General features: G+C 66.9%; 51 protein-coding genes and 1 pseudogene (2 of these 52 cut by a window edge). 26 read left to right on the top strand and 26 right to left on the bottom strand.

Going from position 1 to position 57,671, the window contains the following annotated elements:
* Both GOAMR_RS06050 and GOAMR_RS23525 read left to right on the top strand, forming a co-directional pair.
* Positions 1 to 144 carry the 3' portion of a cation-translocating P-type ATPase gene (locus GOAMR_RS06050; RefSeq protein ID WP_005184172.1) on the top strand. It extends 4,452 nt beyond the left edge of the window, so 144 of the gene's 4,596 nt are visible here — the last part of the coding sequence; its start codon lies off the left edge, out of view; the stop codon is at positions 142 to 144.
* 7 nt (positions 145 to 151) lie between these two features.
* Positions 152 to 655, top strand: coding sequence for a hypothetical protein (locus tag GOAMR_RS23525; RefSeq protein ID WP_005184170.1), 504 nt, complete (start codon positions 152 to 154; stop codon positions 653 to 655).
* Here GOAMR_RS23525 and GOAMR_RS06040 read toward each other — a convergent pair.
* The 6 genes from GOAMR_RS06040 to GOAMR_RS06015 all read right to left on the bottom strand — a co-directional run bounded on the left by GOAMR_RS06040 (position 647) and on the right by GOAMR_RS06015 (position 9,763).
* Complete coding sequence (locus tag GOAMR_RS06040) at positions 647 to 1,888, bottom strand: Fic family protein (protein WP_005184168.1); 1,242 nt, start codon at positions 1,886 to 1,888, stop codon at positions 647 to 649. The two genes, GOAMR_RS23525 and GOAMR_RS06040, sit on opposite strands and share 9 nt — an antisense overlap.
* Positions 1,889 to 2,021: 133 nt before the next feature.
* Positions 2,022 to 2,972, bottom strand: a complete 951-nt coding sequence (locus GOAMR_RS06035) for a 1-phosphofructokinase family hexose kinase (protein WP_005184165.1) — start codon at positions 2,970 to 2,972, stop codon at positions 2,022 to 2,024.
* A gap of 114 nt (positions 2,973 to 3,086) precedes the next feature.
* Entirely contained in the window at positions 3,087 to 3,866 is a 780-nt protein-coding gene (locus GOAMR_RS06030) for a dioxygenase family protein (protein ID WP_005184162.1), read from the bottom strand.
* 60 nt (positions 3,867 to 3,926) lie between these two features.
* On the bottom strand, positions 3,927 to 7,478 hold the full coding sequence (locus tag GOAMR_RS06025) for a proline dehydrogenase family protein (protein WP_005184160.1): 3,552 nt from the start codon (positions 7,476 to 7,478) through the stop codon (positions 3,927 to 3,929).
* 133 nt (positions 7,479 to 7,611) lie between these two features.
* A complete protein-coding gene (locus GOAMR_RS06020) occupies positions 7,612 to 8,640 on the bottom strand; it encodes a phosphotransferase family protein (RefSeq protein WP_005184157.1) in 1,029 nt (342 codons plus the stop codon).
* A 4-nt stretch (positions 8,641 to 8,644) separates the two neighbouring features.
* Positions 8,645 to 9,763, bottom strand: coding sequence for an Rv3169 family protein (locus tag GOAMR_RS06015; protein WP_005184155.1), 1,119 nt, complete (start codon positions 9,761 to 9,763; stop codon positions 8,645 to 8,647).
* Between the two features lie 107 nt (positions 9,764 to 9,870).
* Here GOAMR_RS06015 and GOAMR_RS06010 point away from each other — a divergent pair, with 107 nt between their 5' ends.
* Positions 9,871 to 10,485, top strand: a complete 615-nt coding sequence (locus GOAMR_RS06010; protein ID WP_005184152.1) for a TetR/AcrR family transcriptional regulator — start codon at positions 9,871 to 9,873, stop codon at positions 10,483 to 10,485.
* On the opposite strand, the gene GOAMR_RS06005 is transcribed toward GOAMR_RS06010, so the two are convergent.
* The 4 genes from GOAMR_RS06005 to GOAMR_RS05990 are packed head-to-tail and all read right to left on the bottom strand — an operon-like array spanning position 10,482 to position 14,831.
* Positions 10,482 to 11,345, bottom strand: a complete 864-nt coding sequence (locus GOAMR_RS06005) for an exodeoxyribonuclease III (protein ID WP_005184150.1) — start codon at positions 11,343 to 11,345, stop codon at positions 10,482 to 10,484. The two genes, GOAMR_RS06010 and GOAMR_RS06005, sit on opposite strands and share 4 nt — an antisense overlap.
* A 4-nt stretch (positions 11,346 to 11,349) precedes the next feature.
* Entirely contained in the window at positions 11,350 to 12,132 is a 783-nt protein-coding gene (locus GOAMR_RS06000; protein ID WP_005184148.1) for an SGNH/GDSL hydrolase family protein, read from the bottom strand.
* A 52-nt stretch (positions 12,133 to 12,184) separates the two neighbouring features.
* Complete coding sequence (locus tag GOAMR_RS05995; protein WP_040514484.1) at positions 12,185 to 13,207, bottom strand: hypothetical protein; 1,023 nt, start codon at positions 13,205 to 13,207, stop codon at positions 12,185 to 12,187.
* A 16-nt stretch (positions 13,208 to 13,223) separates the two neighbouring features.
* A complete protein-coding gene (locus GOAMR_RS05990; RefSeq protein WP_005184143.1) occupies positions 13,224 to 14,831 on the bottom strand; it encodes a PucR family transcriptional regulator in 1,608 nt (535 codons plus the stop codon).
* 115 nt (positions 14,832 to 14,946) lie between these two features.
* Between GOAMR_RS05990 and GOAMR_RS05985 the strand changes: the two genes are divergently transcribed.
* The 4 genes from GOAMR_RS05985 to GOAMR_RS05970 all read left to right on the top strand — a co-directional run bounded on the left by GOAMR_RS05985 (position 14,947) and on the right by GOAMR_RS05970 (position 19,857).
* Positions 14,947 to 16,455: a CoA-acylating methylmalonate-semialdehyde dehydrogenase gene (locus GOAMR_RS05985; protein WP_005184140.1), complete on the top strand. Its 1,509-nt coding sequence runs from the start codon at positions 14,947 to 14,949 to the stop codon at positions 16,453 to 16,455.
* A 41-nt stretch (positions 16,456 to 16,496) separates the two neighbouring features.
* On the top strand, positions 16,497 to 17,870 hold the full coding sequence (locus tag GOAMR_RS05980) for an aspartate aminotransferase family protein (protein ID WP_005184137.1): 1,374 nt from the start codon (positions 16,497 to 16,499) through the stop codon (positions 17,868 to 17,870).
* Positions 17,871 to 17,984: 114 nt separating this feature from the next.
* The gene (locus tag GOAMR_RS05975; RefSeq protein WP_005184134.1) at positions 17,985 to 18,761 is read left to right on the top strand and encodes a crotonase/enoyl-CoA hydratase family protein; all 777 of its coding nucleotides are present in this window, start codon (positions 17,985 to 17,987) and stop codon (positions 18,759 to 18,761) included.
* A 34-nt stretch (positions 18,762 to 18,795) separates the two neighbouring features.
* Complete coding sequence (locus GOAMR_RS05970; protein WP_083836866.1) at positions 18,796 to 19,857, top strand: class I SAM-dependent methyltransferase; 1,062 nt, start codon at positions 18,796 to 18,798, stop codon at positions 19,855 to 19,857.
* A gap of 10 nt (positions 19,858 to 19,867) precedes the next feature.
* Here the strand turns inward: GOAMR_RS05970 and GOAMR_RS05965 are convergent, their stop codons facing one another.
* Both GOAMR_RS05965 and GOAMR_RS05960 read right to left on the bottom strand, forming a co-directional pair.
* Entirely contained in the window at positions 19,868 to 20,206 is a 339-nt protein-coding gene (locus GOAMR_RS05965) for a hypothetical protein (RefSeq protein ID WP_005184129.1), read from the bottom strand.
* Positions 20,207 to 20,363: 157 nt separating this feature from the next.
* Complete coding sequence (locus GOAMR_RS05960; protein ID WP_005184126.1) at positions 20,364 to 22,133, bottom strand: hypothetical protein; 1,770 nt, start codon at positions 22,131 to 22,133, stop codon at positions 20,364 to 20,366.
* A 285-nt stretch (positions 22,134 to 22,418) separates the two neighbouring features.
* On the opposite strand from GOAMR_RS05960, the gene GOAMR_RS25070 reads away from it, so the two are divergent.
* Positions 22,419 to 23,600 (top strand): alpha/beta hydrolase family protein, encoded by a 1,182-nt coding sequence (locus GOAMR_RS25070; protein WP_170319118.1) that lies wholly within the window; start codon positions 22,419 to 22,421, stop codon positions 23,598 to 23,600.
* Positions 23,557 to 23,883 carry a hypothetical protein gene (locus GOAMR_RS05950; RefSeq protein WP_170319117.1) on the top strand — a complete coding sequence of 109 codons (327 nt, stop codon included), beginning with the start codon at positions 23,557 to 23,559 and terminating at the stop codon, positions 23,881 to 23,883. Before GOAMR_RS25070 ends, GOAMR_RS05950 begins: the two co-directional genes overlap by 44 nt.
* A 27-nt stretch (positions 23,884 to 23,910) precedes the next feature.
* Here GOAMR_RS05950 and GOAMR_RS05945 read toward each other — a convergent pair whose 3' ends face one another.
* On the bottom strand, positions 23,911 to 25,767 hold the full coding sequence (locus GOAMR_RS05945) for a DUF222 domain-containing protein (RefSeq protein ID WP_005184120.1): 1,857 nt from the start codon (positions 25,765 to 25,767) through the stop codon (positions 23,911 to 23,913).
* 250 nt (positions 25,768 to 26,017) lie between these two features.
* Complete coding sequence (locus GOAMR_RS05940; RefSeq protein ID WP_244427295.1) at positions 26,018 to 26,584, bottom strand: TetR/AcrR family transcriptional regulator; 567 nt, start codon at positions 26,582 to 26,584, stop codon at positions 26,018 to 26,020.
* A 70-nt stretch (positions 26,585 to 26,654) separates the two neighbouring features.
* On the opposite strand from GOAMR_RS05940, the gene GOAMR_RS05935 reads away from it, so the two are divergent.
* Positions 26,655 to 27,281: a lysophospholipid acyltransferase family protein gene (locus GOAMR_RS05935; protein ID WP_005184113.1), complete on the top strand. Its 627-nt coding sequence runs from the start codon at positions 26,655 to 26,657 to the stop codon at positions 27,279 to 27,281.
* 137 nt (positions 27,282 to 27,418) lie between these two features.
* Positions 27,419 to 27,865, top strand: a complete 447-nt coding sequence (locus GOAMR_RS05930; protein ID WP_005184110.1) for a globin — start codon at positions 27,419 to 27,421, stop codon at positions 27,863 to 27,865.
* 119 nt (positions 27,866 to 27,984) lie between these two features.
* Here the strand turns inward: GOAMR_RS05930 and GOAMR_RS05925 are convergent, their stop codons facing one another.
* A complete protein-coding gene (locus tag GOAMR_RS05925; protein ID WP_005184104.1) occupies positions 27,985 to 28,677 on the bottom strand; it encodes an NrtR DNA-binding winged helix domain-containing protein in 693 nt (230 codons plus the stop codon).
* Between the two features lie 90 nt (positions 28,678 to 28,767).
* Here GOAMR_RS05925 and GOAMR_RS05920 point away from each other — a divergent pair, with 90 nt between their 5' ends.
* Positions 28,768 to 30,186, top strand: coding sequence for an ADP-ribosylglycohydrolase family protein (locus tag GOAMR_RS05920; protein WP_005184101.1), 1,419 nt, complete (start codon positions 28,768 to 28,770; stop codon positions 30,184 to 30,186).
* Positions 30,187 to 30,265: 79 nt separating this feature from the next.
* Here the strand turns inward: GOAMR_RS05920 and GOAMR_RS05915 are convergent, their stop codons facing one another.
* From GOAMR_RS05915 to GOAMR_RS05905, 3 genes are read right to left on the bottom strand one after another with little or no spacing between them, the layout of a single operon-like run.
* Positions 30,266 to 31,681 carry a phytoene desaturase family protein gene (locus GOAMR_RS05915; RefSeq protein WP_005184098.1) on the bottom strand — a complete coding sequence of 472 codons (1,416 nt, stop codon included), beginning with the start codon at positions 31,679 to 31,681 and terminating at the stop codon, positions 30,266 to 30,268.
* 13 nt (positions 31,682 to 31,694) lie between these two features.
* Positions 31,695 to 33,467 (bottom strand): DUF3556 domain-containing protein, encoded by a 1,773-nt coding sequence (locus GOAMR_RS05910; protein ID WP_005184095.1) that lies wholly within the window; start codon positions 33,465 to 33,467, stop codon positions 31,695 to 31,697.
* Between the two features lie 35 nt (positions 33,468 to 33,502).
* Positions 33,503 to 34,951 (bottom strand): class I adenylate-forming enzyme family protein, encoded by a 1,449-nt coding sequence (locus GOAMR_RS05905; RefSeq protein ID WP_005184092.1) that lies wholly within the window; start codon positions 34,949 to 34,951, stop codon positions 33,503 to 33,505.
* A 157-nt stretch (positions 34,952 to 35,108) separates the two neighbouring features.
* Here GOAMR_RS05905 and GOAMR_RS05900 point away from each other — a divergent pair, with 157 nt between their 5' ends.
* From GOAMR_RS05900 to GOAMR_RS05885, 4 genes are all read left to right on the top strand, one after another.
* Positions 35,109 to 36,329, top strand: coding sequence for a PucR family transcriptional regulator (locus GOAMR_RS05900; RefSeq protein ID WP_040514530.1), 1,221 nt, complete (start codon positions 35,109 to 35,111; stop codon positions 36,327 to 36,329).
* Positions 36,330 to 36,348: 19 nt separating this feature from the next.
* Positions 36,349 to 36,873 (top strand): 2'-5' RNA ligase family protein, encoded by a 525-nt coding sequence (locus tag GOAMR_RS05895; protein WP_005184088.1) that lies wholly within the window; start codon positions 36,349 to 36,351, stop codon positions 36,871 to 36,873.
* 111 nt (positions 36,874 to 36,984) lie between these two features.
* Positions 36,985 to 37,413: a hypothetical protein gene (locus GOAMR_RS05890; protein ID WP_138943610.1), complete on the top strand. Its 429-nt coding sequence runs from the start codon at positions 36,985 to 36,987 to the stop codon at positions 37,411 to 37,413.
* 109 nt (positions 37,414 to 37,522) lie between these two features.
* Complete coding sequence (locus GOAMR_RS05885; RefSeq protein ID WP_005184083.1) at positions 37,523 to 38,044, top strand: T3SS (YopN, CesT) and YbjN peptide-binding chaperone 1; 522 nt, start codon at positions 37,523 to 37,525, stop codon at positions 38,042 to 38,044.
* A gap of 73 nt (positions 38,045 to 38,117) precedes the next feature.
* On the opposite strand, the gene GOAMR_RS05880 is transcribed toward GOAMR_RS05885, so the two are convergent.
* The 4 genes from GOAMR_RS05880 to GOAMR_RS05865 form a co-directional block, all read right to left on the bottom strand.
* Positions 38,118 to 39,857 (bottom strand): acyl-CoA dehydrogenase family protein, encoded by a 1,740-nt coding sequence (locus tag GOAMR_RS05880; protein ID WP_005184081.1) that lies wholly within the window; start codon positions 39,855 to 39,857, stop codon positions 38,118 to 38,120.
* A 114-nt stretch (positions 39,858 to 39,971) separates the two neighbouring features.
* Positions 39,972 to 40,652 carry a slipin family protein gene (locus GOAMR_RS05875; RefSeq protein ID WP_005184079.1) on the bottom strand — a complete coding sequence of 227 codons (681 nt, stop codon included), beginning with the start codon at positions 40,650 to 40,652 and terminating at the stop codon, positions 39,972 to 39,974.
* A 351-nt stretch (positions 40,653 to 41,003) separates the two neighbouring features.
* Entirely contained in the window at positions 41,004 to 41,435 is a 432-nt protein-coding gene (locus GOAMR_RS05870; RefSeq protein WP_005184076.1) for a PPOX class F420-dependent oxidoreductase, read from the bottom strand.
* Between the two features lie 42 nt (positions 41,436 to 41,477).
* The gene (locus GOAMR_RS05865; RefSeq protein WP_005184074.1) at positions 41,478 to 43,085 is read right to left on the bottom strand and encodes a hypothetical protein; all 1,608 of its coding nucleotides are present in this window, start codon (positions 43,083 to 43,085) and stop codon (positions 41,478 to 41,480) included.
* A 379-nt stretch (positions 43,086 to 43,464) separates the two neighbouring features.
* Between GOAMR_RS05865 and GOAMR_RS05860 the strand changes: the two genes are divergently transcribed.
* Positions 43,465 to 44,472 carry a TerC family protein gene (locus GOAMR_RS05860; protein ID WP_005184070.1) on the top strand — a complete coding sequence of 336 codons (1,008 nt, stop codon included), beginning with the start codon at positions 43,465 to 43,467 and terminating at the stop codon, positions 44,470 to 44,472.
* A gap of 24 nt (positions 44,473 to 44,496) precedes the next feature.
* Here the strand turns inward: GOAMR_RS05860 and GOAMR_RS05855 are convergent, their stop codons facing one another.
* From GOAMR_RS05855 to GOAMR_RS05845, 3 genes are read right to left on the bottom strand one after another with little or no spacing between them, the layout of a single operon-like run.
* The gene (locus GOAMR_RS05855) at positions 44,497 to 44,775 is read right to left on the bottom strand and encodes a YciI family protein (protein WP_005184066.1); all 279 of its coding nucleotides are present in this window, start codon (positions 44,773 to 44,775) and stop codon (positions 44,497 to 44,499) included.
* Between the two features lie 50 nt (positions 44,776 to 44,825).
* On the bottom strand, positions 44,826 to 45,383 hold the full coding sequence (locus GOAMR_RS05850) for an SRPBCC family protein (protein WP_005184063.1): 558 nt from the start codon (positions 45,381 to 45,383) through the stop codon (positions 44,826 to 44,828).
* An 11-nt stretch (positions 45,384 to 45,394) separates the two neighbouring features.
* Complete coding sequence (locus tag GOAMR_RS05845; protein WP_050942599.1) at positions 45,395 to 45,745, bottom strand: ArsR/SmtB family transcription factor; 351 nt, start codon at positions 45,743 to 45,745, stop codon at positions 45,395 to 45,397.
* A gap of 90 nt (positions 45,746 to 45,835) precedes the next feature.
* On the opposite strand from GOAMR_RS05845, the gene GOAMR_RS05840 reads away from it, so the two are divergent.
* The 4 genes and pseudogenes from GOAMR_RS05840 to GOAMR_RS05825 all read left to right on the top strand — a co-directional run bounded on the left by GOAMR_RS05840 (position 45,836) and on the right by GOAMR_RS05825 (position 50,410).
* Entirely contained in the window at positions 45,836 to 47,155 is a 1,320-nt protein-coding gene (locus tag GOAMR_RS05840; protein ID WP_040514481.1) for a flavin monoamine oxidase family protein, read from the top strand.
* A 191-nt stretch (positions 47,156 to 47,346) separates the two neighbouring features.
* A complete protein-coding gene (locus GOAMR_RS05835; protein WP_244427278.1) occupies positions 47,347 to 48,762 on the top strand; it encodes a wax ester/triacylglycerol synthase family O-acyltransferase in 1,416 nt (471 codons plus the stop codon).
* A gap of 57 nt (positions 48,763 to 48,819) precedes the next feature.
* Positions 48,820 to 49,323 (top strand): annotated as a pseudogene (locus GOAMR_RS05830) (DUF6493 family protein); the annotation flags it as partial.
* The gene (locus GOAMR_RS05825; RefSeq protein ID WP_506256267.1) at positions 49,223 to 50,410 is read left to right on the top strand and encodes a DUF7824 domain-containing protein; all 1,188 of its coding nucleotides are present in this window, start codon (positions 49,223 to 49,225) and stop codon (positions 50,408 to 50,410) included. The pseudogene GOAMR_RS05830 and the gene GOAMR_RS05825, both read left to right, overlap by 101 nt.
* A gap of 73 nt (positions 50,411 to 50,483) precedes the next feature.
* Here GOAMR_RS05825 and GOAMR_RS05820 read toward each other — a convergent pair whose 3' ends face one another.
* A complete protein-coding gene (locus GOAMR_RS05820; RefSeq protein ID WP_005184036.1) occupies positions 50,484 to 51,869 on the bottom strand; it encodes an SWIM zinc finger family protein in 1,386 nt (461 codons plus the stop codon).
* A gap of 162 nt (positions 51,870 to 52,031) precedes the next feature.
* Here GOAMR_RS05820 and GOAMR_RS05815 point away from each other — a divergent pair, with 162 nt between their 5' ends.
* The 5 genes from GOAMR_RS05815 to GOAMR_RS05795 form a co-directional block, all read left to right on the top strand.
* Entirely contained in the window at positions 52,032 to 52,406 is a 375-nt protein-coding gene (locus tag GOAMR_RS05815; RefSeq protein WP_005184034.1) for an L-rhamnose mutarotase, read from the top strand.
* 57 nt (positions 52,407 to 52,463) lie between these two features.
* Entirely contained in the window at positions 52,464 to 53,834 is a 1,371-nt protein-coding gene (locus GOAMR_RS05810) for an MFS transporter (protein ID WP_005184033.1), read from the top strand.
* A gap of 80 nt (positions 53,835 to 53,914) precedes the next feature.
* Positions 53,915 to 55,075, top strand: coding sequence for an L-rhamnose isomerase (gene rhaI, locus GOAMR_RS05805; RefSeq protein ID WP_005184023.1), 1,161 nt, complete (start codon positions 53,915 to 53,917; stop codon positions 55,073 to 55,075).
* Between the two features lie 49 nt (positions 55,076 to 55,124).
* On the top strand, positions 55,125 to 57,164 hold the full coding sequence (locus GOAMR_RS05800; protein ID WP_005184020.1) for a bifunctional rhamnulose-1-phosphate aldolase/short-chain dehydrogenase: 2,040 nt from the start codon (positions 55,125 to 55,127) through the stop codon (positions 57,162 to 57,164).
* Positions 57,161 to 57,671 carry the beginning of a rhamnulokinase gene (locus GOAMR_RS05795; protein WP_005184018.1) on the top strand. It continues 974 nt past the right edge of the window, so 511 of the gene's 1,485 nt are visible here — the first part of the coding sequence; the start codon lies at positions 57,161 to 57,163; the stop codon falls past the right edge of the window. Before GOAMR_RS05800 ends, GOAMR_RS05795 begins: the two co-directional genes overlap by 4 nt.

Below are 57,671 nucleotides of genomic sequence, written 5' to 3'. Positions count from 1 at the left end.
CGGCGGCTACTCGTCGATGCTGAGCACGCCGGCACGGACGAGCAGGGTGTACAGGTGCTCGACGGCGGGCGTCAGCAACCGGGCACCCGATTCGACCAGGGCATCGGACCCGACAGCGCGAGTGAACTCCGTCATGACAGGTAAGGCTACCTTGAGTACAACTGATTCCAACACCCCTCAGACCGACAACGGGACTTCGGTCCTGCACGGCGTGCGCGAGTTCGTCGCGACCCACCACGACGTGTCCACACTCGTACGCGACGCGCAGAAGTTCTCCATCAACCTGCCGCTGATCGGCAAGGTGTCGGTACCCACCCCCCGGCAACTCGCCGTCTATGGCGTGATCGGGGCGCTCGGCGCCACCGGTGCCATCGAATGGCCGGTCGCCCTGGCCCTCGGTCTCGGCGTCGCGGTCGCGGGTCGCGAGTTGGGCGGTAGGCCGCCCGCACCGGCCCAGCGCGCCCTCACCTCCCCAGTGCCAGAGGACGCCGCCCCCGCATCACCGGCGACGACGATCTCTGTCGACGGCCCGGCAGTCGTCGTCGCCCCCACGGCCCTGGTGGTCTCCCCGTCCGTGGGCATCCCCCCGGCTGACGAGGCCGACGCCACCACGGAGCCCCCGGAATCGGATAAGAACCCGGACGAGTCAGCCTGACAGAGCGCTTCTCTTGATGGTGTCCGCGTACTCGTCGAGCGCACCGACAATCCCCCGATGCTCCCAGATCCTGTTGCGCGCGTACCCGGTTCGCTCGACAACGACACCCCGCTCGGTGAGTGTGCGCAACGCGCGCTGAGCGGCCGGGGCATTGATGCCCAGCCGCTGCTGCACATATCCGGAGTTCACAACCGGCTGCCCGATCAGCAGCGGCAGCAGACGCCGGGCCGCGGCATCGCTGCGCACTCCGTTCAGCAACTCCGATGACCGATCCAGTTCGGCAACAAGGGAATCAACAAGGCGCGAACCGGTAGCCGCGGCGAACCGCGCCGCGTACGCAAAGATTCGGATGATCGGCGTCGCATCACCTGACCGATAGGCTGTGAGCGCATCGAAGTAGCGTTCGACATCTGTGAGGAGCCCGGCCGAGATAGGCACGGTCGTGTGCGCGGCCAGCCTCTTGTTCCTCAGCAATGCCTGGGCCAGAGCGCGTCCCGTACGACCATTGCCATCGACGAACGGGTGGATCGTCTCGAACTGGGCGTGGGCCACCGCTGTCTGCAACAGCGCCGGCAGGTCATCGCGGCCCATGAATCGCACGAGATCGTCGACGGCAGGAGGCACGAGCGACGCCTGTGGCGCGATGAATGATGCACCCAGCGGACCTGCACTGTCGCGATTACCGATCCACACCAGTTGATCGCGAAATCGCCCCGCATGCTCGTCCATACCGTACTGTCGGCTGAGCAGTTCGCGGTGCATGCTCAGGATGGTGCCCACGGACAGTTCGTCGGAAAGCCTGATCGCCGACTCCATCGCCCGCACATTGCCGATGACAGTGAGCGCGTGCCGCTTTCTCCCCTCACCGATCTCGGCGAGAGCCAGTTGCCTGGCAGAGGTGGTCAGTAGTTCTATCTGGCTACTGGACGCGCTCTCGGTGCGTAGCAGGATAGCCGCCATCGGACCGAGCGTGGGATTGTCCGCACCGAGACGCACGCGCGCGTACTGGTCGAACGCGACCAGCGCTTGGGTGGCCTCGTCAAGATCTGCTGTGATCTCGGCACCGATCGACGGATTCCACCGCTCGATGGCTGCTGTGACAGCCGCCCGGTACTCGCCCGTTTGCCGACGAACCTCCGACTTCGAATAGTGCTCAGGATGGGACGGATGCCACCGGTACGTCTCATGCGCAACGGCGGGGACAGCCACACCGAACGCCTGCCCGTCGGACATCTCCGCTCCTTCTGTCGCCGGAGTGATCAATCCGCCACCGGAGTGATCAATGCCACCCCGCTTGGTATCACTTACGAGGTTAAGTGATACTAAGCGCAACGCCAACACTCACCTACTGGCCGCGGCGACCCTTTCAGATTGCCTCGGGAACCAGGCCTTCGGCGAGGCGGACAAGGTCGTCGGCGCCGACGAGGGCGGTGGCGGGCAGCGCGGCCGTCGCACTGCCCGCGGCCACGCCGGCGCGAAGAGCCTCGCCGAGGTCGTACCCCTGCGCGATGCGCAGCAGGAACGCGGCCAGGAAACTGTCACCCGCACCGACGGTGCTCTGGACGTCGACCTTCGGGGTGGGCAGACGCAGTGCCTGATCGGCGCTGACGACGATCGCTCCGTCCCCGCCGAGGCTCAGCGCGACAACCTCGCACGTACCCGCACCCACCAGTTCCCGTGCTGCTTCGATGAGTTCGGCATCGTCGTCGATGGGATCGCCGACGAGTTCGCCGAGTTCACGCTTGCTCGGTTTGATCAGATACACGCCCTCATCGAGCGCGGCGCGCAGCGCATCTCCGGAGGTGTCGATGACGCAGCGGGCACCGTTGTCGCGGGCCAGCCGGGCGAGTCTCGCGTAGAAGTCGTCCGGGACACCCGGCGGCAGGCTTCCACTGGCCACCACAAGGCCGGGTCCGGGCAGTTCACCCCGGACGGCGTAGAACAGCGAATGCCATTCCGCCTCGGTGAGAGTCGGACCCTGGAGGACGAACCGGAACTGCCTGCCGGTGGATGTCTCGTCGACGGTGAAGCTTTCCCGCGTGCTCTCGGCGATCCGCACCGCCAGACCCGCAACCCCTTCCTGCTCAAGGAGATTGCGGTAGGCGTCGCCGGTCGGGCCGCCGATCGCGTACACGGCGAGCGACCGCCCGCCGAGATTGCGCACCACCCGCGACACATTGACCCCTCCCCCGCCGGGATCGAGTCTGGTTGCCCCACAACGCAGTTTATGTTCGGGCTCGACGATACCCGTCGACGTCGACACATCCAGCGCCGGGTTGGGCGTGACGGTCAGGATGGGAACGTGCCGGCTCACCATGTGGCCATCTTAGTGACCCACCTGCGGGAGCGATTCGGGTTTGGCCGCACAAACGAAACCGGCCGGCACCTCGGCCGCACCCCGCCGCCGGAAGCACTTCCGCCTGCCGGGAACTCAGTTCAGGACGAGGCTGCGTTTGGCCAGGCCCATCCAGAAACCGTCGATCGGTTGGGCCGCGGCCTGTTCGGGGTTGCCCGAGGCGCCCAGCGCCACGAACAGCGGGGAGAAGTGTTCGATGGTGGGGTGCGCGTACGGCATGCCGGGGGCCTTGCGCCGGAAGTCGATGAGGGACTCGACGTCGCCGCGGTCGAAGCAGCCGTGCGCCCAGTCGTCGAACTCGGACGACCAGGTGGGCGGGACGGCGTCGGGCGACGGGTCGTCGAGGTACGGCAGGCCGTGGGTGGTGAATCCGGAACCGATGATCAGCACCCCCTCGTCGCGCAGCGGCGCGAGCCGGCGACCCAGCGCCAACAGCCGTTCGGGGTCGAGGGTCGGAAGCGAGATCTGCAGAACCGGGATGTCCGCGTCGGGATACATCACCGTCAGCGGGACGTACGCTCCGTGGTCGAGCCTGCGCCGCGGATCGTGGGCGATGGGCTCACCGTCGGGCATCATCGCCGCGACGCGCGATGCCAGTTCCGGAGCGCCCGGCGAGTCGTACGTCGTGCGGTAGAACCGTTCGGGAAACCCCCAGAAGTCATACGTCAGCGGCGTCGACGCGTCGGTCGACCCGATGGTCAGCGGCGCCGCCTCCCAATGCGCCGAGATCACCAGAATGGCCGTCGGCCTGGGCAGTTCCGCACCGAGCCGGGTCAGCTGATCCACCCACAGCGCGCTGTCGACAAGCGGCGGCGCGCCATGGCTGAGAAACAGGACGGGCGACTGGGCTGACATGCTCATGCCCACCTTAACCGGACCGTGGTCCGATTTGTTCCCGACTGCTGACCCCTGGCATCAGATCACCCCGTCGGAGAGACCGTTGGGGGTGCCGAAGCGGTGGGCGGTGATGCAGACGGCCTGTTCGTGCAGGTGGGCGAGCATCTCGACGCGGCCCGCCGACACCACCGGGCCGCCGAAGATCGCGACATCAGGTTTGCCTCCCGTCGCCTCGTAGGCGGCGGCGACCACGGCATCCCGGGAATCGCCCGCGACGATCCGCACCCGGACACCCGCGTCCGGTCCGTCGCGCTCGGCCAGCCGGGCGAGATGGTCGCGCCAGGCATCGTCGTCCTCGAACAGGATGCTCACCTCGGCCGCGGCCAGGGCGTTCTGCACGGCGGCCGACAGCACGACGGGTGTGCTCACCGCGGGGACCGACCCGGCCGCCATACCGGCTGCGACGGCGCGGATCGTGTGGTGCAGCGCCGCATCCGCGGTGGCGCGGATGATCACCGGAACCGGCCGGTACCGCAGCAGGTTCCGCTCGACCCCGAGTTGGGAAACGTCACGGGCGCAACCGAATTCGTCGTCCCACGCCTTGGCGTCGGAGCCGAGGGACCGGCGCAGCCAGTCGAGTTCGCCGTCATCGAGCCCGAAGCCACCCGCGGCCGCCAGCAGAGCGGCCACCGAATCCTTGGGAATGCCCCCGATGTCGCTGACGGGTGCGTCGTCCCAGTCGACCAGCCCGTGCAAATAGTTGGGCCCGCCGGCCTTGGTGCCGGTACCGATCGCCGACTTCTTCCAGCCGCCGAACGGCTGCCTGCGCACGATCGCTCCGGTGATGCCGCGGTTGACGTACAGGTTGCCGGCCTGAATCCGGTTCAGCCAGACACCGAGCTCGTCGGGGTCGAGCGAATGCAGGCCACTGGTCAGGCCGTAGTCCGTTTCGTTGACGATATCGATTGCCTCGTCAAGGTTTTCGGCGGTCATAATGCCCAGGATGGGGCCGAAGTATTCGGTGAGGTGATATTCGGAGCCGCGCCGCACCCCGTCACGTACCCCCGGTGACCACACCTTGTTGCCGCCCTGCGCGTCGAGGGCGAGGGGACTGTCGACGGTCAGCGACGCGGGCTCGACCAGCCAACTCTCCCCCTCGCCGAGGGTGGTCAGGCCGCGCAACAGCTTTCCCGACGGCGCCGTGATGATCGGCCCCATCTGGGTGCCGAGGTGTTCGGGCGTACCGACTTTCAGCGACCGCACCGCGTCGAGCAACTGGCCACGGAACCGCCGCGAGCGGGCGACCGGACCGACCAGCACCACCAGCGACGCGGCCGAACACTTCTGCCCCGCATGGCCGAACGCCGACGCCACCACATCCTTGACGGCAAGGTCGAGGTCGGCGGACGGGGTGACGATGATGGCGTTCTTGCCGCTGGTCTCGGCGAGGATCGGCAGATCGCGGCGCAGTTCCCGGAAGTTGACGGCCGTCTCGTACGCGCCGGTGAGGATCAGCCTGTCGACGCGCGGGTCGGCGACCAGCGCCGAGGCCACCTTCCGGTCGGTACACCGCACGAACTGCAGCACCTTCCGGGGAACCCCTGCATCCCAGAGCGTTTCGACGAGGAGCGCCGCGATGCGGACGGCCGTCGACGCCGGTTTGATGATCACCGACGCACCCGACGCGAGTCCGGCGAACACGCCGCCGGCGGGAATGGCGAGCGGGAAATTCCACGGCGGGATCACCGCGACCAGCCTGCGCCGCCGCGGTGTTGCCCCGTCGACCCGGTCGAGCTGGACCCCGAGCATCGCGTAGTAGTGGGCGAAGTCGATGGCCTCGGACACCTCGGGGTCACCCTGGTCGAGGGTCTTGCCGCATTCGGAGCCCATCACCTCCAGCAGTTCGCCGCGGCGGGCTTCGAGGAGTTCGCCGGCCCGGTGCAGGATGCGCGCCCGCTCCTCGGCGCCGCGCGACTGCCAGCCGCCGGCGGCGGCGACACCCCTGTCGATCACGCCGTCGAGAGCCGCGGCGTCACCGATCAGCGCGGACTCGATGAGCTGGTTGCCGAGCGTCGAGGTGGCCATGCGGTCGGCGATGTCGCGGCCCCAGCGCCGGTTTCCGGGCAGATCGGGGTCGGTGTCGGGGACGTTGCCGAAACCCCATTCGGCGTCGGCGGCCACGCGCGCCTCGATCCGTTCGGCCGCACCCGCCTCGTCGTACCGGGTACGGTCCTGTTGCCGGTTGGGTTCCGGTACGCGGTACGACGATGGTTCGCCGTCGCCGGTGATGGTGTCGAGCCTGTTCAGCGCGTCAAGAAAGCGTCGTTTCTCACGATCGAACATGGTCGCGTCGTCGGACAGGCTGAACACCGCCGACATGAAATTGTCGTGGCCCGCGCCTTCTTCGAGGCGCCGCACCAGATAGCTGATCGCGACGTCGAACTCGTCCGGATGCACCACCGGCGTGTACAACAGCAACGAGCCGACGTCGCGTTTGACGGCCTCGGCCTGCGCGGTGGCCATGCCCAGCAGCATCTCGATGTCGAGTCCATCGGCGGCGCCGCGCGCCTTCGCCAGCAGCCAGGCCAGCGCGACGTCAAACAGGTTGTGCCCGGCCGCGCCCACCCGCACATTGGCCACGCGTTCGGCGGTGAGCGCGTAGTCGAGAACGGCCTTGTAGCTGGTGTCGGAGTCGCGTTTGGTGGGCCAGGTGGCCGCCGGCCAGCCGTGCACGGCCGCGTCGACCAGTTCCATCGGCAGGTTCGCACCCTTGACCACCCGCACCTTCACCGGCGCACCGCCGCCGGCGACCCGCTTCGCGGCCCACTCCTGCAACCGCATCATGGCCGCGAGCGCATCCGGCAGGTACGCCTGCAGCACGATGCCCGCCGACAGTCCCCGGAACTCGGGCCGGTCGAGGATGCCCATGAACACCGCCAGCGTCAGGTCGAGGTCCTTGTATTCCTCCATGTCGAGGTTGATGAACTTGGCCGGGCTCGCCGCCGCGGCCCGCTCGTACAGCGGCACCAGGTCGTCGATGATGTGCGCGACCGCCTCGTCGAACGCCCAATGATTATGTGGCGCAACGGCTGCCGACACCTTGATAGACACGTAGTCGATGTCGGGGCGTTCGAGCAGCCGGTGCGTGCCGGCCAGCCTGCGTTGCGCCTCCTCCTCCCCCAGCACCGCCTCGCCGAGCAGGTTGACGTTGAGCCGCACACCGTCGCGGCGGAGCCTGGCGATAGAACGGCCCAGTCTGCGGTCCGATGCGTCGAGGATCAGATGCCCGACCATCGACCGCAGCACCTTCCGGGCGATCGGCACGACGACGCCGGGCAACACCGGTGCCATCGTGCCGCCGGCCGCGACCGCCGCCCGCATCGGCGCGGGCAGGAACGCCGGCGTCAGCGGCGCCAGGTCGTGCAGGGTCTTGGCCGCCGAATGCAGGTCCTCCGGGCGCACCACCCCGTCGACGAATCCGACGGTGAACTTGAGGCCGTTCGGATCGCTCAGCACCCCGGCCAGGCGCGACGCGGAGACATCGACGGGTAACTCGGCGGCGGCCTCCAGCCAATTGCGTACCAGCGCAATCGCGTCGTCGGCGAGGTCTTGGGGGCGCACCGTCGTCATCGCCCGAGCATACGGCGCATTACCTGCTGCCGCACAGGAACTCGGTTGTTACCAACCGGTCCGCCGAACACCGCGGAGCACCCCGCCGCCGCGATCCACTCCGAGTGGATGCGCGACGGCGAGGTGACCGCGATCAGCCCACGATCTGCTCGATCCGGGCGGTGCAGAATCCCATGATGTCGACGTCCGGACCGAGGTTCAGGAAGTCCGACATCCGGATCATCGGGATCGCCAGCAGCACAGCCGCCAGCACCTCGTTGTACTCCAGGTTCTTCACCTGCCAGCCGGTCTGCTCCTCGTACCGGGCGATCGACTCGGCGCGGGTCGGGGTGCCCGGCAGTACCGGATGCCCCTCGAACTCGCTCGACGCCCAGTCCAGGAACAGCATCCACGCCAGATCGGCCTCGTGATCACCGAGATAGGAGATCTCCCAGTCGAGCACCCCGGTGATCGAATAGTCCTGTGCGTACAGGATATTCGACATCCGGGCGTCACCCCACAGCAGTGTGGTGTGTTCGGGCTCGTACGCGTTCTCCCGAAGCCAGGCGAGGGCCTTGTCGTACGTCGGGGAGATACTGTCGGCCGCCCAATGCACTGCCATGTCAAGGTAATTGATCATCTGTTCCAGCGGGCTGCTGCCATGCTGCGGCATGGCCAGAAAGCCGAGGCCCGCCTGGTCGACGTCCACCTTGTGCACCCGGGCCATCGCATCGATGCACCCGAACCACATTGCCCGGCGCCCGGATTCGTCGGCGTCGAAGTAGTTTCCCGCGGTGTGGTACGACGGGAAGTCGCTCGGCGCACTGCCCTCGGCGATCCGGTTCATCACCAGATACGGTGTGCCGAACGGATTGTCGTCCGAGGGATCGATCCACCGCCCCGTCGGGATCGGCAGGTCGACGGCCTTGGACAGCCGGTCCATGACCACGTACTGCCTGCGCAGGTCGTAATCCGGGAACAGTGACACCGCGGGCGGACGGCGCAGCACGAGGTCGGTCACCGTCCCGTCACCGGCCTTCACACTGAACAGATATGTCTCGGTGGAGAATCCGCGCTCGGTCCGCTTGAGGTCGACGACGGTGGCATCCGGATCGTCGAGCCGGTCACGGATGACAGCCGTCAGCGCCTCGGGCAGGGCGCCCTCGTCGACACGTTCGGTCATCGGCTCACCAGCCCGTGTAGCCGTAGCGCGGGTTGGCGCCCATGAACACCATCTCCACCAGGCCGTAACCGACCTTGTCACCCATGCGCACCTCGCACAGCGTCTCGCTGAGCATGCTCACCTTCTTCATGTCCTCGAGATCGGTGAGGTCGGCGGTGAAGCCGTCGATGTACTCCGGTCCGCGCCACATGCCGGCGGCGTAGCCGTTGTACTCGTCGTATCCGGCCAGGCCAGGCCAGAAGTCGCACATCGGGTTCACGGTGATGGTGTCGGTCGTGCGATCGGAGCGGTGCACCGTGAAGACGCTGTCCGCGTCGATGATGCGCCGGCCCTCGCGGAACTTGAGTTCGTGCTCGACGTCGATGATCGGCAGCGAGGCTCGCCCGGTCTCCAGCGGGTAGAGCACCTCACCCTCGAACTGCCAGCGCTCTCCGGTGCTGGTCTCGCGCTGCGCGAAATGCACCAGCTCGTCGTCGAACTGGAAGATACCCATGTAGTAGAGGACACCGTCCGGGACCTCCGGGGGCTGGCGGTCGCCGCCCTCGGACAGGCTGCCGCCACCACCGCCGTGCCGCACGCCCCACGAGTGGTCACGCCCGAACCACCACCGGTCGGGGTCGATCTCGATACGCTCACCGTCGACCTCTATCCAGCCGGTGACGATGCCGTTCTGGTAGAAGCGGCGGGCGTCCTCCTGCACCCGGCCACGGGTGCGGTGGAACGCCGGGGTCTGCTCGTACGCCGGGAAGGTGCCGGTCAGCTCCAGGTGCAGGCTGATGCCCTGCTCGTTGGATTCCAGCGTCGAGGTGACGGTCTTGAGCGGCTCGGTGATCGAGTAGGTGTACGGACCGACGGTCCACGAGGAGAGCGCGGCGGGTGCGGCGCTGATCTCGGTGGACATCCGCACGACTCGCGCCTTCTGGCCTTTGAGGGTGACCATCGCGTAGGCGTCCATGACGTTGCGGTTGGGGAAGCGCGCCATTCCGGTCATGATGCTGATGTCGCCCGAGCGGTCGAATCCGTACATCACGATGCGTTCGGTCCAGCGCAGGTCACTCTGACTCACGTGGTCGAAGGTGGTGGGCAGTTGGTGGCAGAGCAGTTCATCCTGAGGTGTGAGCATGTGTGCATCTCCTGTAATTTGGGTTACTGCGCTCGCCACTATATTGCGTATCAAGTCACAACGTAATCAAATACGCGAGATGTTTTTCTCCGGTATCGTAAAGAGCCGTGACCGAACAGATACAGGAACCCATTTCCGCAGGTAGACCACGGGATCCGAGACTGGACCGGTCGATTCTGGCCGCCACCCGCGATCTCCTCGGCGAGGTCGGCTACTCCAAGACCACCATCAGCGCCATCGCCCGGCGGTCCGGTGTGGCCACCCCCGCCATCTACCGGCGCTGGTCGTCGAAGGAGGAGATCGTCGAGGAGGCGGTCTTCGGGGTGCAGGACGCCACCACACCTATGTCCACCGACGATCTGACGGCGGATCTGAGATCGTGGGCACACATGTTTCTCGGCCGGCTCGCCGATCCGCCGGTGCGCGCCGCCCTGCCCGGACTCATCTCCTCCTACCAGCATTCCGGCAGTGCCTACGACGATCTGCTGGCGCGTTCGGAGAACCCGATCCGGCTCGCCTTCGTCGAACGCATCGTCGCCGAGGCCCCCGACTCGCCCGAGGCGGCGACGGCTGCCGGCAACGAGGTGTTCGACATCCTCGTCGCCAACACCATGGTCCACGGACTCACCCGCGGCCACCAGGACAGCGAGGCCTTCTGCGACAGGCTCATCGACACCCTCGGCTTCCTCGTCCGCGCCCGGCTGGCCAAGGCGAAAAGCTAGTCCCCGAACGTCACCACCAGCGGCGCGTGATCGGACAACCGCTGGGCCGGCGACGGTTCCTTGTCGACGACGACGCCGCGCGCCCGCGCCGCCAATCCCGGTGTGGCGAGCTGATGATCGACCCGCCACCCGACGTCTTTGCGGAATGATTCCCCCGCCCAGCTCCACCAGGTCAGCGGCCCCGGCAGGTCCCCGTGTACGCGGCGCACCACGTCGACGAGCCGCCGGGCACCGAGGATCTCGTCGAACCACTCGCGGTCCTCGAGCAGAAAGCCGTCCATGCCGCGGGCGGCCCGCCAGTTGGTCACGTCGTGCCGGGTGTGCGCGACGTTCAGATCGCCGATGAGCAGGAAGTCGCGGCCGGCCCGCCGCGCGGCCAGCCTGTTGCGGTTCAGTTCTTTGGTGAACGCGGCGAAGAACCGTTGCTTGCGTTCGTATTTCGCACCACCATCGGGTTTGTCCCGCATCCCGCCCGCCTTCTGCCGTTCGGCCGGCAACCCGCCTTTGGGCAGGTACAGACAGGCGACGGTGACGGCCCGGTCGGCCAGATCGACCTCGATGTAGCGTCCCTGCCCGGCGAACTCGTTCAGCCCCCGCGCCTTCGGCGGATGGGTGACCCAGTTCCGCACCGCCGCGGGAGGAACGCGGGTCAGCAGTGCCACCCCGTTGCGCCCGGCCACCGAACCGGCGTCAATCGCCGCCGCATACCCGGCGAACTCCCCGACTTCGCTTTCCGGACAACGCAATTCCTGGATCCCGACGACATCGGGCGACCGCTCGGCCAGCCACTTGTCAAACCCCCGCCGCCGCGCCGCCCGGATCCCGTTCACATTGAACGAGGCCACACTGAAACCGGTCATCGTGTCAGCCGGCAGCCGGAGCCACCTCGGTCCAGCCGGCGTGTTTACCGGTGCGGCCGTCGGCCGACGACCGGCCGGTGAGCCGGCGGCCCAGCCACGGCGCGAAATGCGCTCGCGCGAAACGCACATGGGACACCACATTGTGGGTGACCGGCTCGATCTCCGCGTCACCGGGATGCTCGACGCCCAGCGCGTCGAGCACCAGGTTGGCCACCCGCCGGTGCCCGTGCGGGTTCAGGTGCAGCCGGTCCTCGGACCAGTACTCGGCGGCCCGCACCTGATCGTCGGCGAAGGCACTCACGAACGGCACATCAAGCCGCCGCGCGAGCTGCTCCACCGCATCGGTGAGCTGTGTCCCCCTGGCGTACAAGGTCTTCCGGAACGGCAGACCGCCCGACGGGTCGGCCCCGGCCAGCAGCACCGGCCGCACCCCGGCGTCGAGCAGCCTACGCGCACCCTGCTCGGTGAGGTCGATGAGCGTCGCGGCGTCCATGCCGGGGCGCATCATGTCGTTGCCGCCGCCGTTGAGGGTGGCGATCGTCGGCAGCGGGTCGAGGGCGAGTGCCTGGTCGACCTGTTCGGTGACGATCGGCTCCAGCAGCTTCCCCCGGATCGCGAGATTCGCGTACGCGATACCGCCATGATGTGCCGCCAGCCCCTCGGCCACCAGATCGGCCCACCCCCGCATCACCTCGGCGTCGAGCGCGGGATCCCCCACCCCCTCGGTGAAGCTGTCGCCGAGCGCGACGAACCGGACAGTGGCTGTGATCTGTTGCTGCTGCGTCATAACGCCCGCCATTATCCCACCGCGGCAGTCGTCGATCCCACCGCGGCAGCGGTCACTCGCCGCCGAGGATCTCCAGGACCTCAGAGGAGGCGTAGAAGGGGGCGAGCTGGTCCCGGATGATGCCATCGAGTTCGCCGGAGTCACCGATGGCGGCGATCGCGCGGGGTGCGGCGGTGACCGCGTACTCGGCGAGCGTGTCGCGGGTGAGGTCGAGGTCATCGAGGATCTCGGCGGCCGGCAGGTCGCCGTAGATGGCGAAGAAGCCGTCGATGAACGCGTCGATCAGTTTGTGGACCGGTTCGGCGACAGCGGCGGCGATCACCACATCCTGACCGAGGCCGGCGATGCGGATGGCGTCGTCGGGGGAGATGATCTCGCCGAGCGGCTTGACCGGTTTGGCCGCGTACAGGTCGAACACCTCGAGCACCGCGGCCCGCGCCGACGGGTCGTTGAGCATGGCGATGATGATCTTGTTGAGCCTGCCCATCATGAACTCGGCGCCCTTGGCGGCGGTGTCGCCGAACACCGCCTCGAACTGCTCACCGGCGGTGCCGATCGCCCTGCCCGCTGCCTTGGATCCGAACGACACCAGCGACCCGATGCCGGGGATCTTCTCGGCCATCGCCCGGTTCCCGGCGACCACATCGTTGACGATGCGCCCGACGAATCGCGAGGCGAGCGTGGCGGTGAGCGGGCTGCGGGTCAGGTCGTCGAGAAGTTCCTCGATCAGCGGCGTCAGCGCCAGCACCTCGTCGGTGATGCGGGCGACGTTCTCCCGGTCGACCAGCTCACCGAGGGCGTAGTGGCCCGCCGGATTGGACATCAGGATCTCGGCGCCCCGCTCCACCAGCGTCGAGGCGGCAACGCTCGGCGGAACAACGGTGGCCAGCGTGCGCGCGATCGACTTGATCATCGCCGGGTCGGCGAGCGAGGCGAGGGTGGCGGTCTCGGCGACCGCGAGCGCGTCGTCGACCAGCTTGGTCGCGAGTCCGGGCACCTCGTCGCCGGTGAGTCGGTTGACGGTCCACGCGACCTGCGCGTCGAGAAGCGCCTGCGCCACTGATTCTGGGTCCATCGGTTGAGGATAGGGGTTAGCGACCTGTCCCGGTCGCACGGGATTGCGCGTCCAGGATCAGCAGCGCCACATGCAGCGATGTCATCGACTCACCGTCGGACAGGTCGACGCCGAGGATCTCCTCGATGCGGGCCAGCCGCGAGTACACCGCGGGCCGGCTCAGGTGCAGGTGGGTGGCCAGGGCGCTCTTGTTGCCCGCCAACCGCAGGTAGGCACGCAGCACGTCGAGGTGGTCGGTTCCGGTCTGGATGTCGTGCAGGATGAGCTCGCGCAGTTCGGCCTCGGCGAAGCGGCCGGCGCGAGGGTCGTTGCGCAGCAACGCCACCAGGCCCCGGATGCGGATGTCGGGCACCTCGAACACGATGCGTCCCGACGGCGGCATCGACGCCGCCACCTGCGCCACCTCCCGCGCCTCGGCGAGCCCGCCGATCGCCGACAGCACGCCGGCCCGCGACGCCGACAATCCGACGACGACATTGCCGAGTCCGGTGATCCGGTCGATGTCCCGGACAAGCGCGTGGGCGAGGGCGTCCATCATCTGCCGGCGCGATCGGCCCCGGTTCACCTTGAGTGACAGCACCATCCGCACCTCGCCGAAATCGCGGACGGAGAACAGTCCGGTATGTCCGGCCGCGCGCACCCCGCTCACGACGATGTCGAGCAGTTGCGCGGTGCGGCGCTGCGTCGACACCGGATCCGATTCGGACGGCCAGTCGACGACGCGTAGCGTTGCAGGCACATATTCGGCGGACGGCGTGACACCCAGCGCGGCGGCCCGGGCGGCGACCTCTTTCTCGTCCCGGATACGTTCGCGCAGAACGTCATCGATCAGTCCGGCCTGCGCCTGCCGCTCGAGGTCGAGCTGGTCGCGTTCGGCCATCCGCGCCATCTCCAGCGCCTGCGCGGCACGTTCGAGCACCATCACGGTGCGGTCCCGGTCATCGGGCTGCACGGCGATCAGCCGCGCCCACCGGTCGTCCTCGCGCCCCACCCATACCGGCAACCAGGCCTCACCCGACGCGCCACCGCCCTCCTGACGCGAGCGTCGTTCCCAGTCGCGCAACACATTCGAGGCCAGCGCCCCCGACGACGCAACCGCCTGATGGCCGAGATTCTCCAGCACCACAGCGGTGCCGAGGAGTTCGGCCGCGGCATCGGTGATGCCGGCGGCATCGGCGTGGCCGAGGGTGAGTTCGGTGAAAACCTCGTGGGTGCGGCGGGCGAAGTCGATCGCCTCGTACTGTTCGGCGACCAGCGTGCGGTGGACGCGTTCGGTGATGTCGACGAACCGGACCTCGCGGCTCAGGACCACCAGAGTCAGACCCAGCGACGCCGCGAACTCCCCTATCCGGGGCGGCACCACATGCCAGTCGCGGTGGAACTCGGCGATCACCCCGAGCACACCCGTCGACGCGAGCGTGGTGAGGTACGGCCGCGGGTCGGCGCGCAGCGCGTCGCCGGTGGTGAGGACGATCTCGCCGCCCTCCAGCAGGTTGGACATGTCCGCTACGTCGCTGATGTGGACCCAGCGCACCTCGCGGCCGGCACCGGCGTCGCTGAGCACCGTCGGTTCGCCCCGTGCCACCTCGGGCAGGGCGATCACGTCGGCGACCGTCATCGACATTTACATACTGTAAATCAGTTTGCGCAATGACATACAGATTGCTGCATTCAGCTGCCTTCCGGAGGCCCGATACTTGAGGAACCCACAGCTCACAGCGTTTCCCGGAGGTCGCCACATGTCCCTCACCCCCGCCACGATCTCGCACTGGTGCGACGGCAAGCTCTTCGCCGGCGACTCCGGCAACACCGCCACGGTCACCAACCCGGCCACAGGTGAGGTCACCGGCCAGGTGGCGCTCGCCTCCGTCGCCGACGCCCAGCTGGTCATCGACTCGGCCGCCGCCGCCTTCCCCGCCTGGCGCGACACCTCGCTGGCCAAGCGCACCGCGATCCTGTTCAACTTCCGCGAGCTGCTCAACAAGCGCAAGCACGAGCTGGCCGCACTCATCACCGCCGAACACGGCAAGGTGCTCTCCGACGCCCTCGGCGAGGTCGGCCGCGGCCAGGAAGTCGTCGAATTCGCCTGCAACATCCCGTATCTGCTCAAGGGTGGATTCACCGAGAACGCCTCCACCGGCGTCGACGTGCATTCGGTGCGCCAGCCGCTCGGTGTCGTCGGTGTCATCTCGCCGTTCAACTTCCCGGCGATGGTGCCGATGTGGTTCTTCCCCATCGCTATCGCCACCGGCAACACCGTGGTGGTCAAGCCCAGCGAAAAGGACCCGTCGTCGGCGCTGTGGATGGCCGAGCTGTGGAAAGAGGCGGGCCTGCCCGACGGCGTGTTCAACGTGCTGCAGGGCGACAAGACCGCCGTCGACGAACTGCTGACCAACCCGAAGGTTCGCTCGATCAGCTTTGTCGGGTCCACCCCGATCGCCCAGTACGTGTACGCCACCGGCACCGCCGCCGGCAAGCGAGTGCAGGCGCTCGGCGGCGCCAAGAACCACGCCATCGTGCTGCCCGATGCCGACCTCGACGAGGCCGCCGCCGCCATGGTGAACGCCGGATTCGGTTCCGCCGGTGAGCGTTGCATGGCGATCTCCGCGTGCGTGGCCGTCGGCGACATCGCCGACACCCTGGTGGGCAAGATCGCCGAACGCGCCGCCACCATCAAGACCGGCGACGGCACCGGCGATGCCGACATGGGTCCGCTGGTGACCAAGGTGCACCGCGACAAGGTGGCCTCCTACGTCGGCGCCGCCGAAAGCGACGGCGCCACCATCGTTCTCGACGGACGGAACGTCACCGCCGACGGTGGTGCGGACGGCTTCTGGCTCGGCCCGACCCTGCTCGACAATGTCACCACCGACATGTCCTGCTACACCGACGAGATCTTCGGCCCGGTACTGTCGGTGGTCCGGGTGGGCACCTACGAGGAGGCGATCGGCCTGATCAACGCCAACCCGTACGGCAACGGCACCGCGATCTTCACCAACGACGGTGGCGCGGCCCGGCGTTTCCAGAACGAGGTCGAGGTGGGCATGGTCGGCATCAACGTGCCGATCCCGGTTCCCATGGCGTACTACAGCTTCGGCGGTTGGAAGGCCTCGCTGTTCGGCGACACCCACGCCCACGGCATCGAAGGCGTCAACTTCTTCACCCGGATGAAGGCGATCACCACGCGCTGGCAGGATCCGAGCGTCCGCACCGACGGCCTCAATCTCGGCTTCCCCCAGAACGTCTGACAGCCCGCGTAGCACGCACTCTTGGAGGAGAATCACCTTTCATGACCACCATCGACAATCCGCCCGCCACCGTCTCTGATGCCGAGCTCGAAGCGGGCCGCCGCGCCTACGAACTCGATCGCAAGCATGTGTTCCACTCGTGGTCGGCGCAGGCCACACTCAAGCCGATGACCGTCACCAAGGCCGAGGGCTCCTACGTCTGGGACGGCGAAGGTACACGGCTGCTGGACTTCTCGTCGCAGATGGTCAACACCAACATCGGCCACCAACACCCCAAGGTGGTCGCCGCGATCGTCGAGCAGGCGCAGAAGCTGTGCACCATCGCGCCCTCGCACGTCAACGACGCCCGCTCCGAGGCCGCACGGCTGATCGCCGAACGCACCCCCGGTGAACTGAACAAGGTCTTCTTCACCAACGGTGGCGCCGAGGCCGTCGAGAACGCGGTGCGGATGGCGCGGCTGCACACCGGACGCCGGAAAGTGTTGTCGCGGTATCGTTCCTACCACGGCGGCACCGACACCGCGGTCAATATTACCGGTGATCCGCGGCGCTGGGCCAACGACTACGGCGACGCCGGCGTGGTGCACTTCTTCGGTCCGTTCCTGTACCGGTCGCGGTTTTACGCGCAGACTCAGGAACAGGAATGCGAGCGGGCCCTCGCCCATCTCAACGAGGTCATCGCGATGGAGGGTCCCGGCCAGATCGCCGCGATCATCCTCGAATCGGTGCCCGGCACCGCCGGCATCATGGTGCCGCCACCCGGCTACCTGCAGGGCGTGCGGGAGATCTGCGACCGCTACGGCATCATGTACATCGCCGACGAGGTGATGGCCGGGTTCGGCCGCACCGGCAAATGGTTCGCGGTGGAGCATTCAGACGGCGTGATCCCCGATCTGATCACCTTCGCCAAGGGCGTGAACTCCGGGTATGTGCCGCTCGGCGGTGTGGCGATCAGCCCGCACATCGCCGCCACCTTCGACAACCGGCCGTACCCGGGTGGCCTCACCTACTCCGGTCATCCGCTGGCCACCGCCGCGGCCGTCGCCACCATCAACACGATGGCCGAGGAGGGCATCGTCGAGAACGCCGCCCGTCTCGGAACCGAGATCATGGGTCCGGGCCTGGCCGAGATCGCGCAGCGGCATCCGAGCGTCGGCGAGGTGCGCGGCGTCGGCATGTTCTGGGCGATCGAACTGGTCAAGGACCAGGCGACGCGGGAACCGCTCGCCCCGTACGGCGGCACCAGCGACGCCATGAACGCCGTCATCGGCGAATGCAAGAAGCTGGGCCTGCTGCCGTTCGCCAACTACAACCGCATCCACGCCGTGCCGCCGCTCAACATCACCGATGAGCAGGCGCGTGAGGGTCTCGCGATCCTCGACCAGGCTCTCGAGGTTGCCGACCGCAGCCTGTGAGTTGATCGGAAGCACCCGCCGCCGGCCACCGCCGACGGCGGGTGCTTTCGTATGTGCACCAACACCGCACCGACATGATGGACGGAACTAGTCATCGCCGACGAAAGGTCACCCATGGATTCCCCGCTCGACGTCACCACCACCGGAGGAGTGCAGGTCTGGACGCTCAACCAGACCGAGACCGGCAACGCGATCACCGACCTCAGTTTTGTCGAGGCCATCGAACGCGCCGTCGACGAGGCCAACGAGAACCTCGAGGTGCGCGCCATCGTGCTCACCGGCGCGGGCAAACACTTCTCCTCCGGCGGCAATGTCAAGGAGATGGCCGACGGCCAGGGCATGTTCGGGCTCGACGAGCGGGCGCAGCGCCGCGCCTACATCGCCGGCATCCAGCGGGTACCGCGTGCGCTGAGCCGTCTGGAGGTGCCGATCATCGCCGCCGTCAACGGTGCCGCGGTCGGCGCCGGCTGCGACCTCGCGATGATGTGTGACATCCGGATCGCCTCGGAGAAGGCCTTTTTCGCGGAGAGTTTCGTGCAGATCGGCCTGATCCCCGGCGACGGCGGATCGTGGTTCCTGCCACGGGCCGTCGGTTACGAGCGGGCCGCCGAGATGACGTTCACCGGCGACCGGGTCGACGCCGCGACCGCCCTCGAATGGGGCATGGTCAGCCGGGTCGTCGGCCTCGACGACCTGCTGCCCGCCGCACACGAGTTGGCCGCGCGGATCACCAAGAACCCCAGCCATTCCCTGCGGATGGCCAAGCGGCTGTTGCAGGAGTCGCGGACCAGTCCGCTCGACACCGTACTCGGGATGGCGGCGGCGATGCAGCCGCTGGCCCATCGCGATCCCGAACATCAGAGCAGGCTGGACCGCTGGCGCAGCCGCTGAACCGGGCGAGGCCCCGCCGCGTAGCGTGCTCGGCATGGATGTGAGCACACCGCCGGACCGGCTGATCCTCGATGAGGCCGCGCCGTTCCTCGACGGTCCGGGTGTTGTGGTGGTGATCGATGACGTCGACGGTGCGCTCGTGCTGGGTGCTGCCGCGGCGGGGGCCCACGAGATCCGGGTGCATCAGGATCTGATCACCGGGGAACGGTCACTGGCCTCGCACGCCGCGGCGGCCGGTGTCACCTATCGGTCGATGCCGCTCGGCCCGGAGTTGCTCGACGGTGCGCGGGTGGTGTTGCTGCGGCTGCCGCGGTCGCTGGACCGGCTGGCCGAAGTTTCTTCGCTTGTCGCCACCCATGCGGCACCGGAGGTGACCCTCGTCGCGGGTGGCCGGATCAAGCACATGACGACGGCGATGAACGATGTGCTGCGGACCGTGTTCGACCGGGTGGATGTGTCTTTGGCACGGCAGAAGTCGCGGGTGCTGATCGCCTCGGGCACCCGGCGGGCCGATGCCGCGGGTGCGCTGTCGGGGTGGCCGCGCACCGAACGCCACGACGATCTGGGACTGACCGTCGCCGCACACGGCGGGGTGTTCGCAGGCACCCGCATCGACATCGGCACCCGTTTTCTGCTGGGACAGTTGGGTTCTGCGCCGCCATCCGGGACCGTGGTCGACCTGGCCTGTGGCAGCGGCGTGATCGGGACATGGCTGGCGCTGCGCGATCCGGGGCTGCGGGTCACCGCCACCGATCGCAGTGCGGTGGCCGTGGCGTCGGCCCGGGCCACCGCCGAGATCAACAAGGTAGCCGACCGGATCACCGTCACGCGGGCGGATGGTCTTGAGCTGCTAGCGGATTCGTCGGAGTCTCGGATCGTGCTCAATCCGCCGTTCCACAACGACGCCACGGTGTCGACGGAGATCGCCCGCGGCTTGTTCGCCGACGCGGGCCGGGTGCTCGCGCCGGACGGCGAACTGTGGTGCGTGTGGAACTCCCACCTGCGCTACCGGCCGATCCTCGAACGCGTCGTCGGACCCACCCGGCAGCTCGCCCGCAACCGGAAATTCACTGTCACAGCATCTGTTCGACGCTGATTCGGCACCTTTACGCGACGCGGCGGTCGGCGGCTTCGACGTCGGCCAGCAGGCCACCCGGGTCGATGATCATCATCAGTGGGCCGGCGATGTCGATGGCGCGCTCGATGATGTGCGACACCTGCTCCGGATCGGCCGGGTCGGCGACGAACGTCCACACCTGTTCGTGCAGTGCGGCGTTCATGTAGTCGACGACGTCGTGCGCCTGACGGCCGACCACGACGACGTTGTAGCCGGAGCCGACCGAACGCATCACGATGTCGCGACTGCGCAGCGTGCCGTCGGTGACGACCAGAACGGCGCTGCAAAGGTTGGTGACCGGGGTTGTTGTTGCTGTTGCTCTGCTCATGAGAACCATTCCACTGTCCGTGGCTGGCACCGCATTCGAGGATCGCTGCGAGGTCGCTGTGAGAGCGGACCCCGGTCGGAGCGAACCGCGGACGCGGTACCGGACCATTGGTCGATCAGTTTCGGCGATCAGTTCCGGCCGGCCCGTTTGGGGCCGGTCAGTTCATCGAGCGGGGGTCGACGGCCATGGCGGCCAGATTCTCCGACACCCGTTCCGGACGACCGTTGTTCTGCTTGGCGGCGGCCGTCAGCACATCGAGATGGTTGTAACCGGGGAGTGTGATCAGCCGGCCGTGGCCGCGCGGGTTGTCGATCCCGATACCGCCGCCGGCCTGGAAGGTGACCATCGGTGCCCGCAGCGCCGCGTTGGGGTACAGGCGGTGCGCGAAGGCTTCCGGGCTGGCGCGGTTCATGAGGCTGGTGAACAGCGAGGTCGGGAAGTACCACTCGGTGAAGTCGAGCGGCGGCTCACTCATGTTGCGCGCCAGCTCACTGATCGAGGAGACCTCCTGCCACGGATGGGTGCGGGTGTCGTTCGGCTTGATCTGGTCGTAGTCGGCCCAGCGGTACAGCGTCTTGCCGTCGATCCGGCTCGGCGCGACCTTCTTGTTGTCGCCCCACGCCGCCGCCGACATCGGCATCATCTTGGCGAGGTTGTCGGGCAGCGGGAACGACTTCGCCACCACCGGGGCACCCGGCGCGACCATGCCGACGCTCGACTGCAGGATGCCGAACGGCATCGAGTTGTCATCCATGATCGCACCGAGCACCGCCTGGTTGGTGGCGCGGATGTTCCGGATGTTCGGCTGCCCGGTGATCGCCGTGCCGTAGTCCTTGGACAGCAGGATCCGCAACGTCGAATCGATATTGAAATTGTGCGGCAGCGCGTCGATAAGCGCGTTGACCCCATGCGGGTCGGTATCGGCGGCCAGCGCGGCCAGCGCCAGCAGGTTCAGGGTTTCTGGGTTGATCAACGTCGGCAGCGCCAGCACGGGCAGCACCGAGTCGGTCAGGCCGTACAGCAGGTCGGCGACCTGGCCGAGCTCCTTGGGAATGGCCGGCATCTGCACCATGGCCTTGATGCCCGGCGGCAGGTTGAGCGAGTTGGACATCGCGGTGAGGTCGGAGGTGATGCCGGTGTCGAGGGCGAAATAGCCCGCGCACTGGTTGTACCCGGCGTCGCCGGTGGTCGCCCGGTTGCCGTCGAAGTCCCATTCGGCGAAGTATCCGGTGATGAATCCACCCAGGGAATGCCCGCCGCACAGCATCTTCCGCTTACGCGTCTGCTGATCGGGGACGTCGGCCTTCATGATGGCGTACTGGTCCTCGAGCGTCTGTTTGACGCCGATGTTCTTGAGCCACCCGTACTTGCCGATGTTGTCGAGGTTGTTGGTGAAACCGGCAAACCTCTTGCCGTTCACCGGCTTTCCCTTGAAGTAGTAGTTCGCGGCGACGTCGAACGACTTCTTGTCGGTGGCGGCGGTGAGCCCGGTGTGGTCCTCCAGGCAGTTCGACCGGCGGTCGAGCGCCCAGAACTCGATGCGCTTGCCCTGCTTCGCGGCCTTCACGATGGTGTTCTTGGCGACCGACTCGAACGCTCCGGCGCCTTCGAGGACGCCGGGCTGAGCCACCAGGATCCGGTCCGCGTCAGAGGATTTCGCAGGACCGTCGGCCGACCGGAACCGCAGATACGACACCCAGTCACACTGCGCCGGGTGCGGCCCGAACGACTTCGCCAGCGGGACCTTGTGCCGGACCACCGACGAGACCACCGAGGTGATCGGCGACGACGACTGATACTCGCTCTCGACGCGCTCCAGGCTCGACGGTGCCGCCGCAGCCGGTGCGGCCTGTCCCACCAAGGTGATCGCCGGGACGGTGAGCACAGTCCCCGTCACCGCAGCCAACAGCCTGCTCCGCATCCGCATCCAACAACCTCCCCGTGTTGTCGGCAGCACCCCCCGGTGTTGCCCCAGCCACTCCCCCGCGGCCCTGGTGACGCACGTTACTCGAAAGTAAGTTCAATTGTCCAGACTCCCGCCCCGAACTGCGCAGACCCCACCACTGCGACGAGTGTTCGTTCCCGGGCCAAGCCTTGAACGAGCCTCCCGCGAACCTTCGGGTTCGCCCGCGTTCCAGGCCCTGGGGTCACCGCGGTCCAATCGGCGGCCATCAACAGCGGTGCCGGCGTCCTCGACCAAGTCAAGATGTATATGAAAGAAGAGCCCGTGCGCGGTGCGATTCTCGCACGGATCCTGAGCTTCGTGCCCGCATCCGGTGACATCATCTTGATCGGTCACAGCCTCGGCAGCGTTATCGCCATCGACCTCCTCGACCATCTGCCCGAGAAGGTTCACGTCCGCCGCTTCATCACGCTTGGAAGCCCCGCCGGCTCAGAGGCACTCCACGACGGCAGCGATCGCATCCTCAAACACTTCCCGTACGCGCGCGTCGATGACTGGTCCAACTTCCTGGACTGCTGGGATCTGGTCACCGCCGGGCGCGGCCTCACCCGGATCTTCCCCGGCGCGCAGGACTTCGGCATCTCCGGCGCCATGAAGCACTCCGCGCACTACTACATGAGTTGCCCCGCAATCCCCATGCTCGTCGCGGACATCATGTACCCCAGCAAGGAAGTCGTCGCGAGTGGCTCCGGAATCGTGCTACGGCTCGATGACGGTGCCGCCTCCGCACTCCTCACCCTCAAGTACGGCCACCACGTGGCCAACGAGGTCGACGACACCAAGGTTCGGGAGCGCTACGAGGACGCCCTGGCAATCCTGCAGGACAACTTCGTCCAGGAATTGCTTGTGCAGTCCGAAGGCCGACAGCTTCCACCCGAATTCGCTCAACTGAGCAAAGGGCGTGTCCCCACACTGCCCCATCGGTGGGACCTTCCCGAAGCCGTCAGTCAAGCTGTCGTCCTCGCCTTCACGAACGTCCTCGACCCCTACGAGGTCGATGTCGATGAAGCTCGCTTTCAGGCCATTGTGGGGCTCTTCTTGGACCTCGGGTTCTCGAGGAAGACCGGGCAGAAGGTCGCCGACTCGGCGAAAAGAGCTCGCGCAGTTGGTCAGCGGCCGACAGGGTCTGAACGCCAAGACCAAAATTTTCGCTGCAGCGGCGGGGATAGCTCTCCTCGCAGCGGGCCCCGTCGGCATTGCCATGGGCGGAGCGGCCGGGGCGGCGGGTGCTGCGGCGGTCACAAGCGGCCTTGCCGCGTTCGGGCCCGGCGGAATGTTCGGCGGACTCGCAATGCTCGGGGGACTCTCATCGACCGGCGCCATGGTCGCCACCTTCGCGGCAACCAGCAGAGGCGGCAACCAGCCGCTACTGGTCAATCCCACGAGCGTGGTGATCCAGGTCGCAATCGAGTACGCGCTCAAAACAATTGATGAGCCTCACGACGAGGAGCTCTGGTACCGGTTGACCGCTGCCGAGACACAGATTGGCGCCGAGATCAACCGCCTGGCACCACTCAGCGACGACGACTCGCCAAGCGTGAAGCGACTCGGCGCAGCACTCGCGACCATCGAGAAATTGATGGCCTTCATGGAGGAAAAGGGCCTGAGCCCTCAACGGCTGCGGTCAGGGCCACAAGAACTGGCGGCAGCGACCCGCAGCGATGCGTGGCAGGTCAAGAAGACGCCTAGTATCCGTCTCCCACAAGTGGATTGACTGCCATCCGACTCCGCGGATGCGCCGCTAGAACGGTGGTGGGCCGTAGTCGGTGAAGTCGACGCTGGGGTGCGCGGGCCGGTAGCCGGGGCCGACGGCCCGGTCGGCGCGGTTGAGTTCGCGTTCGTGACGGCGGCGGGCGTGTTTGGCGGCGGTGCGGGTGCGCTCGCGCATCGGCTGGTCGATGAGCTCACGAAGGCTGCCCGTGGCGGGCACGGCGAAGCGGACACGTTTGAGCCCCGGAAACAGCGCGGTGTTGTCCTCGGGTGGCCCGGCTATCCGGACCCCTTCGGGGGTATACCAGACTCTGATGGTGTGACCGTCTGGGCCGAGGAACTGATCGTCGACCCAATGGGAGAACGACTTGAGCAGGTGGTGGAACCGGCATTTGCCGTTGAGGCCCAACGGTTCTGTGCGCCCGCCTCGTTCGGGATGCTGGTGGTCGTACTCGGTGACGTGATCCAGATCCACCGACCAGGCCGGAGCTTCACATCCTAAGACGGTGCAGTAGCCGTCGCGGATCCGCACGAATGTGTCGAGTGCCCGCGAGGGTCGGTACGGGTCGGACGGCAGATGCGACGGCAGCGGCCCACCAGCCGGGACAGCGTCGAAGTCCGGCGATCCGGCAGCATCGACCGCGCCGCCTGTCCTGGCTGTCTGGTCTGCCCTGTCGGCACTATCGGCGCTATCGGCACTGATGACATCGTCGCCACTGACGGGAGCGTCAGCGCACTCGGATGGTGGGCCGGCGTAGACGGTCTCATCAGCTCCCACCGGCCCCGGCGTGAACCGGCGAGAATCGTTGCCTACGTCGCCACCGGCCGCCGGGCCGCGCTGCGCCGCCTCCCGTGTGGTCCGTTGCGCCCTGCGACCTTGCGCGGATTCGGTTCCCGAACCGCCGGATTTCGTCGCCCCTGGAACCAGAGGCCTTATCCACGTGTGGTCTTGGCCGGCGATATCGCGGACGTGGTCGGCGCCGGTGACGCCGTATCCATCCATGAACGCGGGATTGTCGGCACTGCCATCCAAGGTGGACTCATCGCAGACGACGTGAATGACGATGCGGGCCTGCGAATCCGGCAGACTCCGCGCCTCGGGAATGACTGCGGGGCACTCGGCCAGGCCGCATTCGCAGGCAAAGCGCTGCCCTGTCAGCAGAGCAAACATGGCATCACTGCGGCGTGCGGCCACCCGCCGCGGATCGGCCTTACAAGCGCAAGCGGCAAGGCTTTTCACCGATTCGAACGCGATCCGCGCGTTCTCTGCCGACATCGTTCCGCCGAGAGCGGCCATGCCGTGTTCTCGGTCGGTGTCGAGCCACACCCCGCGATCCTCGTGCGCCTGTTGGCGACGGCGCCGAACACTGTCGGGATCGCGGCGGAACACGATGCGGTCGCACATATCCCGCAACCGGCTTCGGCTCCATCCGCCTTTTCTCCGCCGCAACGTGGCGGCGATCTCGGCGTCGACGGCCTCCGCGTCTTCCGCATCCTCGATCAGTTCGGTACGCGAAACCACCGTGGCGACATGAAGTTTGGTGATCACTCCGTCCCGCAGGCACAACGCCACTTGCGGAAGCCGGTCACGCAAGGCCACCGCCTCATCCACCAGCCGCTCGCCCATCGTCTGAGTCAAGGCGCCGAACATGGCGATGCGGGCACCGAGCTCGGCGTGCGCATCCAGAAGCCGGTAGTCGGCGGGTTGCGAGGCGACAAGTTCGGTATGCAACGCCGCGATCGCCTCGTACTGCGCCCAGGCGGTAAAGGATTCGACAGCCCGCACCGAGCCGACCGCCGTCATCAACTGCGCCACACGCTCCGGGTCCGGTTCTCCTACAGCGGCCTCACCGATGCCGCTTTCAACCGCTTCGAGAAACTCGGACATACTGCGGCTCAGGTCATTCCATCGACCTCGCCCATGCGGGTCGACCACTACTGAATCCGCTTGCGGTTCAGTCATTGTCACCCCCGATTCGATCGATCACGCGCTTGCCACGAGATGCGCCGGACATCCCGAGCGCAATAGCTGATGTACCTCAACCTACTAGAACACATGATCGAGAATCCAGGGTTTGGGCCCGACTTGTTCGACACTTCGTTCCCGCGCAGCGAGTTACTCGCGACACGCCGGTAGATCACATCGTGAGCACCGATTCGACGGCATCGGCAACGAGCGCGCGCACGTCGAGACCGCCGACCAGGTCGAAGACGCGGTTGCCATGGAGGACGGCGGTGCCGTGGATCGATGTCCACAGGCGCATCGTGGCGGTGGTGACGTCGTCGGCCGATCCGCCCGGGCACGCTTCGGCGACCGACCTGCCCAGGTCTTCGAGCAGCGGGAGCGACGTCGCGCGCAGGTTCGCTCCCGCACCGTCGAGCAGGTCGTGCCGGAACATCAGCTCGAACATTCCGCGCCTGCGCTCGGCGAAGCCCACATAGGCGAGGGCCGCCGCGATCAGTCTGCCCCGGACGGGGACCGACTGGTCAGCCAAAGGTTCCTTCACCTCGACGGCGAGATCGTGGAGTCCGGTCGCGGCGATGGCGGCGAGCAGGGAACGATGCGTCGGAAAGTAGCGCCGCGGGGCGCCGTGGGAGACGCCCGCCCGGCGGGCGATCGAACGCAGGGCGAGCGCGTCGGGCCCGTCATCGGCAAGCAACTCGATACCTGCGCGGATCAGACGGTCGCGGGTTCCCGAGGGCATGTCACTCACGCAGACATTGTCTACTATCGATCCCGTAGACATTGTCTACGCGACTCATAGGGAGGCGACCGTGTGGTATCCGCTGTTCAAATACGTGCTGATCGGCCCGGCCCTGCGACTGCTGACCCGGCCCCGCGTCGTCGGACGCGAACACCTGCCCGACGACGGGCCATACATCGTTGCGGCCAATCACCTGGCGATGATCGACTCGCTGATCCTGTGCCTCGTGCTGCCGCGGCGCCTGACATTCGTCGCCAAACGCGAATACTTCGAGGGAACCGGGCTTCGGAGCGCCGTGCAGCGCTGGTTCTTCTCCGCGTCGGGCCAGATCCCGATCGACAGGGGCGGCGCGGGCGCGGCGCAATCATCCCTCGACACCGCATGCCGGATTCTCGACGCCGGCGGCGTCTGGGCCATCCATCCCGAGGGCACCCGTTCCCGCGACGGCGTCGCCCACCGGGCGCGAACCGGCGTTATGCGCGTCGCCGAACGAACCGGCGTTCCGGTGATACCGGTAGGAATCCGGGGCACCGCCGCGGTGAACCCGCCCGGCAAACGCCTGCTCCGACCAGGCCGCGTCGACATCGTCATCGGCCGGCCAGTCACCACCGACGCCGGAATCCGCGAGGCCACCGACCTGCTGATGCAGCGCATAGTGATCCTCGCCGGCCAGGAGTACGTCGACGAGTACGCGTGAACTTCCCCGACCGGGATCCCGCCTGGCCGTGCGGGAGCACCCGGGACCAAAGTCGCCTTCCTTGGCCCGGCCATTGTTCGTGACGGCGCCGAGTGGAATTATTCGGAATATTGAATACCAATTTACGGAGGACGGCCGTGCAGCAGCTCGACACCGGTGACACCGCGGTGCTCAGTTCACTTGAACTCTATGGCGAACACGTCGGCGAACCCACGGCGGCGATCTACCAGCGCTTCTTCGCCAAGTACCCGGAGGCCGAGGAAATGTTCGCCCACGACCGGCCCACCGAGGAACGAATGATGTCGTCGGTGCTCATGATGATCTCCGACCTCGCCGACCACACCACCTCCGCCCAACACTCCATCTTCTGGATCACCGACCATCTGGCATGGGATGTCAGCAGGGACATGATGTTTGACATGTTCGAAATGATCCGCGACACCATCCGCGACGGACTGGGCGGCGAGTGGACTGCCGACATGGACGCCGGGTGGCACGACCTTCTCGACCACCTGAAGCCGGCCATGGACCAACAGATCGCCGAACTCGAGGGCTACAGGTCGGGTCCGCAAGCGGTGTCGTAACAGCGTGGTTGACTTCGGCACATCCACACATCCACACATTCCCGCGTCGCAGATTTCGTCCCGCGAATTGGATGTCGCGATATCGGATTCGCGGGACGAAGTGTGAGGCGCGGGAGGCGTCAGGCCCGGGTGTAGAGGGTGGCGGGGCGACCTCGGTCGCCTTCGGAGAGGACCGGTTCGCCGTTGTGGAGCACCGGTTCCAGGAACGGTTTCATGCGGCGGTTGAAGTTGTCCTTGTGCATCGGAGTGCCGACGACGGCCTCGTGGACCTTACGGAGCTGATGCAGGGTGAACGGCTGGGGCAAGAAGCCGTCGGGATCGGGGAGGGTGTCGGCGTAGCGGTGCCGGAATTCGTAGCGTTCGCGTAGGCCCGCGACCGCGGCGGCGACGATCTCGTCGTGGTCGAACAGCAGCGGCCCCTCCCCCGCGAGCCGGCCGTCGGCGTCGACGGGTACCAGGTCACGGCGTGCGGAGCCGAGGTCGGTTTCCCACATCGACACCGAGTGGGCGGCCGAGATCGCCCAGGTGCGGTCGTCGCGGTTCGGGTCATCGAACAGTTTCAGCAGGCGAGGCTGCGTCTTCCGGCCGCGTGTCACCCCGAGCTTACGGACGAACACGTCGTCGACGGTCTCGGCGACGGTGGCGCGTTCGCGCATGAAGCCACCGGGCAGAGCTCGGCCGTCGGGGTTGGTGCGGCCCTGGATCAAGACGCAGAGCTCGGGCGCCGGGGTGGCGGCGCCACGGAGCACCAGGATCGCGAGATCGACCGTAACACCAGGTCGTGGATAGTTTTCGAGGTCGCTGTCAGGCATGGCCTTTACATTAGCGCACTTCACATGCTAACTTTTCTTTAGCGAGCTTGGAGAGCTAAAGAATCCAGGCGTGACAGAAGGGAGTTCGGCATGAAGCTGAATTCAGCGCAGACCGACCGCGCATGCGGTGCGGTCCTGGGATCGGCCATCGGCGACGCACTGGGTGCGGGCTACGAGTTCAGGCCGGCACTGGGCGATGCGACGCAGCCGCAGATGATCGGCGGCGGGCTGGGCAATTTCGCCCCCGGCGAATGGACCGACGACACCACGATGGCGTGGTGCATTCTCGACGTCGCCGCGACGGGTCAGGATCTGCGGTCCGAGGCCGCGCTGACCGCAATCGGGCGGAACTTCCGCACCTGGCAGGAGTCGGGTCCGGCGGACATCGGCATCCAGACCAGCCGCGTCCTCGGTGGCATCGGCCCCGACCCGACCGCCGAGGCGCTGACCGCTGCATCGCGGCGCCTGCACGAGCACACCGGGCGCACCGCCGGCAACGGATCGCTGATGCGGACCGCGCCCGTCGCGCTGCCATACCTCGATGACCCCGACGCCGTCGTGGAGGCCGCCCGCGGCATCAGCGCGCTGACGCACTTCGACCCGCGGGCACAGGAGGCGTGCGTGCTGTGGTCGCTGGCCATCCGCCGCGCGATCGTCGACGACGTGCTGGATCTGCGCGACGGCCTGCGCTACCTCGACGACGAGGCGGTGGCGTACTGGACCGAGCGGATCGACGAAGCCGAGGCCTCCGACCCCAAGCGGTTCAACCCGAACGGCTGGGTGGTCAGCGCGCTGCAGGCGGCCTGGTCGGCGATCGTTCACGCCGACGGCTTCGCCGAGACGCTGAACACCGCGATCCGCATCGGCGACGACACCGACACCGTCGCCGCGATCGCCGGCGCGCTGATCGGCGCCAAATGGGGCGCTTCGGCGATCCCCGCTAAGTGGCGCCGTATCCTGCACGGGTACCCCGGCAAGACCGGTGAGGATCTGGTGCACGCCGCCCAGACCACCGTCGACGGTGGTCCGAAAGCCGGTGTGTGGCCGAATAAGTCGCGGATGAAGGATGCGGGCACCATGGGCGCCCTCGCACGTCACCCATACGACGACGGTGTGTGGCTGGGCGACCTCGACGCGCTCGACAACCTGCCCGACGGCGTCACCGCGGTGATCAGCCTGTGCCGGGTGGGCACCGAGCAGGTGCCGGCGGGTGTCGAGCACATCACCTTCCGGCTGCTCGACAGTGCCGCAGCTTCCGCGAATCCGAATCTCGACTTCATCCTCCAGGATGCCGCGGAAACCGTTGCAGCACTGCGGGATGAAGGTCAGATTGTGCTGGTTCACTGCGTCGCCGCACATCGCCGGACCCCGACTGTCGGCATCGCATACGCGCTGGAACGGGGCTTCGGCCTGGCCGAGGCCACCTCCGCGGTGCGTGGCGTACTGCCTCGGGTGAACCCCAACTCGGCATTCGACGAGGCACTCGGTCGGATCGCCGCACAGCGGTAACCGCGGCGTTGGTACGAAAGTGGCTTGACCACAGAATAAATCGGAGTCCTGGTGCCATATACGAGCACCAGGACTCCGATTAGACGGATAGCTTGCGTAGGGCGCGCTCGGCGGCGTGGAAGCCGCACATCCCGTGCCCGCCCGGGCCGGGCGGGGTGGCCGCCGAGCACAGGTACAGGCCGGGGACGCCGAGGTCGTAGGGGTGCACCGTCAGCCGGGGACCGAACATCAGCTGTATCGCGTCCTTGGACCCGGTGTTGATATCCCCGCCGATGTAGTTGCTGTTGTAGCCGGGCATGTCGGTGGTGGAGCACACCTCGTACCCGACGATGCGCTCGCGGAAGCCGGGAGCGAAGCGTTCGATCTGGCCGATGATCGCCTCGGTGGCGTCGCCCCGATAGCCGTTGGGGACGTGCGCGTACGACCACACCGGATGGATGTCCCCGACGCTGCGGCCGGGGTCGGCCAGATACTGCTGCCCGACCAGCACGAACGGACGATGCGGCATCCTGCCATCCTGGATGGCCCGTTCAGTCGCCGCGACCTCGGCGAAGTCGCCGCCCAGATGCACGGTCCCGGAGCGACGGGCATCCGGGTTGGTCCACGGGATACCCTCGCGCACAGCGAAATCCACCTTGAAGGCGCCGGGTCCGTGGCGGAATCGGCGCAGTTGCCGCGACACCCTGTCCGGCAGCCGGTCACCGCAGATCGTGGCCACCGCACCCGGATCGAGGTCGAACATCGTCACGTCCGCCGGCGGCAGGTCGGCGATCGACGAGACGCGGACACCGGTCTCGATCTTCCCGCCGAGTTCGAGCAGTGCCTTTTCCATCGCGTCGGCGATGCGCCCCGATCCGCCCTCGGCCACCTGCCACCCGAACCGGTGGCCGGCGGACATGATGCCGAGCCCGATCGCCGACGTGAGCGGCTGGTTCAGCGGCCGGAAGGTGTGGGCGGCGACTCCGCCCCACAGAGCACGGGCCTGCGGGGTGCGGAAGAACCGGGCCAACACCGAGGCCGGCAGCAGGGTCGGCATCCCGAACCTGCCCAGTTCCAGCGGATGCCGCGGCACCTTGATCAGCGAATCCATCACCATCGGGCCGAGGACGTCGAACTTGCGGACCGGGCGGCCGAACAGCGCCCGCCACACACCGCCGTCGGCGCCCATCCCGGCGGCGGTGGCGTCGACACCGCGATGGAGCACCCCGGCGCTGCCGTCGTCAAGTGGGTGTGCGCAGTCGAGTTCGGCTGAGAGCCAACGTAATCCGAGCTTCTCGGTGTCGAGGGTGGCCAGGAAGGGGGATCCGACCGCCATCGGGTGGATGGCGGCGCAATGGTCGTGGACCAGTCCGGGCACGATCGCCTCGAAGGACCGCAGACCACCGCCGACGGTGTCGGCCGCCTCGAGCACAGTGACGTCCAGGCCACCGCGGGCCAGGGTGATCGCGGCGGCGAGCCCGTTGGGCCCACCGCCGACGACGACGGCGTTACTCACCAGAACCCCGGCCTCACGAGACCCCGAGCGGGAACCGCTGCGGATCGGATGTCCAGGTGATGTTCAGCGGGATCGGCCCGTCGGGCAGCCACGGCTGTGTTGTCACGCAATCACGCACGCTCCACCTGCCTTTCGCGAGCACACCCACCGCCGGGTCGATGATCTTGAAGTCCTGCTCGAACCGGGTGATCGGCTGCGACTCGGCCCACACGATCATCACATCGCCCGGGTCGAACTGTACCTGTTCCTGAACCGCCGCGATCATGTTCTCGTCATGCAGATGTCCGTCGCCGAAGTTGAATCCGATACAGATACCCGCCATGACCTCGCCCTCGCGGAGCCTGCGCTGATCGATGTCCGGGACAAAACGCAGCATCGTCGAGTACACGCCGCGCCCCTGACTGTGCATCGCCCGCCAGGCCAACCCGAAGTCGCTCATCACCTCTGCCCACTCCCGTGGAATACCGATACCTTCCAGCTGGTCGATGATGGGGGCGATGGGCCGCTTGGTCAGCCGGTTGATCTTTTCCTCGGCACCGGGTTTGAACGCCCACAATCCGACCGCCCAGTTGCCGGCGTACTGACGCAGCGAGGGCAGGAACGACACCTTGTCCGGGCGGAAGTTGCCGAGGATCGGGAAGAATGCCATCAGCGCGAAGATCACCAGGACCAGCCACGGCGGATTCATGTCCACCACCGAATACCCGTCCCCGGCGGGGAATCCCGCGAACAGGATGATCGAGATGTAGATGAAGAGCAGGTTCCATTCCAGCGGCACGGCCAGCGGGAAGGTGGAGATGATGAACAGGTGGTAGCAGACCATGAACACCACACCGACGATCGTGAGCGTGCGGTTCACCGAGAACAGCAGGATGATCGGCACCACGATCTCACCGATCGCACCCAGCACATCGGACATGAAACGGGCCAGCCCCGAAGGCAGCAGATCGTCCGGATTGTTGCGATAGTTGGCCCGCTTCAACGACTTCCACGGCAGCATCGGGCTGTTGGACACCATCACCGGGATGACGTTGATGAAGTGCAGCCCCACCTTGGACAGACCCGCACCCACCCACACCACGACGATGAGCAGTTTCCCGCCGACGATCATCGTCGCGAACGAGGCGTACGGCAGGAGCGCGAAGATCAGCAACGCGGGCACGTACTGTTCGGCGCGTGAGGCCAGGAACACCACCTTGTCCCGTAGGCCGATCAGGCAGATCAGCACGAGCGGCGCGATCAGCAGCTTGGGGTCGATAAGGTCATAGGGTGCCGAATCCTCTACTTCCCCACCAGGCATCACCAGTGCCACCACCAGCGAGATGAGGAAGAGGAAGTACACACCGACGTCGAGCGGGGTGCGCGTGGTGCCGGCGGTGCCGGGCACCCAGGTCCAGGGCCGCAACCGGATGGTGCCGGTCCGTGCCCAGAACCGGAAACCCCCGGTCCACGGTTTGAACTTGTTGGTCAGCGGCCCCCACGCACCGGCCAGATTCAGCGTCTCCAGGAACATCGTCCAGATGACCAGCTTCTGGTACATGATCGGCTGATCCCACCAGGAACCCACCTCCCAGAACCGCAGACCGGAGGTGAGGGTGGCGATGACGATGCCCGGAAGAGCGTAGAACAGCACCAGCTTTGCCGGGTAGATGATGAACATGATCTTCGCGGTCCCGAAGCCGTGGTCGACCCACCGGTGGGTCGATATCGCCAGCCGCTCCTTCAGCGGCAGCGCCATGTACTGCTCGGGATCTACTTCGGGAAGATCAGGTGTGGTGAATCCCATGACATTTCGTCCTTAGGACAGGTGAACACAGCGGTTCAGGCGGACTGGTCGATGCGGCGCAGGGTGGGTTTGTCGAGTTTGCCGACGGGGTTCTTCGGCAGGGTGTCGGTGATGATGATGTCCACCGGCCGCTTGTATTTCGCCAGTTGTGTGCCCACGTGTTCGGCGATCGCCGCGGTGGTCAGCTCGGCCCCGGGATGGGCGGAGACGTACAGGACCGGGACCTCGCCGTACTTGTCGTCGGGACGGCCGATCACCGCGGCCTCGGCGACCCCGGGCACACCGTAGACAACGGTCTCGATCTCCTTGGGATAGATGTTCTCGCCGCCCCGGATGATCATGTCCTTGGCCCGGTCCACCAGGAACAGGTAGGCGTCCTCGTCGAGGTAGCCCACGTCGCCGGTGCGGAGCCACCCGTCGACGAGGGTCTTCTCGTTCTCCTCGGGCCGGTTCAGGTAGCCGCGCATGACGTTCTCGCCGCGCAGCAGCACCTCCCCGGGCTCACCCGTCGGGCATTCCCGGCCGTCACGGTCGACGATCTTGATCTCCACCCCGGGCAGCGCGGGTCCGACCGAGCCGACCTTGCGGACCCCGTCGAGCGGGTTACAGGTGGCGCTGCAGGTGCATTCGGACAGGCCGTAGCCCTCGATCAGCGGTATGCCGTAACGCTTTTCGAAGCCTTCGAGGAGTTCGACGCTGGCCGGGGCCGCGCCGCACACGGCGAAGCGGACCTTCGAGGTGTCCGGCTTGACCTCCGGCGGCAGCCCCAGCAGCATCGTGTAGATGGTCGGGACGGCCGAAAAGTACGTGGCACCACTGGATTCGAGACGATCGAAGAAGGTGCGCGGATCGAAGCGGCCGGCGATGGTCACGCAGCCCTCGTAGGCGAGCGGGCCGAGCACGCTCACGATGATCGCGTTCACATGGAACAGCGGCAGGATGAGCAGGCTGTGATCGGACTCGGACATGTCCGAGCTCGACGCGTTCGTCGACACCATGCTGACCAGATTGGCGTGTGCGAGGACCACGCCCTTGGGGCGGCCGGTGGTCCCCGAGGTGTAGATCAGCAGAGCCACATCCGTGGGTTCGGCCTCCGGTTCGCCGCCATCGGGCTCGGCCGCGGTGAGGCTGTCGGCCTCCAGCACGGGAACGCTCGTCCCCGCACCGTCGGAACTGACGAGCACCTTGGCGCCGGCATCGGAGATCTGATACTCGACCTCGGCCGTGGTCAGGCTCGGGTTGATCGGGGTGGCCGCGGCTCCCAGGCGCCAGGCCGCGAACATCGCCACCACCAGCACCGCCGTGTTCGGGAGCTTGATGGCGACGACGTCACCCCGACCCACCCCGGCGGCACGCAGCGTCGCCGCCGCACGGCGGACGGCGTCGGCGAACGCGGTGTTGTCCAGGTCGAGGGTGTCGTCGGCGACGGCCGGCGCGTGGGGTGCTGCGACGGCGCGTTGATCGGGCAGGGATGCGTAGGTCACCTGGGCTCCTTGGTCAGAAACGGGTTCGGCAATCGACAAGCGTAAGCACATGTGAGGTGAATCACATTGTCTCGCGGCGACAAAGACCCGCCCCCCTTTTCGTCCCGGGAAGACGAGAACCGCGAACACCGTTGCGGCGAAGATCTAGGCTGTGGACGTGGACCATGCCGACCGGGCTGCGGTGAAAGATTCAGTGCTGACCGCCGCTGCCGCAATGGATCCCGCGGCAACGGCCGCCGAGGTGACGGCGCGGATCGTAGCCGAATTGCCGGAATTGGCCGGGAGCCGGGACCCCGGGCCTTTGTCGGCGAGCGTGCGCGCCAACATCGACAGCGTCCTGCACGCCCTGGACGAGGATGTGCCGCCGACGGACACCGGGCTTCCGCACGCCGCACTCGAATACACCCGGTGGCTGGCTCAGCGCGGCCTGCCGGTCACCGCCCTGGTCCGGGCGTACCGGCTCGGGCAGGCGGTGATGCTGCCCGCGATACTGACCCACCTGCGCACCATGTCGTCGAGCGACGAACTGAAACTCCTGGCGCATGAATGGGTGACCCTGTGGTCACTGAAGCAGGTCGACGCGGTCACCGAGCGGGTCATCGACGCGTACGAGGTGGAACGGGACCTGTGGATTCAGGGCCGGTCGGGTGCCCGGACCGTCCGCGTCCGCGAACTCCTCGCCGACGATGACGATGTCGATCAGGATGCCGCGGGCGTGGAGATCGGCTACCGACTGCGTGGGGTTCACCTGGCGCTGACGGCGTGGTATCCCGAGGAGGTCATCGCCGATGCCACCAATCTGCCGGCGGCCCTGATCCGCGCTTTCGCCTCCATCGTCGACAGCCCGCTCCTCGTCGCGGCCGACCACCACGCCGCCTGGGGCTGGCTGCCGGTCACCGACTACGCGATCGTGCCCCGCATCCGGGAAGCCGCCGTGCACCTGGCCGAACAGCAGGATGGTCCCCGATTCACTTTCGGCACAGTGCAATCCGGACTTTCCGGATTCCGCCGGTCGCATCGGGAGGCGATGGCGCTGCGCCGGGTCGCCGGCACCCGCGCCGTGCTGCACGCCGCCGATCCAGGGGTGATGCTGACCGCGCTGGTGCGCAACGACGAGCACGCCGCGCGGAGCTGGGCCGAGACGATCCTCGGCCCGCTGGCATCGGACACCGAACCCGACGCCCGGATGCGGGCCACACTGCAGGTGTTCCTGCGGACCGGCGGCAGCTACAAGGCCACCGCCGAAGAGCTGCTGCTACACCCCAATTCGGTCAAATACCGGGTCCACCGGGCCATCGAACGCCGGGGCCGGGAGATCAGCGAGGACCGGCTGGACGTCGAGGTGGCGTTGCGCGTTCTCGAGAACGCCGACCGCTGAGCCCGATACCCTCGTCAGGGTGGCACACTCGCTGGAACTGCTCGTCGACGACGCGCTCGACGGCATCATCCGCGCCCAGTGGCGGACGCTCGCCGAGGCCGGGCTGCCCAGTCGTGCGAACGTGGCCGCACCGACCAACCGGCCGCATGTGACCCTGGTTGCCGCCCCGTCGATTTCATCCTCAGTTGACGCCGCGCTGGTTCCGCTCGCGATGCGGCTGCCGGTACCTGTCCGCCTCGGCGGTCTCGTCGTGTTCGGCGGGCACAACCGGTTCGTACTGGCGCGCCTGGTCGTCGCGTCGTCGGAGTTGCTGTCGATCCACGCGGCGACGCTGCGGCTGGCCGCCGTCGACGACCCGTTCGCACACGGGCTGCCGGGCGAGTGGACACCGCACATCACCCTGGCACGCAGAATGACCGCCGAACAGGTGGGCACCGCGCTCGCCCTGCTGCCGTCCGCGGAGCCGCACGGCTCGGCATCGGCGATCCGCAGGTGGGACGGCGATGCGCACACTGAACACGTCTTGCCCGGCCGAGATTGCTGAAGTGCCCATTCGTCCTCCGATCAGGGACTTTCGCGATACTAATGAAGCAGGAAAGCCAGGCAAAGTCACGCAGTTGCCCGCCGACGGCGCAATGGAGACAGGGGAAAGACAGTGAATACACGTGTAGGTTCGGTGCTGGCCGCCTCGGTCCTGACGCTCGGAGGCCTCGTGGTCGCCGCGCCTACGGCCGATGCGGCAGTGCCCACCAATCTGACCGGCACCTGGTCGGGCAACCTCGACTGGGGCAACGCGGGTACCCCGCCCACCACGCTGAACATCTCCCGGTCGAAGCCACTTCGCGGTTCGATCAACGTCCCCGGCAAGTGCGCCGGGACATGGCGGGAGATCTCGCGTAGTCGTAACACCATCCTGGTGCAGTTCACCCGGACATCGGGCACCGGATGCGACTCACGCAACAAGTGGCGGGTGTCGTTCCCCTCGAAGAACAGGCTGCACGGCGCCGGAGTGGAGAATCGCAGCCAGTCTGTCGACCTCACCCGCGCAGGCAGTTGCTCTACCAGCCTCTGCTCACTGTCCTGACGCACCGCACCGGCGCGAAGTCGCCTGAGCGACGATAAATCGGGTGGCTTTAGCGCGAGTGGCATGCTAAACTTCATTTAGTGATTTTGAAGAGCTAAAGGAGGTCGATATGAGCGACATCGACAAGCGCGGTGAACGGTCGCCGCGAGAAGGCGCCGACGATCTGTGGCGCGAGTTCAACAACACCGCGCGAGACGGCGCCCAGGCGCCGGCCGCGGTGGTCCGCATCGCCGAGGACTGCCAGGAACTGAAGCGATTCGTCGGCGAGGCGCTGGAGGAGAAGTTCGGCGAGATGCCGGTCCTCGATGACGACGGCGACTTCGTGCTGTCGCACATGGGTCAGGCAGTGTGGGTGCGCGCGCATCCGAACAGCCCCGCGATCAGCATCTCGGCGCGGGTCGCACATGGCGTGTACTCGCGGCGTGCGAGTGAGGTGGAGATCGGAATCCTCAACCGCCGCGGCTACTTCGTCAAGTGGTCACTGCGCGAGCGGGACATCTGGCAGGAAATCGACATGGTCGCGATACCGTTCGTGCCGAACCACCTCAGCAATCTGATCGACGTGTTCTTCGGCGCGATGTCGGCCAACCGCGACGACCTCGCCTACCGCACCGGTGCGAAAGTCGGCTGAACACAAACTAATCGGAATCCAGGTGCCACTAGGTGACACCTGGATTCCGATTAGTTGATCAATCCCCGGAGGGTCAGGCAGGCATCTCGTAGGCGCCATCGAACGAGACGACCATGTCCCAGACGAGGCCGAAACGCTCATCGTCGACGTGCGGGGCGCGGACCGCGCCGAGCGCCCACTGCTGCTGCGCCTCGGTGGCGGCGGTCGAACCGTGCAGGGTGACCGCGTACGCGGAGAAATCACGCACCGAGGTCACGAAGATCTGGTCGACCAGAGCCGGATCGAGATCCAGGATCTTGGCCTGCTCCAGGACGAGCTGACCGTAGACGACCAGCGAGAACAGGTGGCCGATGGTGAGCAGGAAGTCGAGATCCTTCTGCTGGTCGGCGGACGGCCCGGCGGTGGTGAGCAGCTGCTTGAGCGCCTTGGCCTGCTCGTAGAACACCGCGACGTTCGGCAGGTGGGTGTACTCCTCGTACGGCTTGGTCCAGTCGGCGAACCGGATCTTCCCGGTACCACCGACCGGGCCCTGCTCCCAGAAGAACCCGTCGTCGACGGCGTCGGTGCGAGTGCCGATCTCCGGGTACTCGGTGGGACTGAAGAAGTAGTTGGGCATGAACTTGAGGATCTGGGACACGTTGACGTGCACCGTTCCCTCCAGCCGCGGCAGCCAGCCGATGTAGTGGTTGGCCTGATGGAAGTACGTCGACTTCTCGTAACCCTTGGCGGCGATGACGTCGAGCAGCAGCGTCATCACCTTCTCGCCCTCGGAGGTGACCTTGGACTTGGTCATCGGGTTGAACAGCAGGTAGCGACGGTCGTCGAGGCTCGCGCTGCGGAAGTAGTCGATGGCGCGGTTGCTGAACAGCTTCATCGCGGCGATGCGGGCGAAGGCCTCCACAAAGTTGCCCTGCACGTGCGAGAAGTCGGTGACCGGGTGGCCATACAGAATCCTGTTGTGCGCGTGGGTGATCGCCTCGTAGAACGAATGCTCCACCATGCCCACCGAGCCGCTGCACAGGTTGAACTTGCCGATGTTGACGGTGTTGAGCGCGGCGGCGAAGGCCTGCGGGCCGGTGTGCAGGATATCGGCGTCGGTGACCGCGTAGTTCTCCAGCGAGAACGTGCTCACGTACATCTGGCCGTGGGTGACGTTGTCGATGAGGTGGTAGTCGGGGCGCCGGCTGTCGGCCACGAAGAACACATAGCCCTCGGGGCCGTCGACGTCGGTGCGGCGGCCGAACACCGACACCATGCCGGCCACGTTGCCGTTGCCGATGTAGTACTTGGTGCCGTTCGCGGTGAACCCACCGTCGGAATTGGGAGTGAGCAGCATGTCGGTGCTGTACACGTCGGCGCCGTGCGCGCGCTCGGACAGCCCGAACGCCATCACGCCGCCGTCGGCGAGCTGGGCGGCGGCCTTGCGCTTGGCCTCCTCGTTGTCGCTCATCCAGATCGGCCCGAGGCCCAGGATGGTGACCTGCTCGGCGTACCAGTAGGCCAGGCCGTAGAAGCCGAAGATCTCGCTGAGTGCGGCGTTGCGGGAAGTGTCCCAGCGCCGGTTCTCGTCGCCGTCCGCGTAATCTGCCCTGGTCAGGAACGTGGAGAAGAGCTTCTCCCGTTTGACGAAGTCCAGGTAGTCGGTGACCCACTCGGCGTCGTGGTCGCGGCGCAGCAGTTCCGTTTTGCCGACGCCCTCGAAGTAGTCGATGGTCGCGCGCAGCAGGCGGGCGGTCTCGGCGTCGAACTGGGACGGATCGTAGGTGCGAGGGTTGAGGAACAGGTCGTTCACAGACTTGGCGATCTCCGGCATGGGAGCCAACCTAGCAGCGCCGCTCTGTGTCCGTTCCCGCGACGCGAACTTCGTCCCGCTTATCGGATGGTGCGATATCCGATAAGCGGGACGAAGTTGTCGACGCGGGAGCGGTCAGTCGTCGGCCGGGGTGTCGGGGGCGCCGACGGCGAGGACGACCTTGGTACCGTAGGGCACCTCCTGGACCATCCGGAGCTGGGCGAGCGCGGGGTGCGCGTCGAGCAGCCGGCCGGCGTTCGCCATGCTGCGCAGAGCGGCGGTCTCGGCGCGGGCGGCCTCCAGCTTCGCCTGACCGCGGACCTTGGCCGTGATGAGTTCCATGGCTGCGGTACGGATCTCGTGCGGCAGCACGACGTCGCGGACCGCGACCGAACGCACCTCGATGCCGACCCGCTCACCGGCGGTGGCAGCGGCCGTCATCAGCGTGCCGACGTCGAGAACGTCTGTGCGGCCGATGAGTTCGTCGGCGGTGACCGACGCGCAGGCGGTGCGCAGCGCGATCTGCGTCGCCAGGTAGACGACGGCGACCGGCTCGCCGGACCGCTCGGTGTTCAGCACGGCATCGGCCACGGCGAGCGTGATCGACAGCGAGACCCGCACCGGCACCCCGTCGGAGGTCAGGATCTCTTGCAGCGCAACCGGAACGATCCGCTCGCGGGTGTCGACGGTGGTGTAGGCGGCCCGGCGGCGCTCGCGGTAGACGCCTGGCGACAGGACGCGGGCGAGCTTTCCGTCGCGGTACTCAAGGACGGTCTCACCGGGGTTGACCACCCGGCGGGTGTTGATCAGGGACATGGCGATTCCTCCTTTTCGTGCGCGACGTCCGGTTCGGTTCAGTTGTGTCGATGAAGTCCTGGGGCACCGCCCGCGGGCAGAGTGCGGCGGTGGGGTGACCGGCGAAGAATCCGGGCACCGCAGGACCGCCGCGCCCCGGGGTCCCGGGGGCGGTGCGTTTCAGGGAGAGAGGAGTCGAACCTCGGGCGTGTCAGGCCGTTACCAGTGGCGGCTGTGCGGCGAGTAACGCGCGGAACCCGGTTGCGGTAACCCGGCCGGACCGCTTCACGCCGTACATCCGAGGGAGAACTCTCCCACCGACCACGGTGTTGCACAACTGAATTAATTCGCCGACGTCGGCGGGTGCGGAGGTCAGCGGAGCTTGGCGCCGTACACGTGGCCGACGCGCAGCACCATCAGCACGCGCCGGTCATCGACCATCACCTGCCGGTACTCGGCCCAGTCGGGGTGTTCGCCGGCGCCGCGCCTGTAGTAGTCGACGAGGGCGTCGGCTTCCGGACCGTCGGGGTCGGTGCCGGGGCCGATCAACTCGACGGCGCCTTCCGCTGTCGCCCAGGTGTAGCCGTCGGGGCCGGTGAACTCGATCGCGGCGCGGGGGTCGCGGCGCAGGTTCTTGGTTTTGGCGCGGTCGTCGGTCATGGAGACGTAGATGATGTCGGCGTCGCGGTCGTAGACCGCGGTCACCGGCGACAGTTGTGGCAGGCCACTGGATTTGAGGGTAGCCAGGATGCCGATCTTGGTTGCGGCGATCAGGTCACGGGGGTCGAAGATGTTCTCAGCCATACCGGAACAACCACCGTGTCGCCGCTCACATTCCACGCCGCGTCACCGTGACCTCGTCCAGGTGCCCAGCGGCCGGGTCAGCAGGCCCGCCGGGGACACCGTCAGCCGGGACCGGGTGAGCTGGACGCTGATCTCGAAGATCTGGCGGCCCGACAGCGTCGTGCGGACGAACCCGGCGAGTTCCGGCGACCGATCCGGTTGCGCGGACCGGACGTCGAGGGCGCCCGCGAGAGTGCGCGGGTTGTTGTCCAGACCCGGTCCGCGGGGAATGAGACGCAGGCCGTCGGTGGTGTGCATCGTCACCCGGTACGTCGTGCCGGACGGTCCGGTGAGGGTGACCGTGTGCGAGGTCTGCGCCCAGTCGAAGTCGTCGGTGCGGGCCCGCCAGCCACCGGGCAGGCGACCGGCAAAGGTGATGCCGGTGGGTGCCACCAGCGTCGACCTCGATTGGTCGACAGCGGGATTCGCGTCGGTCAGGATCGGGTCGGCAAGCGCTCCGCCGGTGTCGGTGAACCTCCAGGACGTCTCCGACAATCCCTTGTGCCAGAAGCCGGTTCGTCCGTTCTTGCGTCCCTCGACGCGGAGTTCGCGGTCCTCCATCCGGGGGCCGGAGACACTGATCGAGATGCGCGAGGTCACCTCGCCGGGAATCTTGGGGACGTGCTGCCACTCCTGGGCGGGCAGCGAGATCGCGGCGAACGCCGGGTTGAAACGTTCCTGCAATTGGTCCGGGGCCGAAGGCTTGTCGCGGCGCTGGAGCTGCCACGTGTACCGGCCCGGGATCTCGTTGGAACCGGCGAGGTCGAGATCGTATTTGCGCGTGTACATGTCGCCGTACTTGTTCATCACGAACGTGACCGATCCCGACGATGACACCGACTCCGAGACGAAGCGTCCGCCGAGCGGGCCGCCGATCTCGTAGCTGTGGTCGGCGGGCAACCACGGATCCTGGTACACGATGCGGGTGCCGCCGCCGGTGAGGCTGATCAACTGCACCAGGCCGGCCGTCGTCGGATGGGTGAAGCCGCGGGCGTCGACGAAGCTCGTGGACATGCGGTGGCTGATCGCCCACTTGTGCCGGGCCCGCCCCTGGCCGGGGACCTGCACCCCGGGCCAGAACCAGATGGGCGAACCGAACAGCCGTGTCCAGTTCCACAGCAGCGGACCCGACAGCACGTTGTCCATCGAGTAGATCCAGCCGTTGCGGTCGAGCGCGACGAGCATGTTGCTGTCGACCGAGATCGCGACGACGCGACGGTCGAGGCAGCCGGGGGTGGTCACCTTGCGCCAGCTGTCGCCCGAGTCACGGGGGCGGGTGTAGATGGAGCCGGACCGCAGCGCGAACTCGGCGTAGCTGTTGAAACCCTGGTTCGAGTCACGGTAGTCGACGCGGGTGGGCAGGCCCTGCACGTGTCTCGCGGCCGGCAGGTCCCTGAACTCCGAGAGTCCCTTGATGCTGGGCAGCGGCAGGAACAGCCCCGGCAGCGGCAGCACCACCTGAAAGGTACTGAGCAGCGGGACGCACGAGAGCGGCTGGGACGTGGGCGCCGACGATCCGGGTGCGGCGTGTGCCGGAACACCCGCACCGGCGATCGCGACGGCCATGGCCGACGCCAGCCCGGCCAGCGACCTGGTCATGCTCCGCTTCATCGCACACCCTCCACCAAACTGAAACACGTTCCAGTGGATGCTAGCGGGGCAGGCCACCATGGGCGGCGGGTATCGACCCGGTTCCGGGCGCACGACCTGCGGGCGAGGCGACCAAAGCTCCTACCCCGGACTCGCAAATGTCTGTTATGCGTATTTTGATCGAGATCCGGTATGCTGAACCAGATCCATGAGGGGAGTATCCCGGTCGCGACGTTTTCGTCAGTACGGTTTCCTGCTCCGGCGACGCCGATCGTCGCCAGGAGAGGTTGTCCCGGAAGCGTCGGTCGCCCACCGTCACCGGTGAGCGGCGGGAGAGACCTCTGGCTTGCCACTCGCACGGCTCACTATGCCGTGACCGCCTGCTGGAGGAGATCAGCCCATGGGAGTGTCCCCGCTCGTCTGGGGAATCACGATCGCCGTGATTCTCGGACTGTTCATTTTCGACTTCTTCGCCCATGTCCGGGTGCCGCACGCGCCGACCCTGAAGGAATCCGGGTTCTGGTCGGCGGTCTACATCACCATCGCCCTGCTGTTCGGCGGGTTCGTGTGGTGGAAATACGGCGGCACCTACGGCGGTGAGTATTACGCCGGCTTCGTCACCGAGAAAGCACTCTCGGTGGACAACCTGTTCGTGTTCGTCATCATCATGTCGAAGTTCGCCGTTCCCAAGGAGTATCAGCAGAAAGTGCTGCTGCTGGGCATCGTAATGGCGCTGGTCCTGCGTGGTCTGTTCATCGCCGTCGGCGCCGCCGCGATCAACGCCTACAGCTGGGTGTTCTACCTGTTCGGCGCATTCCTGATCGTCACCGCCATCAAACTGCTCCGCGAATCCGACGACCCCGTCGAGCATGAGGAAGACCGCGAATCACGCCTCGAACGGTTCGTGAAAAAGCACCTGCGCACCCACGACGAGTACGACGGCGACAAGCTGTTCACCCGTGTCGGTGGCAAACGCCTGGCCACCCCGATGCTGATGGTGCTGATCGTCATCGGCTTCACCGACGTGCTCTTCGCCCTCGACTCCATCCCCGCGATCTACGGCCTCACCCAGGAGGCCTACCTGGTGTTCACCGCCAACGCGTTCGCGCTGATGGGTCTGCGGCAGCTGTACTTCCTACTCGGCGGCCTCCTCGACCGCCTCGTCTACCTGTCGTACGGGCTGTCGTTCATCCTCGTCTTCATCGGCGTGAAGCTGGTACTGCACGCCCTGCACGAGAACACCCTGCCGTTCATCAACGGCGGCGAACACGTGTCGGTGCCGGAGGTGAGCACCCCGCTGTCGCTGAGCATCATCGTCGGCACCCTCGTGATCACGACGATCGCGAGCCTCATCAGCTCCAAGCGCGCCGACACCCACGGGGTGAGGTCGCCTGAACTGGAGAAGTGACACGGACGGCGTGACCGGACCCTGTCAGAACGGCCCGTAGACCTGGGTCCATTCGTTGATGCGCACGGCGGCGATCGCGTCGTGCGTGTGGAAGGGATCGTCGGCCAGAAACGCCTGGACGGCGTCGAGGCTCTCGGCGCGGATCAGGATGAGGGCGCCGGTGCCGTCCGGATACGGGCCGCACGTCAGCACCGTGCCCGCCTCGTGTGCCTCGCCGAGCCACTTGCGGTGCAGCGGCCTGTGCTCGTCGCGGACGGCGGCCTTGTCGGGGGCGTAGTCGTAGTGGACGGCGAAGATCGTCATGCTTTCTCCTGTGTCTGCCCGAGCCTGGGTGGCCCGCTCGATCTATGAGCCTAGTCCGGCACCCGCGCCAGACCCCGTTCGGCGTAGGCCGACTGCAGCCGCGCGAACACGTCCCGATCGATCGGAGATGCCTGCCCGGCGAGGGCGGCTTCGAGACGATCCAGGCCGTAGTGGGCGCCCACGATATCACCGCGTTCGACCGCCAGATCCGGATCAGGCACGAAATAGGTTGCCATCAGGCGTGTTCCGGCGCCCTCAGGTAGTTCCTCGAGTTCGTACCGCAGCCACGATCCGGGACCTGTGTGGGAGTGTTCGAGCAGCCTCGGCGGCTCGAGCCGCAAGATGGTGAATGACAACGTCTGCATACCGTCGTTGTCATCGTCGCCATCATCGTCGGGCCAGGGAAACGAGATCGACCCTCCCACACGTAGATCGACTGTCACCTCGGTGGCGAACGGTGGCCACCACTCGGCCAAGCGTGCGGGCTCGGTGATCGCCGACCAGACGTCGCCGATCGGAAAACGAAGGAGCCGCTCGTATCGGATCAGTCCGCCGTCGGGCGTGCGTTCGATCGTGCCGAATCGGCTTGGGGCCGGTTGCGTATTCATGATGTGGGTCCTCACTTGTCCTTCGGTGCGGCGGATTGTTCGAGGTGACGTTCGAGCGAATCGAGACGGTTGGACCATTCGAGCCGGTAGGGTTCCAGCCATACGTCGAGTTCGCGGAGCGGTTCCGGGCGAAGGCGATACAGCCGGCGGTTCGCATCCTTGCGAACCTCGACCAGCCCGGCATCGCGGAGCACTTTCAGATGTCTGGATACACCCGGTTGGTGCATGCCGACGATCTCCACCAACTCGCCCACTGAACGCTCCCCGTCCCGAATCGCGTCGAGGATGCGCCGGCGGGTGGGATCGATGATTGCTTCCAGTACATCCGTCGTCGTCACCCGTCCATATATACTCCCTTTCATATATATGCACAATAGTATTCTTGCTGGCCATACCGGACGCCGTGGCCGATACTCGATACCGACTCCGACTGAATCGGGCATTCTGTGTCGATGAGTGAGTACGACGTGATCGTGGTCGGCGCCGGGATCGCGGGGCTGACGGCAGCGCGGCTGCTGCACGGCGCGGGGTGGCGTGTCGTCGTCTTGGAGGCGCGGGACCGGATCGGCGGGCGGGTGGTCACCGAACGTGCCGGCGGCCGGGTCACCGATCTGGGCGCGTCCTGGGTCCACGGCATCGACGACGCGCCGCTCTACGATGCCGTGCGCGGATTCGGTATGCGCACCGTCGAATTCAGCGTCGGGAGCTATCAGCCGTACAGCCGGCCGACCGCGTACTACGACCCGGAGGGGCGGCGGCTGTCCGACGCGGAGGTGACCGCGTTCGTCGACGACCTGGCTCGTGTCGACGAGATGCTCACAGACGCCATCGCGTCATCGGTGTCGGGTACCAGCTACGGGCAGGCCGCCGACACCGTGCTGGCGTCCCTTGATCGGCCCGTCGAGCGGGTCGAGCGGGTACGGGAGTTTCTGCGGCACCGGACCGAGGAACAGTACGGGGTATGGATCGATGATCTCGACGCGCACGGGCTCGACGACGACGAGACCATCGGTGACGAGGTGGTGTTCCCCGACGGATACGACGTGCTGGCCGCACGACTGGCGGCCGGTCTCGACATCCGGCTCGAACATGTGGTCACGGGTGTCACGTCGGATACCTCGAGAGTGACCATCACGGTGGGCGACAAGGAGTTTCGCGCTTCGACGGCGGTGGTGACCGTTCCGGTCGGGGTGCTGCGATCCGGGACCATCACGTTCACTCCCCCGCTGCCCGAACCCGTCGCCGGCGCGCTGAATCGGTTGGCGATGAACAACTTCGAGAAGATCTTCCTGCGCTTCCCGCGGAAGTTCTGGGACGACGGCGTGTACGCGATCCGCAGGCAGGGCGAGGCGGGCGTGTGGTGGCATTCGTTCTACGACCTGACCCGGCTGCACGGCGAGCCGACGCTGCTGACCTTCGCGGCCGGACCGTGCGCACAGGCCATCCGAGCCTGGTCCGACGACGAGGTCGCCACGTCGGTGATGGCATCGCTGCGTGAGATCTACAGCGATGCAATCGATCCCGAGTCGATAGTCGTCACGCACTGGCACGACGATCCGTTTTCCCGTGGTTCGTACGCCTACATGCTGCCCGGCTCCACCACCGCCGACCACGACGACCTGGCCACCCCGATCGGCGGCGTGCTGCAGCTGGCGGGCGAGGCCACCTGGACCGACGACCCGGCCACCGTCACCGCGGCCCTGCTGTCGGGCCACCGCGCCGCGGCGAACATCGCCGGCGACATCGACATCACCACCCTGTGGTCCCGCTGACACCTCACGGGTTCCCGCGTCGCAAAGCTCTTCCCGCCTATCGGGTATCGCGAAATCCGATAAGCGGGAACGGTTTTTGATCACCGGGAGCAGCATTGGGCCCAAGGTCACCGGTCCGGGGATTCGTGGATTCGGGTGCTGGGTCCGGGGTAGAGTGACCAGCGCCAGTCGAGTTCGAAGTAGGTGGGGAAATGACGGATCGAACCATGGGCCCGGTGGACACCATCTGGCTCAACATGGACACGCCCGAGAATCTGATGGTGATCGACTCCCTGATGGTGCTCGACGGCCCCGCCGACTGGGACCGGGTCTCCGAACTGTTCCAGAAGCGCCTCGTCGAGGCCTATCCGTCGTTCCGGCAGCGGGTCAAGCGCCCGCGCGCCGGGATCGGCTCACCGCACTGGAATCACGACCCCAACTTCCTGCTGAGCAAACACCTGATCCGGCACACCCTCCCCGACGGCGAGGACTCGACGCTGCAGCGCTACATCGAGGAGCAGATGCAGATCCCGCTGCGACAGACGCGACCGCTGTGGCAGGCGCATCTGATCGACGGCTATCACAAGGGTTCGGTCATCTACAGCCGCATCCACCACTGCATCGCCGACGGCATCGCCCTCAACGAGGTGATGCTCTCGCTCACCGAGGCCACCCCCGACGGCGATCTGCCGGCCGAACCGGCCGCCGGCGAGACCCCGGTCGACGCACAGCCCTCGCTCGTCGCCCAGGTCCAGGACGCCGCCGACCACGGGCTCGAGATCCTGACCTCGGCGGCCCGGACCGTCGCGTCGGTGCCGTCGAAGTTCGGCCCGACGGCCGCGATCCGTGCCATCGACCAGCTCACCGGCGCGCTGCGGCAGGTGGCCCGCACCGGCGACGTCGCCGACAAACTCCTGCTCGCCGAGGGGGCGCCGCAGGGGCCGCTCACCGGCACGCCCGGACGATCCAAGCGGGCGGTGTGGTGCCAACCGTTCGCTCTCGCCGACATCAAACTGCTCGGCCGTAAGACCGGAACCACCGTCAACGACGTACTGATGTGCGCGATGGCCGGGGCGCTCGGCGGCTACCTCGAAGAACACGGCGCCGACCGCGGTGACCTGCCGACGATGGTGCCGGTCAACGTCCGCACCCCCGGGCAGGCCCCGCCCGCCGAACTCGGCAACGAGTTCGCGCTGGTCGTCGTCGAATATCCGACCCGACTGCGCGAACCGATCGAGCGGCTGATGGAAACCCACCGCCGGATGGACGCGATCAAGAACTCACCCGAGGCGTTCATCGTGTTCAGCGGTATCCGCGTCATCGGGCTGACCGTGAAAGAACTCGAAAAGGTGCTGGTCGGGTTCTTCTCAAGCAAGGCCACCGGCGTCACCACCAACGTGCCCGGACCGCGCGAGGCCCGCTACCTCGGTGGCAGCCGCATCGACGGCATGCTGGCCTGGGCGCCCACCGCCGGCGACCAGACCATCGCCGCCTGCATCTACACCTACAACGGCCAGGTGTGGGTCGGCTTCAAGGCCGACGCCGACCAGGTCGCCGAACCGGAGAAGCTGGTCTCCGCATTCGACGCCGAGGTCAAGGAACTGGTGCGGCTCGCGCACGCCGTCTGACCCCACGCGGCGTGGACCACGTGCCTGGTTCAAGCGATCTCCGTTAAGGTTGCCGTGATGAGTTACCCGAACCTGCAGTCGTATCTGGCGGCGTTGCCGTCGCTCGTGGCAGGCGGTGCGTCACTTCACGACCTGTACACGGCACTGCGCGACGTCGAGGACCCGTCGCCCCGTGTGTTCGTCGACGGTCTCGATCCGGCCGGGCGGGGTGGCGAGGTTTCGCTGACCAACGTCGATACTTACCAACGGGATTCGTGGCGCACCGCCATCGTCGAGCTTTGCGGCGACGGCACCCTCGACCGCGCTCGGGTGCTGCGTAGTTGCCTCGAAGCACTCGACCGGGACTATTCGAGCTATCGGGCCGGCTGGTACTCGCGCACATACAAGGCACTGCAATCGAATGCCCACGAGGCCGCCCGCGACCAGGACGTCCTGTGCGCCACCCTCGGCAGCCGCATGGGTGCGAGTGTGTCGCTGGCGGTCTCGCAACTGGCGGCGGTCCAGAAGGCGAAGCTACTCGACGCCGACGCGTTCGTCGCCTCCTGTGCACCCGCGTTCACCGGAACGAAGGTCGCGGCGATGGGGGGCCTTCGACGAACGCATCCACGAGGTCATCCGGATGGCCACCGGGACAGAGCCTCGGCGGCCGCTGTTGGCCACACCCACCGACGAAGCGGGCTGGGTTGCCCCGACCGCATTGGTTCGGCGGTATCGCTCCGTCGTCGAGCTCGGTGTTGAACCGCTCCCGGCCGATCTGACCCAGGCACTGCTGCGGCTGGGCGAGGACGGCCGAGCGGAAGCGGCCGCCGATCTGCGTACCAGCGGAAAACTGTCGGTATCCGGCAAGCGCATACTGACCGCCCTGGAGTCGGGCGACACCGGTAGCACCATCACCGACTCGATCGCGGTGGAATGGCGGAGCAAGACGTGGTCGTGGGGGTCCGGCGAGAACAAGGGCACCAGCACCGCGTGGTGGCCGGCGGTTCGCGGAGCCTCCGGGTTCACGGGCCGACTCATCTCCAATCCCGGCCTGATCCGTTCCCACTCAGCCCAATTCGGCGACGAACTCCATCCGCTGCTGATCGACGAGTTGGCAATCGTGCATCCGCCGTCGACCCTGCATGTGGTGGCGTACGGTCTGCGGGCGGCCAACGACGGGATCGACCTGTCCGAGGCCCGCTACTCCGATGAGCGATACGTGACCGCGTTGCGCCGTCATCCCGGACGGTGGTTCGACGCCACCGCGCAGCTACTCGCCCTCACGCTGTCGGCAAAACGCGCCGAAGTTCGTTCCGCCGCAGCAGAACTGTTCACCGAAGCCGTCCCGCGACGCTACTCCGCCGCCGACACGGCCACCTCGATGGCCGCGTGCGTCCCGGCCTGCATCCTCACCCGATGGGCATCGTCGCTGGCCGACGCCGCATCGATCTCGACCGCCGGATCAGTGGCTGTAGTCGATGTACTGAGCGCCCTTCTGCCGCAAGTCGATCGCAGCACCCGAGGAATCGGCAAACTACTCGAAGTCCTCCTCAACGAATCGCTGCGCCTCGGCCGCGTTGCCGACGACGCCGTTCTGCGAGAATGGCTTACCGGCTTCAAGGGTTCCTCGCTGGCTGCGCGGCACGCCAAACAGCTACTCGCCGACTAGACCTGCCGGCGACACGGTCACAGAGTTCACGACAAGCATCACAGGTTCGACGCTGCGCTGCTGTCGTCGTGGTTCATGAATCACCCTGAGACACAATGTGAGCGGACAGGATGTGTTTGCATGGCCCACGGGTTCCGCGGTGTTTGGCATGCCAGGGGCACGTGCAGGTGGCGTCGGTGATCGATCCGGATGGTCGCACCGTGTAGTCGACGCCACCCGAGGAGACGGTGACGCGTCCGTCGGCGGCCGGGGTGACGGCACCGGCGTCGACGAGTTTGTGGGCGTCGACCAGCCGCGGGTGGAGTGTCGCGAGCGCATCGGGATTCACCGGCAGCGGACGGTGGAAGTAGTGGCCGGTCGTGACGTCGAAGCCGACCTGCCCAGACGACGCCAGGACCGCGAGCGCACCCTCAACCCGTTTGGCCGGCAGACCCGATGCGGTGGCCAGCCGGACGAGGTCGATGCGCGGGTCGAAGGCGAGGAACGCCGAGATCAGGTCGGCGTCCTCGGCGACGTCTCCGCCTGCGAGGAGTGGGAGCACCGCGCCCTCTCCGGAGAAGCCGCGCGACTTCTCCGGTGAGAGTGCCACGGTGATGCGACCGCCGGGAACCTCCAACACCCAGGCACTCGCCATGGGTGACGACGACCGATCAGATTCTGGCCCATATGCTTTCAGACCGGTGGCATGCCGCAGCAGCGGTTCGAGGGCGCGGAGCCGTTCGGGTCCGGCAACGCAGACGGCTCCGGCGGTGGGCCGGGTGCCCAGCCGTAAGCCTCGCACTGCCGGTGCGGCCCACATGACCGAGCGCGTCGGCGAGTTCTTCGGCAATGCCTGCACGAAGCGGACCGCATCGATCTTGTCGAGGCTGTACCGCAATATCATTCCGACGCTGAGCACCTGGGTTTCGGCAAAACCCTTGAGCCACCGCTTCGGCAGCGTCACCTTCTCCTCGACCACCGATGCATCGAACGTGGTGACCGTCAGCGATTCGCTGCCGACGTCCAGACGTAGCGGCTCCCCCGGACGCAGTGAGGCAAGTGCCTGCCGCAGTGGAGGATTCACGTCGACGTTGGTGACGCCCGGCGCGAGATGGCGGGCGTCGAGCGCATCTGCGTCCACATCGAGTCGCGCGTACACCCCACAACAGGCGCTGAACGACTCGAACCGGACCCCCTCAGCGGTCGCAGTGACAACAGGGTCGGCTGCTCGCAGCATCGCGGCCAGAGAGTTCGGTGGGACGTAGAAGCGTGTGCGCGCCACCCGGGCAACCATCAGCAGCGCATCGGCGACAACCCATGGATACTCGACGAACGCTGTCAGGAAGTACGGGTGCGCGACATGCCCGTCCGGGGTGGCGCCGCCGCTGGTGGCCAGGCCAAGATGCGCGACGCCGTCCACCTCGTCCAGAACCGACAGCACCCCGTACGCGTAGTCGATGTCCGTGCTCACCCCGACCATCCTGCCAGGGTCGTCTGCAGTACCTCAGTCGCTACAACGCACCCCTCTTGACGCGGCATACGACCTTGACCTAATGTGCTTCCCATCACAAATTGAAACGTTTCAATTTGTGATCACCGGAGCGACGCAACCCGAGTAGCGTCACAGGAACGGAGCAAGCAGATGACACACACGGCGAGCACCCAGACCACCGTCGGCGATGCGCAGCGCGTCTGCTTCGTGCTGCAGCTCAAGCCCGAGCGCGTCGAGGACTACCTGGCCGCGCACACCACGGTGTGGCCCGAGATGCTCGACACCCTCCGCGAGGCCGGCTGGCACAACTACTCGCTGTTCCTCCGGGAACGCGACGGCATGGTGGTCGGCTACCTCGAAACCGACGACTTCGCCCGTGCCACCGCACGCATGGAGGCCACCGCGGTCAACGACCGCTGGCAGGCAACGATGGCCGGCTACTTCGCACCCGCAGAACCCGGCGACTCCGGCGCCAACCCCGACACCGTCCGCGATCAGCTCACCGAGTACTTCCACCTCGACTGATCACACTCCCCCACAACATCTTTCATCCACCTGAACCACACACCCGAAGGAACCACCATGAAAATCGGAGCCAAGTCGACGACGGGATGGCGAGCGACCATCTCTGTCGCCATGGCCAACTACATCGAGGCGGGGTCGATCATCGCGATCGCCACCAGCCTCACCTACTGGCAGGACGAGTTCGGCATCACCGACTTCGCCGTCGGCTTGCTCGCCGCTCTCAGCTCCAACGCCTTCGGCGCGGCGGTCGGCGCCGCGATCGGCGGACCGCTCTGTGACCGGTTCGGCCGCAAGGCGATCTACACCTACGACCTGCTGGTGTACATGGCCGGTGTGCTGCTGGCGGCGTGCGCCGTCAACTTCGGCATGTTGCTCATCGCGTTCGTGATCACCGGACTCGCGGTGGGAGCCGGTGTTCCGGCATCGTGGACGTATATCGCTGAGCAGGCACCGAACGACGCGAGAGCCAAACATGTGGGCACAGCCCAGCTCGCCTGGTCCGTCGGGCCACTCATCGGCTTCGCACTCGCGGCCGCACTCGCACCGCTCGGTCTCCTCGGATCCAGGCTCATCTTCCTGCACCTGTTCGTCGTCGCGGCCGTCGTCTGGTGGATCCGGCAGGGTCTACAGGAATCCAAGGTCTGGAAGGAAGAGGGCCAACACGAGACCGCATCGATGAAATCGACTGTGGGAGCGCAGGGTCTGCGCGGCCTGTTCTCCAAGCGGGTCAACATCACCGCGCTGCTGTTCCTCGGCGGCATCTACCTGTTCTGGAACACCGTCGCCGGACAGGCCGGCATCTTCATGCCCCGGGTGTACGAGACCGCCGGGCTCGACAGCACCGTCCAGCAGGACCTGCTGCAGGTGCTCGTGTGGGCGCTGACCGTCGTCGCCACCTACTTCGGTTTCATGAGGTACGCCGACCGTATGTCGCAGCGACTGCTGTTCGTCATCGGCGCCGGTCTGGGCATCGCCGCCTGGATCGTGCTGGTGACCTTCACCGGCGGCGGCCTGCCGACCCTGCTTGTCTTCGCCGTCCTGTGGGGCCTGTCGAGCGGCATCGGTGCGCAGGCGTTCTACGGACTGTGGGCCAGCGAACTGTTCGCCACCCCGTACCGGGCCAGCGCCCAAGGCGTCATGTTCTTCGTGGTCCGCACCTTCACCGGCCTGCTCAGCTTCTTCTTCCCGACGCTGCTCTCGGCCACCGGCCTGGGTTTCGTGGCAACGCTACTCGTGGCCCTGCTGACCATCCATCTGATCATCGGCGCGGTGTGGGCCCCCAATACCCGCGGAAAGTCGTTGCGGCAGATCGAGGTCGAGCGATACGGAGTGCCGGTCTCCGACGCGGCCACCGTGCCGCACGCCCCCTCCACAGTCGATATCCCGGCCCAGTCGGCGGACACCACCGGTGCCCGGCTGACCGTGTGATCGACACCTGATCCGCCACCCGCGGCGACGTAGAGGAATCCGACGCCGCGGGTGGCACCTGAACCCAAGGAACAACCACCATGACCACACCGAATCTCGACCTACTCGACAACCTTGCGATCGAGCTCCCCTCCTGGGCCTTCGGCAACTCCGGCACCCGGTTCAAGGTGTTCGGCACCCCCGGCACCCCCCGTACCGTCCACGAGAAGATCGCCGATGCCGCCAAGGTCAATGAGCTGACCGGGCTGGCCCCCACCGTCGCCCTGCACATCCCGTGGGACAGGGTCGATGACTACGGCGCACTCCGCACCTACGCCCAGGATCTCGGCGTTCGCCTCGGCACCATCAACTCGAACACCTTCCAGGACGACGACTACAAGTTCGGCAGCCTCACCCACACCGACAAAACGGTGCGGCAGAAGGCAATCGATCATCACATCGAGTGCATCGAGGTGATGAACGCGACCGGTTCGCGTGACCTGAAGATCTGGCTCGCCGACGGCACCAACTATCCCGGGCAGGGTGACATCCGCGGCCGGCAGGACCGTCTCGCCGAGTCGCTGGCGACCATCTACCAGCACATCGGCGACGAGCAGCGGCTCGTGTTGGAGTACAAGTTCTTCGAGCCCGCCACCTATGTCACCGATGTCCCGGACTGGGGCACCTCGTACGTGCACGTCACCGCGCTCGGTGAGCGGGCGATGGTCTGCCTGGACACCGGGCACCACGCCCCCGGCACCAACATCGAGTTCATCGTCGCGCAGCTGCTGCGGCTCGGCCGGCTCGGCTCGTTCGACTTCAACTCCCGCTTCTACGCCGACGACGACCTCATCGTGGGCGCGGCGGATCCGTTCCAGCTGTTCAGAATTCTGTTCGAGGTCATCCGCGGCGGCGGGATCGATCTCGGCTCACCGGTGGCGCTCATGCTCGACCAGTGCCACAACGTGGAGGAAAAGATTCCCGGCCAGATCCGTTCGGTGCTCAACGTCGAGGAAATGACAGCGCGGGCGCTGCTCGTCGACACCGATTCCCTGGCCGCGGCGCAGGAGACAGGAGACGTGCTCGGCGCCAACGGAATTCTGATGGACGCCTTCTACACCGATGTGCGTCCGCTGCTGGCCCGGCGTCGCGCCGAGCGCGGACTGCCCACCGATCCGATGGCCGCCTACGCCGCATCGGGTCACGCGGCCCGCATCGCCGAACAGCGCGTCGGCGGCACCCAGTCCTCCTGGGGCGCATGACTCCTCAACGCTGACACACAGACTTTTCGATTCCTCAAGGAGATTCCTCATGACCACCCACCCGACCGTCGCCGCCCTCATCGCGCGATCCAACCGGCTCGGCGCCGACCCGAAGAACACCAACTACGCCGGCGGCAACACCTCCGCCAAGGGCACCGACACCGACCCCGTCACCGGCGACGACGTAGACCTGTTGTGGGTCAAGGGTTCCGGAGGCGACCTCGGCACTCTCACCGACAGCGGCCTGGCGGTGCTGCGGCTGGACCGGCTGCGGGCCCTGGCCGACGTGTACCCGGGCATCGAGCGTGAAGACGAGATGGTTGCCGCATTCGATTACTGCCTACATGGCAAGGGCGGTGCCGCGCCGTCGATCGACACCGCCATGCACGGGCTTGTCGACGCCACGCACGTCGACCATCTGCACCCCGACTCCGGTATCGCCATCGCCACATCGGTCGACGGTGAGGCATTGACGCAGAAGATCTTCGGCGATCGGGTGGTGTGGGTGCCGTGGCGCCGCCCCGGTTTTCAGCTCGGTCTGGACATCTCCGCGATCAAGGCGGCCAACCCGCAGGCCATCGGCTGCATCCTCGGCGGGCACGGCATCACCGCCTGGGGGGATACCTCCGAGGAGGCCGAGTCCCACTCGCTGGAGATCATCGCCGGCGCCGAGGACTACATCGCCACCAACGGGCGACCGCAGCCGTTCGGGCCCGAGATCGAGGGCTACGCGGCATTGTCCGAGGGTGAGCGTCGTGCCAAGGCCGCCGCGCTCGCCCCGTTCATCCGCGGCCTCGCATCGACCGATCGGCCGCAGGTCGGACACTTCACCGACGTCGATCCAGTGCTGGAGTTCGTCGCAGCGCAGGAGCACCCGCGACTCGCGGAGCTGGGCACAAGCTGCCCCGATCACTTCCTGCGGACCAAGGTCAAGCCGCTGGTGCTGGACCTGCCCGCCACCGCGACCGTCGACGAGTGCAAAAGCCGCCTCGCCGAACTGCACGAGGCATACCGGACCGACTACCGCACCTACTACGAGCGGTACGCCGACGCCGACAGCCCCGCGATGCGCGGCGCCGACCCGGCGATCGTCTTGGTCCCCGGCGTCGGAATGTTCAGCTACGGCAAGGACAAGCAGACCGCGCGCGTTGCGGGCGAGTTCTATCTCAACGCGATCAACGTGATGCGCGGGGCCGAGGCGGTGTCGACATACGCGCCCATCGACGAGTCGGAGAAGTTCCGGATCGAATACTGGGCTCTGGAGGAGGCCAAGCTGGCGCGCATGCCCAAGCCGCGGCCGCTGGCGACCCGGATCGCACTGGTCACCGGTGCTGCGTCGGGCATCGGCAAGGCGACCGCGGTGCGGCTGGCCGCAGAGGGTGCGTGCGTGGTCATCGCCGACCTCGACGCCGCGAAGGCGCGGGCAGCCGCCGAGGAGATCGGGTCGAGCGATGTGGCGATCGGTATCGCCGCCGACGTCACCGACGAAGCCGCGGTGCAGAACGCGATCGACGAGACCGTGCTGGCGTTCGGCGGGATCGACCTGGTGGTGAACAACGCCGGGCTGTCCTTGTCGAAGTCGTTGCTGGACACCACCTCCGCCGACTGGGATCTGCAGCACAATGTGATGGCGCGCGGCTCATTCCTGGTGAGCAAGGCCGCAGCCCGCGCCCTCATCGACCAGAAGATGGGCGGTGACATCATCTACGTCTCGTCGAAGAACTCGGTGTTCGCCGGCCCCAACAACATCGCCTACTCGGCCAGCAAGGCCGACCAGGCGCATCAGGTGCGGCTGCTGGCCGCCGAACTGGGCGAGCACGGGGTGAAGGTCAATGGCATCAATCCCGACGGGGTGGTGCGTGGTTCGGGCATCTTCGCCGGCGGCTGGGGTGCCAGGCGGGCCGCGGTGTACGGCGTCGACGAGGAGAACCTGGGCGAGTTCTACGCCCAGCGCACCCTGCTCAAGCGCGAGGTGCTGCCGGAGAACATCGCCAATGCGGCGTTCGCGCTGTGCACCTCCGATTTCTCGCACACCACCGGACTGCACGTGCCGGTCGACGCCGGCGTCGCCGCCGCCTTCCTGCGATGAGTACCGCGACCCGCTCCGCCCAGGTCGCGGCGATCGACCTGGGCGCCACCAGCGGCCGCGTGATGATCGCCAACATCTCCCGGGGCCGTCTCGAACTCGAGCAGGTGGCGCGCTTCGCCAACGATCCGGTGCACCTCTGGAACGGCCGCCGCGGCGCGTTGCACTGGGATCTGCCGGGACTGTTCGGGCAGGCCTGCGCCGGACTCGCCGAGGCCGCCCGCCGGTCGGACAATCTCGTCGGTATCGGCGTCGACTCGTGGGCCGTCGACTACGCGCTGCTGCGCGACGGCCGGATGCTGGGTCTGCCGCACCACTACCGGGACACCCGGACGGCGGTGGGAGTGGAGACAGTGCACGCCGACCTCGATCCGGTTGACCTGTACCTGCGCAACGGCCTGCAGTTCCTGCCGTTCACCACCCTCTACCAACTGGCCGCGGAGAAGGCCGACGGCCTGCTCGACCAGGCCGACAGCGCCCTGCTGATCCCCGACCTGATCAGCTACTGGC

The organism is Gordonia amarae NBRC 15530, assembly GCF_000241345.1.
GTDB lineage: Bacteria > Actinomycetota > Actinomycetes > Mycobacteriales > Mycobacteriaceae > Gordonia > Gordonia amarae.
Note: the sequence above shows the minus strand (reverse complement) of the source record. Positions and strands in the feature narration are given on the sequence as shown.

Coding starts and splice junctions, on each gene's coding strand:
- GOAMR_RS06040 (WP_005184168.1), bottom strand. CDS start 1,888: ATGTCCGACGGGCAGGCGTTCGGTGTGGCTGTCCCCGCCGTTGCGCAT.
- GOAMR_RS06035 (WP_005184165.1), bottom strand. CDS start 2,972: ATGGTGAGCCGGCACGTTCCCATCCTGACCGTCACGCCCAACCCGGCG.
- GOAMR_RS06030 (WP_005184162.1), bottom strand. CDS start 3,866: ATGTCAGCCCAGTCGCCCGTCCTGTTTCTCAGCCATGGCGCGCCGCCG.
- GOAMR_RS06025 (WP_005184160.1), bottom strand. CDS start 7,478: ATGACGACGGTGCGCCCCCAAGACCTCGCCGACGACGCGATTGCGCTG.
- GOAMR_RS06020 (WP_005184157.1), bottom strand. CDS start 8,640: ATGACCGAACGTGTCGACGAGGGCGCCCTGCCCGAGGCGCTGACGGCT.
- GOAMR_RS06015 (WP_005184155.1), bottom strand. CDS start 9,763: ATGCTCACACCTCAGGATGAACTGCTCTGCCACCAACTGCCCACCACC.
- GOAMR_RS06005 (WP_005184150.1), bottom strand. CDS start 11,345: ATGACCGGTTTCAGTGTGGCCTCGTTCAATGTGAACGGGATCCGGGCG.
- GOAMR_RS06000 (WP_005184148.1), bottom strand. CDS start 12,132: ATGACGCAGCAGCAACAGATCACAGCCACTGTCCGGTTCGTCGCGCTC.
- GOAMR_RS05995 (WP_040514484.1), bottom strand. CDS start 13,207: ATGGACCCAGAATCAGTGGCGCAGGCGCTTCTCGACGCGCAGGTCGCG.
- GOAMR_RS05990 (WP_005184143.1), bottom strand. CDS start 14,831: ATGTCGATGACGGTCGCCGACGTGATCGCCCTGCCCGAGGTGGCACGG.
- GOAMR_RS05985 (WP_005184140.1), top strand. CDS start 14,947: ATGTCCCTCACCCCCGCCACGATCTCGCACTGGTGCGACGGCAAGCTC.
- GOAMR_RS05980 (WP_005184137.1), top strand. CDS start 16,497: ATGACCACCATCGACAATCCGCCCGCCACCGTCTCTGATGCCGAGCTC.
- GOAMR_RS05975 (WP_005184134.1), top strand. CDS start 17,985: ATGGATTCCCCGCTCGACGTCACCACCACCGGAGGAGTGCAGGTCTGG.
- GOAMR_RS05970 (WP_083836866.1), top strand. CDS start 18,796: ATGGATGTGAGCACACCGCCGGACCGGCTGATCCTCGATGAGGCCGCG.
- GOAMR_RS05965 (WP_005184129.1), bottom strand. CDS start 20,206: ATGAGCAGAGCAACAGCAACAACAACCCCGGTCACCAACCTTTGCAGC.
- GOAMR_RS05960 (WP_005184126.1), bottom strand. CDS start 22,133: ATGCGGATGCGGAGCAGGCTGTTGGCTGCGGTGACGGGGACTGTGCTC.
- GOAMR_RS25070 (WP_170319118.1), top strand. CDS start 22,419: ATGAAAGAAGAGCCCGTGCGCGGTGCGATTCTCGCACGGATCCTGAGC.
- GOAMR_RS05945 (WP_005184120.1), bottom strand. CDS start 25,767: ATGTCCGAGTTTCTCGAAGCGGTTGAAAGCGGCATCGGTGAGGCCGCT.
- GOAMR_RS05940 (WP_244427295.1), bottom strand. CDS start 26,584: ATGCCCTCGGGAACCCGCGACCGTCTGATCCGCGCAGGTATCGAGTTG.
- GOAMR_RS05925 (WP_005184104.1), bottom strand. CDS start 28,677: ATGCCTGACAGCGACCTCGAAAACTATCCACGACCTGGTGTTACGGTC.
- GOAMR_RS05920 (WP_005184101.1), top strand. CDS start 28,768: ATGAAGCTGAATTCAGCGCAGACCGACCGCGCATGCGGTGCGGTCCTG.
- GOAMR_RS05910 (WP_005184095.1), bottom strand. CDS start 33,467: ATGGGATTCACCACACCTGATCTTCCCGAAGTAGATCCCGAGCAGTAC.
- GOAMR_RS05885 (WP_005184083.1), top strand. CDS start 37,523: ATGAGCGACATCGACAAGCGCGGTGAACGGTCGCCGCGAGAAGGCGCC.
- GOAMR_RS05880 (WP_005184081.1), bottom strand. CDS start 39,857: ATGCCGGAGATCGCCAAGTCTGTGAACGACCTGTTCCTCAACCCTCGC.
- GOAMR_RS05875 (WP_005184079.1), bottom strand. CDS start 40,652: ATGTCCCTGATCAACACCCGCCGGGTGGTCAACCCCGGTGAGACCGTC.
- GOAMR_RS05870 (WP_005184076.1), bottom strand. CDS start 41,435: ATGGCTGAGAACATCTTCGACCCCCGTGACCTGATCGCCGCAACCAAG.
- GOAMR_RS05865 (WP_005184074.1), bottom strand. CDS start 43,085: ATGAAGCGGAGCATGACCAGGTCGCTGGCCGGGCTGGCGTCGGCCATG.
- GOAMR_RS05860 (WP_005184070.1), top strand. CDS start 43,465: ATGGGAGTGTCCCCGCTCGTCTGGGGAATCACGATCGCCGTGATTCTC.
- GOAMR_RS05855 (WP_005184066.1), bottom strand. CDS start 44,775: ATGACGATCTTCGCCGTCCACTACGACTACGCCCCCGACAAGGCCGCC.
- GOAMR_RS05850 (WP_005184063.1), bottom strand. CDS start 45,383: ATGAATACGCAACCGGCCCCAAGCCGATTCGGCACGATCGAACGCACG.
- GOAMR_RS05845 (WP_050942599.1), bottom strand. CDS start 45,745: ATGAAAGGGAGTATATATGGACGGGTGACGACGACGGATGTACTGGAA.
- GOAMR_RS05840 (WP_040514481.1), top strand. CDS start 45,836: ATGAGTGAGTACGACGTGATCGTGGTCGGCGCCGGGATCGCGGGGCTG.
- GOAMR_RS05835 (WP_244427278.1), top strand. CDS start 47,347: ATGACGGATCGAACCATGGGCCCGGTGGACACCATCTGGCTCAACATG.
- GOAMR_RS05820 (WP_005184036.1), bottom strand. CDS start 51,869: ATGGTCGGGGTGAGCACGGACATCGACTACGCGTACGGGGTGCTGTCG.
- GOAMR_RS05815 (WP_005184034.1), top strand. CDS start 52,032: ATGACACACACGGCGAGCACCCAGACCACCGTCGGCGATGCGCAGCGC.
- GOAMR_RS05810 (WP_005184033.1), top strand. CDS start 52,464: ATGAAAATCGGAGCCAAGTCGACGACGGGATGGCGAGCGACCATCTCT.
- rhaI (WP_005184023.1), top strand. CDS start 53,915: ATGACCACACCGAATCTCGACCTACTCGACAACCTTGCGATCGAGCTC.
- GOAMR_RS05800 (WP_005184020.1), top strand. CDS start 55,125: ATGACCACCCACCCGACCGTCGCCGCCCTCATCGCGCGATCCAACCGG.